At 66.9% G+C, this 51,310-nt stretch carries 46 protein-coding genes (1 of these 46 cut by a window edge); 21 read left to right on the forward strand and 25 right to left on the reverse strand.

Translation table 11 applies throughout. The annotated features are described in order from the left end of the window. A protein-coding gene (locus AC5P8R_RS10905; protein ID WP_046429580.1) for a DUF819 family protein crosses the window boundary here: on the forward strand, positions 1–749 show its 3' portion. 496 nt of this gene lie to the left of the window's left edge; the window shows 749 of its 1,245 coding nt (coding positions 497–1,245); its start codon lies off the left edge, out of view; the stop codon is at positions 747–749. Between the two features lie 210 nt (positions 750–959). On the opposite strand, the gene AC5P8R_RS10910 is transcribed toward AC5P8R_RS10905, so the two are convergent. Genes AC5P8R_RS10910 through AC5P8R_RS10930 form a run of 5 tightly spaced genes read right to left on the reverse strand, consistent with a single transcriptional unit; the run spans position 960 to position 3,983 of the window. Then, complete coding sequence (locus AC5P8R_RS10910; RefSeq protein WP_014646351.1) at positions 960–1,439, reverse strand: hypothetical protein; 480 nt, start codon at positions 1,437–1,439, stop codon at positions 960–962. 46 nt (positions 1,440–1,485) lie between these two features. After that, complete coding sequence (minE, locus tag AC5P8R_RS10915; RefSeq protein WP_005408532.1) at positions 1,486–1,746, reverse strand: cell division topological specificity factor MinE; 261 nt, start codon at positions 1,744–1,746, stop codon at positions 1,486–1,488. Between the two features lie 2 nt (positions 1,747–1,748). Continuing rightward, on the reverse strand, positions 1,749–2,558 hold the full coding sequence (gene minD / locus AC5P8R_RS10920) for a septum site-determining protein MinD (protein WP_005415682.1): 810 nt from the start codon (positions 2,556–2,558) through the stop codon (positions 1,749–1,751). 37 nt (positions 2,559–2,595) lie between these two features. Next, positions 2,596–3,441, reverse strand: coding sequence for a septum site-determining protein MinC (gene minC / locus AC5P8R_RS10925; RefSeq protein WP_046429497.1), 846 nt, complete (start codon positions 3,439–3,441; stop codon positions 2,596–2,598). Beyond that, complete coding sequence (locus AC5P8R_RS10930; RefSeq protein WP_014036357.1) at positions 3,387–3,983, reverse strand: GNAT family N-acetyltransferase; 597 nt, start codon at positions 3,981–3,983, stop codon at positions 3,387–3,389. Before AC5P8R_RS10930 ends, minC begins: the two co-directional genes overlap by 55 nt. 150 nt (positions 3,984–4,133) lie before the next feature. On the opposite strand from AC5P8R_RS10930, the gene AC5P8R_RS10935 reads away from it, so the two are divergent. From AC5P8R_RS10935 to AC5P8R_RS10950, 4 genes are all read left to right on the forward strand, one after another. Beyond that, entirely contained in the window at positions 4,134–5,330 is a 1,197-nt protein-coding gene (locus tag AC5P8R_RS10935) for a sensor histidine kinase (RefSeq protein WP_032961359.1), read from the forward strand. Continuing rightward, positions 5,330–5,971, forward strand: coding sequence for a response regulator (locus AC5P8R_RS10940; RefSeq protein ID WP_006424175.1), 642 nt, complete (start codon positions 5,330–5,332; stop codon positions 5,969–5,971). Before AC5P8R_RS10935 ends, AC5P8R_RS10940 begins: the two co-directional genes overlap by 1 nt. A gap of 234 nt (positions 5,972–6,205) precedes the next feature. Continuing rightward, positions 6,206–7,279, forward strand: a complete 1,074-nt coding sequence (locus AC5P8R_RS10945) for a polyketide cyclase (protein ID WP_014646355.1) — start codon at positions 6,206–6,208, stop codon at positions 7,277–7,279. Between the two features lie 103 nt (positions 7,280–7,382). Then, the gene (locus AC5P8R_RS10950; protein WP_014646356.1) at positions 7,383–7,754 is read left to right on the forward strand and encodes a DUF423 domain-containing protein; all 372 of its coding nucleotides are present in this window, start codon (positions 7,383–7,385) and stop codon (positions 7,752–7,754) included. A gap of 154 nt (positions 7,755–7,908) precedes the next feature. On the opposite strand, the gene AC5P8R_RS10955 is transcribed toward AC5P8R_RS10950, so the two are convergent. The 5 genes from AC5P8R_RS10955 to AC5P8R_RS10975 are packed head-to-tail and all read right to left on the reverse strand — an operon-like array spanning position 7,909 to position 10,607. Then, positions 7,909–8,718 (reverse strand): M15 family metallopeptidase, encoded by an 810-nt coding sequence (locus AC5P8R_RS10955; protein WP_495223392.1) that lies wholly within the window; start codon positions 8,716–8,718, stop codon positions 7,909–7,911. Between the two features lie 9 nt (positions 8,719–8,727). Next, complete coding sequence (locus AC5P8R_RS10960; RefSeq protein ID WP_478444329.1) at positions 8,728–9,321, reverse strand: PH domain-containing protein; 594 nt, start codon at positions 9,319–9,321, stop codon at positions 8,728–8,730. A gap of 3 nt (positions 9,322–9,324) precedes the next feature. Then, the gene (locus AC5P8R_RS10965; protein ID WP_014646359.1) at positions 9,325–9,504 is read right to left on the reverse strand and encodes a DUF4177 domain-containing protein; all 180 of its coding nucleotides are present in this window, start codon (positions 9,502–9,504) and stop codon (positions 9,325–9,327) included. Continuing rightward, entirely contained in the window at positions 9,501–9,680 is a 180-nt protein-coding gene (locus AC5P8R_RS10970; protein WP_014646360.1) for a type II toxin-antitoxin system antitoxin, read from the reverse strand. The genes AC5P8R_RS10965 and AC5P8R_RS10970 overlap by 4 nt, the downstream gene beginning before the upstream one ends. 45 nt (positions 9,681–9,725) lie before the next feature. Further along, entirely contained in the window at positions 9,726–10,607 is an 882-nt protein-coding gene (locus tag AC5P8R_RS10975; RefSeq protein ID WP_495223394.1) for an SPFH domain-containing protein, read from the reverse strand. A 137-nt stretch (positions 10,608–10,744) separates the two neighbouring features. On the opposite strand from AC5P8R_RS10975, the gene purT reads away from it, so the two are divergent. After that, positions 10,745–11,932: a formate-dependent phosphoribosylglycinamide formyltransferase gene (gene purT, locus AC5P8R_RS10980; protein ID WP_495223395.1), complete on the forward strand. Its 1,188-nt coding sequence runs from the start codon at positions 10,745–10,747 to the stop codon at positions 11,930–11,932. An 83-nt stretch (positions 11,933–12,015) separates the two neighbouring features. Here the strand turns inward: purT and AC5P8R_RS10985 are convergent, their stop codons facing one another. After that, positions 12,016–13,230 carry an endonuclease/exonuclease/phosphatase family protein gene (locus AC5P8R_RS10985; protein WP_014646363.1) on the reverse strand — a complete coding sequence of 405 codons (1,215 nt, stop codon included), beginning with the start codon at positions 13,228–13,230 and terminating at the stop codon, positions 12,016–12,018. Positions 13,231–13,268: 38 nt separating this feature from the next. Beyond that, positions 13,269–14,024, reverse strand: coding sequence for an arginyltransferase (locus AC5P8R_RS10990; RefSeq protein WP_495223396.1), 756 nt, complete (start codon positions 14,022–14,024; stop codon positions 13,269–13,271). Positions 14,025–14,180: 156 nt separating this feature from the next. On the opposite strand from AC5P8R_RS10990, the gene AC5P8R_RS10995 reads away from it, so the two are divergent. Continuing rightward, positions 14,181–14,741: an EF-hand domain-containing protein gene (locus tag AC5P8R_RS10995; protein WP_014646365.1), complete on the forward strand. Its 561-nt coding sequence runs from the start codon at positions 14,181–14,183 to the stop codon at positions 14,739–14,741. 51 nt (positions 14,742–14,792) lie between these two features. Here the strand turns inward: AC5P8R_RS10995 and AC5P8R_RS11000 are convergent, their stop codons facing one another. The 4 genes from AC5P8R_RS11000 to AC5P8R_RS11015 all read right to left on the reverse strand — a co-directional run bounded on the left by AC5P8R_RS11000 (position 14,793) and on the right by AC5P8R_RS11015 (position 18,487). Continuing rightward, a complete protein-coding gene (locus tag AC5P8R_RS11000; RefSeq protein WP_014646366.1) occupies positions 14,793–16,010 on the reverse strand; it encodes an RNA polymerase sigma factor in 1,218 nt (405 codons plus the stop codon). Between the two features lie 178 nt (positions 16,011–16,188). Further along, entirely contained in the window at positions 16,189–16,698 is a 510-nt protein-coding gene (locus AC5P8R_RS11005; protein WP_014646367.1) for a Pathogenicity-related protein, read from the reverse strand. 4 nt (positions 16,699–16,702) lie between these two features. Further along, the gene (gene tesB / locus AC5P8R_RS11010) at positions 16,703–17,623 is read right to left on the reverse strand and encodes an acyl-CoA thioesterase II (RefSeq protein ID WP_005408551.1); all 921 of its coding nucleotides are present in this window, start codon (positions 17,621–17,623) and stop codon (positions 16,703–16,705) included. An 87-nt stretch (positions 17,624–17,710) separates the two neighbouring features. After that, positions 17,711–18,487, reverse strand: a complete 777-nt coding sequence (locus AC5P8R_RS11015) for an enoyl-CoA hydratase/isomerase family protein (RefSeq protein ID WP_014646368.1) — start codon at positions 18,485–18,487, stop codon at positions 17,711–17,713. 34 nt (positions 18,488–18,521) lie between these two features. On the opposite strand from AC5P8R_RS11015, the gene AC5P8R_RS11020 reads away from it, so the two are divergent. Continuing rightward, positions 18,522–18,968, forward strand: coding sequence for a copper chaperone PCu(A)C (locus tag AC5P8R_RS11020; RefSeq protein WP_041863160.1), 447 nt, complete (start codon positions 18,522–18,524; stop codon positions 18,966–18,968). A 72-nt stretch (positions 18,969–19,040) separates the two neighbouring features. Here the strand turns inward: AC5P8R_RS11020 and AC5P8R_RS11025 are convergent, their stop codons facing one another. The 3 genes from AC5P8R_RS11025 to uvrA all read right to left on the reverse strand — a co-directional run bounded on the left by AC5P8R_RS11025 (position 19,041) and on the right by uvrA (position 23,264). After that, positions 19,041–19,766 (reverse strand): hypothetical protein, encoded by a 726-nt coding sequence (locus tag AC5P8R_RS11025; protein ID WP_014646370.1) that lies wholly within the window; start codon positions 19,764–19,766, stop codon positions 19,041–19,043. A 97-nt stretch (positions 19,767–19,863) separates the two neighbouring features. Beyond that, complete coding sequence (locus AC5P8R_RS11030) at positions 19,864–20,271, reverse strand: acyl-CoA thioesterase (RefSeq protein WP_032956469.1); 408 nt, start codon at positions 20,269–20,271, stop codon at positions 19,864–19,866. Next, complete coding sequence (uvrA, locus tag AC5P8R_RS11035; protein ID WP_049441204.1) at positions 20,271–23,264, reverse strand: excinuclease ABC subunit UvrA; 2,994 nt, start codon at positions 23,262–23,264, stop codon at positions 20,271–20,273. The genes AC5P8R_RS11030 and uvrA overlap by 1 nt, the downstream gene beginning before the upstream one ends. Before the next feature lie 319 nt (positions 23,265–23,583). Between uvrA and rplU the strand changes: the two genes are divergently transcribed. The 3 genes from rplU (at position 23,584) to cgtA (ending at position 25,420) form a co-directional block, all read left to right on the forward strand. Beyond that, positions 23,584–23,892: a 50S ribosomal protein L21 gene (gene rplU, locus AC5P8R_RS11040; RefSeq protein ID WP_005408557.1), complete on the forward strand. Its 309-nt coding sequence runs from the start codon at positions 23,584–23,586 to the stop codon at positions 23,890–23,892. A gap of 18 nt (positions 23,893–23,910) precedes the next feature. After that, entirely contained in the window at positions 23,911–24,174 is a 264-nt protein-coding gene (gene rpmA, locus AC5P8R_RS11045) for a 50S ribosomal protein L27 (protein ID WP_005408558.1), read from the forward strand. Between the two features lie 193 nt (positions 24,175–24,367). Continuing rightward, positions 24,368–25,420: an Obg family GTPase CgtA gene (gene cgtA, locus AC5P8R_RS11050; protein WP_014646373.1), complete on the forward strand. Its 1,053-nt coding sequence runs from the start codon at positions 24,368–24,370 to the stop codon at positions 25,418–25,420. A gap of 166 nt (positions 25,421–25,586) precedes the next feature. On the opposite strand, the gene rpsT is transcribed toward cgtA, so the two are convergent. Then, positions 25,587–25,856 (reverse strand): 30S ribosomal protein S20, encoded by a 270-nt coding sequence (gene rpsT, locus AC5P8R_RS11055; RefSeq protein ID WP_005408560.1) that lies wholly within the window; start codon positions 25,854–25,856, stop codon positions 25,587–25,589. Positions 25,857–25,973: 117 nt separating this feature from the next. Between rpsT and murJ the strand changes: the two genes are divergently transcribed. The 7 genes from murJ (at position 25,974) to AC5P8R_RS11090 (ending at position 35,699) form a co-directional block, all read left to right on the forward strand. Continuing rightward, positions 25,974–27,578 (forward strand): murein biosynthesis integral membrane protein MurJ, encoded by a 1,605-nt coding sequence (gene murJ / locus AC5P8R_RS11060; RefSeq protein ID WP_495223402.1) that lies wholly within the window; start codon positions 25,974–25,976, stop codon positions 27,576–27,578. Between the two features lie 75 nt (positions 27,579–27,653). Further along, a complete protein-coding gene (locus AC5P8R_RS11065; RefSeq protein WP_014646375.1) occupies positions 27,654–28,601 on the forward strand; it encodes a bifunctional riboflavin kinase/FAD synthetase in 948 nt (315 codons plus the stop codon). Continuing rightward, on the forward strand, positions 28,598–31,429 hold the full coding sequence (gene ileS / locus AC5P8R_RS11070) for an isoleucine--tRNA ligase (protein ID WP_495223397.1): 2,832 nt from the start codon (positions 28,598–28,600) through the stop codon (positions 31,427–31,429). The genes AC5P8R_RS11065 and ileS overlap by 4 nt, the downstream gene beginning before the upstream one ends. Next, positions 31,429–31,953: a signal peptidase II gene (lspA, locus tag AC5P8R_RS11075; protein WP_032956391.1), complete on the forward strand. Its 525-nt coding sequence runs from the start codon at positions 31,429–31,431 to the stop codon at positions 31,951–31,953. Before ileS ends, lspA begins: the two co-directional genes overlap by 1 nt. Before the next feature lie 27 nt (positions 31,954–31,980). Next, positions 31,981–32,931 (forward strand): 4-hydroxy-3-methylbut-2-enyl diphosphate reductase, encoded by a 951-nt coding sequence (gene ispH, locus AC5P8R_RS11080; protein ID WP_005408565.1) that lies wholly within the window; start codon positions 31,981–31,983, stop codon positions 32,929–32,931. Positions 32,932–33,129: 198 nt separating this feature from the next. Beyond that, the gene (locus AC5P8R_RS11085) at positions 33,130–35,013 is read left to right on the forward strand and encodes a M61 family metallopeptidase (RefSeq protein WP_014646379.1); all 1,884 of its coding nucleotides are present in this window, start codon (positions 33,130–33,132) and stop codon (positions 35,011–35,013) included. Beyond that, on the forward strand, positions 35,010–35,699 hold the full coding sequence (locus AC5P8R_RS11090) for a lysoplasmalogenase (RefSeq protein WP_014646380.1): 690 nt from the start codon (positions 35,010–35,012) through the stop codon (positions 35,697–35,699). The genes AC5P8R_RS11085 and AC5P8R_RS11090 overlap by 4 nt, the downstream gene beginning before the upstream one ends. A 59-nt stretch (positions 35,700–35,758) precedes the next feature. Here AC5P8R_RS11090 and AC5P8R_RS11095 read toward each other — a convergent pair whose 3' ends face one another. The 5 genes from AC5P8R_RS11095 to AC5P8R_RS11115 are packed head-to-tail and all read right to left on the reverse strand — an operon-like array spanning position 35,759 to position 41,776. After that, positions 35,759–36,466, reverse strand: a complete 708-nt coding sequence (locus AC5P8R_RS11095) for a hypothetical protein (protein ID WP_049441217.1) — start codon at positions 36,464–36,466, stop codon at positions 35,759–35,761. Next, complete coding sequence (locus AC5P8R_RS11100) at positions 36,463–37,419, reverse strand: hypothetical protein (protein ID WP_111206922.1); 957 nt, start codon at positions 37,417–37,419, stop codon at positions 36,463–36,465. Before AC5P8R_RS11100 ends, AC5P8R_RS11095 begins: the two co-directional genes overlap by 4 nt. A gap of 45 nt (positions 37,420–37,464) precedes the next feature. After that, a complete protein-coding gene (locus AC5P8R_RS11105) occupies positions 37,465–40,263 on the reverse strand; it encodes a TonB-dependent receptor domain-containing protein (protein ID WP_164077127.1) in 2,799 nt (932 codons plus the stop codon). Positions 40,264–40,277: 14 nt separating this feature from the next. Continuing rightward, positions 40,278–41,246 carry a FecR family protein gene (locus AC5P8R_RS11110; RefSeq protein WP_075076111.1) on the reverse strand — a complete coding sequence of 323 codons (969 nt, stop codon included), beginning with the start codon at positions 41,244–41,246 and terminating at the stop codon, positions 40,278–40,280. Further along, a complete protein-coding gene (locus AC5P8R_RS11115) occupies positions 41,243–41,776 on the reverse strand; it encodes an RNA polymerase sigma factor (protein ID WP_075076110.1) in 534 nt (177 codons plus the stop codon). Before AC5P8R_RS11115 ends, AC5P8R_RS11110 begins: the two co-directional genes overlap by 4 nt. Before the next feature lie 232 nt (positions 41,777–42,008). Here AC5P8R_RS11115 and AC5P8R_RS11120 point away from each other — a divergent pair, with 232 nt between their 5' ends. The 3 genes from AC5P8R_RS11120 to AC5P8R_RS11130 all read left to right on the forward strand — a co-directional run. Beyond that, positions 42,009–44,882, forward strand: coding sequence for an autotransporter domain-containing protein (locus tag AC5P8R_RS11120; RefSeq protein WP_142234420.1), 2,874 nt, complete (start codon positions 42,009–42,011; stop codon positions 44,880–44,882). A 97-nt stretch (positions 44,883–44,979) separates the two neighbouring features. After that, the gene (locus AC5P8R_RS11125; protein WP_495223399.1) at positions 44,980–45,981 is read left to right on the forward strand and encodes a 2-hydroxyacid dehydrogenase; all 1,002 of its coding nucleotides are present in this window, start codon (positions 44,980–44,982) and stop codon (positions 45,979–45,981) included. Between the two features lie 220 nt (positions 45,982–46,201). Further along, the coding region (locus tag AC5P8R_RS11130) for an RHS repeat domain-containing protein (RefSeq protein ID WP_495223400.1) at positions 46,202–51,310 on the forward strand (5,109 nt) is incomplete at its 3' end.

Genomic DNA, 51,310 nt, shown 5'->3' on the forward strand with positions numbered 1-51,310 from the left:
CCTTTGGCCAGTTCGCGGTGGTCGATGTCGGCGTCGGTTACGTGTGGATGGCCGCGCTGATCTTCCTGGCAGGACGTGCAGCGAAGATCGATGCACGCAGTGGCGCTGATACCTCGGCCATCGATGAACTGAAGGAGCGCATCGCGCGCTTCCAGGCCGAGCACGAACGCATTCCCAGCCTGACCGACCTGATGCTGATCGTGGCGGTGGCCTTCGGCGGCGTCGGCCTGTCGCATGCGATCGGTGCGCCGCTGGCGGCCTGGTTCAAGGCCAACGTCAGCTGGGCGTCGCAGTTCAGCCTGGACGCGCCGTTCGTGTGGGTGGTGGTGCTGTCGACCACGCTGGGCCTGAGCCTGAGTTTCACCCGCGCACGCAACCTGGAAGGGGCGGGTGCATCGCGGCTGGGTTCGTTGCTGCTGTACTTCCTGATCGCCTGCATCGGCATGCAGATGGATCTGCTGGCGCTGCTGGATCGCCCGTGGCTGTTCCTGCTTGGCCTGATCTGGATTGCCGTGCACATCGTGCTGCTGTGGTGCCTGGGCAAGCTGCTGAAGGTGCCGTTCTTCTATTTCGCCGTCGGTTCGCAGTCGAACATCGGTGGCCCGGCCTCGGCGCCGGTGGTGGCGGCCGCGTTCCATCCGGCCCTGGCGCCGGTGGGCGTGCTGCTGGGCACGATGGGCTATGCCACCGGCACCTACCTGGCCTACATCGTCGGCATCACCCTGCGCGCACTGGCCGGGCAGGGCTGATACGGCGACGGGGTGATGGGGTCAGATCCCTTTTGCGACGCAAAAAGGGATCTGACCCCGGTTCCCGGTGAATCACGCCACCGGCAACCCGCGTTCGATCAACCATGCCTTCGCGTCTTCGGCGTCCTGCTCGAACCGCGCCGAGTGGAAAGAGGGGCGCCGCAAGGTCCGGCGCGTCGCCACGCGCCCGTGGCCAACCGCGCCCGCGCCTTACGCCACTGGCAACCCGCGTTCGATCAACCATGCCTTCGCGTCTTCGGCGTCCTGCTCGAACCACGCTTTCGTAGATCCCAGCCGATACGTATACCCCCAGGCATCCATGTCGGCCATCAGCCGCTGGCTGCCGACGCCGGGCAGCTGCCCGGCCAGCACGATCTGCAGGTAGCAGGTCGCGTCTTCCTCGGCCACCGAGTCGGTGGCATCGGTATGCACCTGCGCCCGCCGCTCCGGCGGCAGTACGATCAGGTGGCAGGCCTCATGCAGCATCGAGTGCACGGGCGTGTCATCGCGCACGTAGACGTTGCTGGCGATGATGCCCGCCTCGGGCTCGCCCCAGTAGCTGCCGGGAATCGGCTCGCCGGCGGCCACGTGGTGCAGCCGCAGGCCATGCGCGGCGAGCAGGCACTGCGCATCGGCGAAGGCGATGTCGCCCACGCAGGTGATGTCCACGGCGGTTGTCGTATCGGTCATGCGGGTCAGGCAGCCCCGCCCATGCAGGCACGGGCGGGGCAGGGGATCAGGGTTTGTCCGGGCCTTCCGGCAGCGCCACGGAGATGTCCAGCACATCGTGCTGGCCATCCTTCACCAGGTCGACCTTCACCGCATCGACGTCGATGTTCACGTACTTCTTGATCACTTCCAGCAGCTCGCGCTGCAGCAGCGGCAGGTAGTCCGGGCCACCACGGTGGCTGCGTTCCTGCGCGATGATGATCTGCAGGCGGTTCTTGGCGGTTTCGGCGGTGGTCTTCTTCGCTTTGAGGAAATCAAACAGGCCCATGCTTACCCTCCGAACAGCTTGCTGAAGAAGCCCTTCTTCTCGACGTTGGTGAAGCGCATCGGGCGTTCTTCGCCGAGGATGCGCGCGACGGCGTCTTCATAGGCCTGGCCGGCAGCGGATTCGACATCCAGGATGACCGGCTCGCCTTTGTTGGAGGCGTTGAGCACGTCGCCCGATTCCGGAATCACGCCGATCGCCTTCAGGCCGAGGACTTCCTCGACGTCGGCGATGCTCAGCATCTCGCCGCTTTCCACGCGCAGCGGGGTGTAGCGGGTCAGCAGCAGGAAGGCCGGCACGTCCTGGCCGGATTCGGCCTTGTGGGTCTTCGAATCGAGCAGGCCGATGATGCGGTCGGAGTCGCGCACCGACGACACTTCCGGGTTCACCACCACCACCGCGCGGTCGGCGAAGTACATCGCCAGGAAGGCGCCCTTCTCGATGCCGGCCGGGGAGTCGCAGATGATGTAGTCGAAGCCGTCGGCGGCCAGGTCCTTCAGGACCTTGCCCACGCCTTCCTGGGTCAGTGCGTCCTTGTCGCGGGTCTGCGAGGCCGCCAGCACGTACAGGTTGTCGAAGCGCTTGTCCTTGATCAGGGCCTGCTTGAGGGTGGCTTCGCCGTGCACGACGTTGACGAAGTCGTACACCACGCGGCGTTCGCAGCCCATGATCAGGTCGAGGTTGCGCAGGCCGACGTCGAAGTCGATCACCGCCACCTTCTTGCCGCGCCGCGCCAGGCCGCAGGCCAGGCTCGCGCTGGAAGTGGTCTTGCCGACGCCGCCCTTGCCGGAGGTGACTACGATGATTTCAGCCAAAGGACTTCTCCTGGTTCTGCATGAGTTTGGTGCTGCGTCAGTCCAGCGCAGCGATCTTGATCTGGTCCTGTTCCAGCCACACCTGGACGGCCTTGCCGCGCAGGTTGTCCGGAACATCGTCCAGTACCTTGTAGTGGCCGGCAATGGCCACCAGTTCCGCATGGAAATCACGGCAGAAGATGCGTGCCGCGGTGTTGCCCTGGGCCCCTGCCAGCGCGCGGCCACGCAGGGTGCCGTAGATATGGATGCTGCCATCGGCGATGACCTCGGCGCCGGCGCCGACGGTGGCCATCACGGTCAGGTCGCAGTTTTCCGCGTACAGCTGCTGGCCCGAACGCACGTTGCCCAGCTGCATGCGGCCCGGCTGCGGTGCAGCGGCGTCGGCCACCTTGGCCACCGGCGTCGCCGGGGCAGGCTTCGGTTCGGCACGGGCTGCCCGGCGCGGTTCAGGTGCGGGCGGCGGCGGGGCCGGTTCGCCCTCGGCACGCTCGTACTGCGCGCGGAACTTGGCCAGCAGCGGCAGGCCGAGCTGCTGGGAGAGCAGGTCGACCGCGCTGGTGCCGTAGGCCAGCGCCACCGGCAGCACCCCGGCGCTGCGCAGGCCGTCGACCAGCGCCTGCGCGGTGGCCACGTCCGGCACCTGGCTCAGGCCGCCGAAGTCGAGGATCACCGCGGCGCGGCCGAACAGCTTCGGGGCGCGGGTCACGCGCTCGCGCATTTCCTGCACGAGACGTTCGACATCAAGGGTACGGATGCGCAGGTTGGCGATGCCCACCTGGCCGATCTTCAGTTCACCGGCCTGTTCGTAATCGAAATTCACCGCCACGCTCAGGTCCCCGTCGGCCGCTGTGCCTGCGCCGGCAGCTGCCGGGCGCGTGTCCATGCCACATCCGGCAGCTTGTCGCCGTAGGTCTCCTGGACCCATGGGTAGCTGCACAGTTCCTTGGCCAGCATGCTGGCGCGCACATCGACCTGCGGCATGGTGTTCTGGCCCAGCTCGCGGAAGCCGAAGCTGCCGTGGAAGAGCAGGGCGGCATCGGCGCCATGGTCGAGGAAGACCTCGCAGGTCATCTGCGGGTAGCGCAGCTCGGCGAAGCTCTGCGCGTCGGCGTAGAACGCACGCCCGACGCCACCGCCACGACGGCGGCTGGCGACCACGATGCGGTCGATATAGAAGAACGGGGTGTCCAGCTGCTGCTTGAACCAGGCGAAATTGCTGCTGTCGTGCTGGCTATCGCTGCCGAAGCCGATCAGGAAGCCGGCCAGGTTGCCGTCGCGCTCGGCGACGCGGAAATACTCAGCGGTTTCATAGAACAGGCGCAGGCGGGCCGCATCCAGGGGAAGGATGGCCAGGCCAGCGTTGTTGTTCAAAGCCAGGACGGAATCGAGCTCGTGCTCGCGCACGTCGCGGATGACAATCGACATTGTGACTCCGTGGGGTAACGCGGTTGGTCCATCAAGGGACCCTGCGCACGATTATTGCATGCCCGGGGTGGGCTGCGGCATGAACAGGCGACCGGGCAGGCATGACTTCCGTGGGGTGCGGTGCGCAGGCGCGGCCCGTAGAGTGCTGGCATGTTGGGAGTCCTCAGCCATACCCGCGTCCTCCGCCTGGCCGGCCTGTTCACCTGGGTCATGGTCGGCCTGCCCCTGGCGTACTCGCAGTTCGAGAACCTGCACAGCCGCGGTGACATGGGCGGCTGGGCGATCCTGTTGTTCGTCGCCTACCTGTCCTTCGGCACGGCCTACTACTGGTTGACCCGCATCCTGCGCAGCGACAGCCACACCAGCTGGCTGGACCGCGGCCTGCTGCTGTTGCTGACGGTCTCGGCGCTGGGGGTCAGTTTCCTCAGCGGTTCGGGCCTGGGCAGCATCCTGATGATGGTCGCCGCCGGGGTCATTCCGTGGATGCTGTCGGTACGGCTGGGGGTGCTGTGGCTGCTGGTCAGCCAGCTGGCGGTGGCGCCGGTCTATTACCTGCTGCTGCGCTTCCCGCTGTTCGAAGCGGTGATGCAGTCGCTGCTGTACGGCGGCTTCTCCATGTTCATCTTCGTGACCAGCCTGGTTGCACGGCAGCAGACCGAGGCCCGCGACGAGCAGCGCCGGCTCAATTCGGAGCTGCGTGCCACCCGCGCCCTGCTGGCCGAGAGCGCGCGGGTCAACGAGCGCACCCGCATTTCGCGCGAGCTGCACGACCTGCTGGGCCACCAGCTGACTGCGCTGACCCTGAACCTGGAGGTCGCCGGCCACCTGGCCGAGGGCCAGGCGCTGGACCACGTGAAGCGCTCGCACGCGCTGGCCAAGCTGCTGCTGGGCAATGTGCGCGAGGTGGTCAGCCAGCTGCGCGAGACCGGCGCGATCGATCTGGCCGCGGCGCTGCGCCCGCTGACCGAGAACGTGCCCTCGCTGGACATCCAGCTGGAGATCGAGGATCCGTTGAACGTGGAAGACCCGCAGCGGGCCCACGTGCTGCTGCGCTGTACCCAGGAGATCATTACCAACGCGGTGCGCCACGCCGGCGCCCGCCACCTGTGGATCAAGGTGTACCGTGAAGCCCCCGACCGGGTGGTGGTGGAGGCCCGCGACGACGGCGTCGGCGCGGATATGGTCAATGTAGGCAATGGCTTGCGCGGCATGCGCGAGCGCCTGCAACAATGTGGTGGCCAGCTGCAGATCGAAACCCGTCCCGGAGAAGGCTTCCGGCTGCGGGCGACGGTGCCGGCAACGGTGCTGGTGGCGGCCCTTACCAAGGTTCCTGAAGGAGTGCGTTGATGATTCGCGTCTGCCTGGTCGACGACCAAACCCTGGTGCGGCAGGGAATCCGCTCCCTGTTGGCGCTCGACGACGGCATCGAGGTGGTGGCCGAGGCCGGCGACGGCCGGCAGGCGGTCGAGCTGATACCGCAGGTGCGCCCCGACGTGGTGCTGATGGACATGCGCATGCCGGTGATGTCCGGTCTGGAGGCACTGCAGGTGCTGTCGCGGCAGGAACAGCTGCCGCCGACCATCATCCTCACCACGTTCGACGATGACCAGCTGGTGCTGGCCGGGCTCAAGGCCGGTGCCAAGGGCTACCTGCTCAAGGATGTCACCCTGGCGCAGCTGGTCGGTGCCATCCGTACCGTGGCCGACGGCGGTTCGCTGGTGCAGCCGGCGGTGACCCAGCGCCTGCTGTCCGGCCTGGAGCACATGCGCAACGAGTTCGTCAGCCTGGACCGCCCGGACCCGCTGACCGACCGCGAGACCGAGATCCTGCGGCTGATGGCCAGCGGCTTCTCCAACAAGGAGATCGCCAATTCGCTCGGCGTGGCCGAAGGCACCATCAAGAACCACGTGTCCAACATCCTGTCCAAGCTGGGCGTGCGCGACCGTACGCGTGCGGTACTGAAGGCGTTCGAACTCCAGCTGGTCTGAAGAAAATCGTTCAAGTACAAAGACTTGGGTCGTAGTTACGGGTTCCTGCCAAGGTTGCCCCCTACTTGCCGGGTAGCGGTATGCGTTACCCTTCGAATTCTTTGTCCATACAAATACGCAGCCGGCAGGGAAACCGGTGCGCCAATCCCGATAAACAATGCCCGCGAAGCCTGCTAGGATTGGCGCTTCGCTTCAATCAACCCGGCCGTGGGATCGGCCCCGGAGACTCTCTGAATGACCCGTATTATCGAGTTCCTGATCGCCTTGGGGATCGTGGCTGGCCTGTTCGTCATCATTGGCGTATGTCTGCCGGGCGAGCGTCACATCACCGAAAGCATCGAGACCAACCGCAAGATGACGATCGTGTACGACACGGTCAGCAGCCTGCGCCGCTTCAAGGACTGGAACCCGCTGGTACTGCGCGATCCCGCCGTTGAACTGAAGCTGTCCGGCCCGGCCTCCGGTACCGGTGCCACCCTCGACTTCACCTCCAAGGACCTGGGCACCGGTTCCTGGAAGATCACCGAAGCCGAAGAGAACAAGCGTGTTGTGATCGCCATCGAAGACGCCACCAAGGGTCACGACAAGGTCACCACCTTCAACCTGGAGCCGACCGGCAAGGGCGGTCGCAACGTCAAGATCACCCAGGACTACTCGGTGAAGTACGGCTTCGACCTGTTCGGCCGCTACGCCGGCCTGTATGTCAGCCGCCAGATCGGCGACGACATCAAGCTGGGCCTGTCGCGCATCGCCAACATGCTCGCAACCGTGCCGAACGTGGACTACCGCACGCCGGAAGCCCCGCTGACCGACCTGGCCATCGTTGAAGTGCCGGCCGAGAACCTGCTGGTGGTCAACGCCGGCAACGTGGACCGCGGTCAGGACACCATCACCAAGTCCATCAAGGACAACCAGGAGTGGATCAAGCGCGTGATGGAGGCCAATGGCCTTGAAGCCGCCGGCCCGTTCCGCATCATCACCACCGACTTCGGCCAGGAGAAGTACGCCTTCGACATCGCCCAGCCGGTGAAGAAGAAGGGTGCTGAAGGTGCTGCTGCCGACGAGCTGACCGTCAAGATCGACGGCGGCGCTCCGGTCAAGTACGTGCACGTTGCTCCGCACCGTTCGGCGCATGCGGCCTACACCGGCCACATGGCGGGTCTGGACGTGGCCCGCAACGGCCTGCGTGCCTGGGCCGTGACTTCGGGCAACGAAGTCATCGACCGCCCGTACGAAACCTGGAAGGACGGCATCGACAAGTCGTTCACCCCGGAAGCGACCTACGACATCTACTGGGCCGTCAAGTAAGCCTCGGCTGACCCATGTAGTGTTGGACACGAAAACGCGCCGCTCATTGCGGCGCGTTTTTTTGATCCGGCGCCCGGCAAGGGGCGCTGCGCAAGGAGCCCCCATGTTCAATCTCGAACGTCGTGCACGTAAGCCGTCCCTGCTCGCCTGCCTGGGGGCGCTGCTGGCCGCTGCCTCGATCGGCCTGTCCGCCTACGCCTCGCATGGCGTGGCCGATCCGCTGGCGCAGCAGCACCTGAACATGGCGGCGCTGTACGCGTTCGCGCATGGTGCGGTACTGGTGGCACTCGGGCCGCGCGCGCACGGGGCGATCGCACACCTGGCGCTGTACGTGCTGCTGCTGGGTGTGCTGTTGTTTTCAGGCAGCCTGGTGGGCGGGGCGCTGTGGCAGTGGCCGACGCGGATGGCGCCGATCGGTGGCACCAGCATGATGGCCGGCTGGGTGGTGCTGGCGATCAATGCGTTGAGGCGGTGACGGCAATCCGGGTACAGCCGAGCATGGCTCGGCACGACATGGGGGCGTTGCGCGGCAGCTGCTGTAGAGCCGAGCCATGCTCGGCTTCGAGCGAAGCGGCCCGCTTTTGTCTTCGCTCTCTCGTTCCATTCCGCGTGCGGGCGCCACGAGGGGCTCAGCTGTTGGCCGGCCTCCAGCACCAGTGCCAGGGTTCGTAGACGATGCCGTGCGGGTTGTCGCGTGGGTAGCTCAGATGGAAGCCATGCCCGCCGGCATGCACCTGCAGCCAGGCGAACGCGTCGGTGGCTTCAAATGATTCCTCGGCCGGGGCGTCGCCCGGTGTGCCGATGTCCAGCGCGTGGCCGCTGTGGTGTTCGCTGAACCCCGGCGCTGCATTGACCTTCAGGATCTCCGTCACGCTCAACCCACGTGCCAGCTTCCGCTCGAAGATGCCCAGCTGGTAGGCATGGCTGCGGAAGCCGGAAATTGCGTCGAGCGCGATGCCCTCCCGTGCCGCCTGCAGGCGCATCCGCCGCCATCCCTGCGCGGCGCCACGGCGCAGCCACAGTGGGCGGCCGAAGCGGTCACGGCCGGCGAAGTGCAGCAGGCACGGTTCGGGCTCCAGTGGCAGGCCGCTGTCGTCGGCATAGCGCTGTGCATCCAGGCCGAGCTGCTGCAGGCGTTGCTGCAGCCCGGCCAGCGGCAGCCACTGTTCCTGCAGCGGGGCGCCGAACGGACGTGCCGCCGCTGCATCGAGCAGCGCCAGTGCGTCCTCGGCCCCGGCCTCGCGCAGCAGGCGTGGCACCAGCGAATGCACGCCATGCGTCGTTACCGCCGCCAGGTAGCGGCCATCGCGCTTGCGCCGCAGCACCCACTGTGCCTGCGACAGCAGGCGGGCATCCGGGTTGCTTCGTGCGCGCAGCAGGAGGGCAGGCCACAGTTCGATGGCCTCGGTATTGATCAGCAGGGGGGCGCGTCGTTGCATCGCCGCAGCTTACTGCCGTGGCGCCGAAGCGGCCACCTTGCGCAGTGCGTCCAGCAGCACCTGCGGCCGCTCCAGGCTGAGCAGCAGCGTGCTGCCATCGCTGACCGGCAGGGCGAGAACGCGCGTGCGGTCGGTGACCAGCGCGAACCCCTTGCCGCCGCCCTGCAGGCGGAAGTGGCCGGAATAGAAGCCCGGCATCGCATAGCCATTGGTCTTGAAACGAATGCCATAGCGGCGGTCACGCTGCAGGTCGACCACCTCGGCCTGGTCCAGCCGCAGCTGTGCCACCGGAACGCGGCGGCGGTACATCGTCGAGCGCACGTCCAGCACGTCGTCGGCCAGTTCCACCCGGCGACGGAAGAACGCCGCGCCCAACCCGATGCCGAGCGCGGCGATCACCAGCAGGCTCCAGGCGGCACTGCCGCCCATCCGGAACCAGGGCGGCGACAGCGTTACTTCGATCCAGGGCGCCGTGGCCGGTGCCTTGTACAACTGCGCATACAGGCAGGCCACGAAGGCGGCGAGCAGGGGCAGCACGATCCACAGCACGCGCAACGGCGAACTCTCGGCCACCTCGTACTGCTTTGGATCGCTGGCACCCATGGCTCAGGCCTCCTTCTTGAATACCAGCATCGCCGGGCGCATCGGTGCGGGGATGATGATGTTGACCAGCTCCCAGCCCAGTTGGCCCTGGCGGCTCAGTTCGCTCTGGATGTCCTCGGCCTTGAGCTGGCCCATCATGGACGTCTTGACCTCGATCGTCTGGTAGCTCCAGCGCTTGCTCATTCCTTGTCCCCCGAAGATGGCGTGGGTTTCGGCAGGCGTCCTGCCTTGCGCAGGGCGTCGCGCAGCACGTATTCGATCTGTGCGTTGAGGCTGCGCAGCTCGTCGTCAGCCCAGCGTTGCGCGGCGGCCAGGACGTCGGCATTGATGCGCAGCGGGTAGGCTTTCTTCTCACTCATGCAAGCTCCTGGCGGGGTGGTGGGGCACCCCGTTGCGAGGGTGGTTCAGTACAGCGAACCGGCGTTGACGATCGGCTGGGTACCGCGGTCCGAGCACAGCACGGTCAGCAGGTTGCTGACCATGTGCGCCTTGCGTTCTTCATCCAGCTGCACCACGCCGTTCTTCTGCAGTTCGGCCAGGGCCATTTCAACCATGCCCACCGCACCGGCCACGATGCGCGTGCGTGCGGAGATCACCGCGTTGGCCTGCTGACGCTGCAGCATCGCCTGGGCGATTTCGGCGGCGTAGGCCAAGTGGCTGATGCGTGCGTCGATCACCTGCACGCCGGCGTCGGCCAGGCGTTCGGCCAGCTCGTTCTTCAGGTGCTGGGAGATCTCGCTGGCATGGCTGCGCAGGGCCAGCTGGCCGTCTTCGTGCTGGTCGTAGGGATAGCTGGTGGCCATCGCACGCAGCGCAGATTCGGACTGGATGTGTACGAAGCTCTCGTAGTCGTCCACGTTGTAGACGGCCTCGGAGGCGTCGACCACCTGCCAGACGATCACCGCGGCGATCTCGATCGGGCTGCCGTCCAGCTCGTTGACCTTCAGCTTGCCGCTCTCGAAGTTGCGCACGCGCTGGCTGACCCGGCGCTTGGCAAAGAAGGGGTTGTTCCAGCGCAGGCCGTTGTCCTTCACCGTGCCCACGTACTTGCCGAACAGGCTAAGGACCGCCGCCTGGTTGGGCTGGATGGTGTACAGACCGGCCAGGATGAACACGCCCAGCGCCACCAGCAGGGCGCCCAGCAGCATCAGCAGCAGGCTGGGCGAGCCGGTGCTGGCCTTGGCTGCCACGCCCACCACGAACAGGGCGGCGCCGGCGAGGCCGACGAGCAGGGCGCCGACCAGCGTGCCGAGGCCGTTGAGGGAAGACAGCGACTTCTCTTTCATGGCGGTACGTCCTTGAGGGTTCAAATTTAAGATATCAAAGTGATATCACCTGTCCACTACCGTTCGTCGGATGCCATGGTCAGGGTGCCCGGCCAGCTAGAATGCCCTCCCGCCTTCACATCGCTGCTGGAACCGCCATGGCCAAGCTTGGAACGCCGTTGTCCCCCTTCGCCACCCGCGTGCTGCTGCTGGGCTCGGGCGAACTCGGCAAGGAGGTGGCCATCGAGCTGCAGCGGCTGGGCGTGGAGGTGATCGCCGCCGATCGCTATGCCGACGCCCCGGCCATGCAGGTCGCGCACCGCTCGCACGTGATCGACATGCTCGATGCGATGGCGCTGCGGGCGCTGATCGCCCAGGAGCAGCCGCACCTGGTGGTGCCGGAAATCGAGGCCATCCACACCGAGACCCTGGTCCAGCTGGAACAGGAGCAGGGCCTGCGGGTGATCCCGACCGCGCGCGCCGCACGCCTGACCATGGATCGCGAAGGCATCCGTCGCCTGGCCGCCGAAACCCTGGGACTGCCGACCTCGCCGTACCGCTTCGTCGATACCGAGGCCGAATACCGTGCTGCCGTCGCCGCCATCGGCCTGCCGTGCGTGGTCAAGCCGGTGATGTCGTCCTCGGGCAAGGGCCAGAGCACCCTGCGCAGCGAGGCGGACATCGCCCCGGCCTGGGACTACGCGCAGACCGGTGGCCGCGCCGGTGCCGGCCGCTGCATCGTCGAAGGCTTCATCGATTTCGATTACGAGATCACCCTGCTGACCGTGCGCCATGCCGGTGGCACCTCGTTCTGTGCGCCGATCGGCCATCTGCAGAAGGACGGCGACTACCGCGAAAGCTGGCAGCCGCAGCCGATGTCGAGCGCGGCACTGGCGCGTGCCGAAGAGATTTCGCGCGCGATCACCGATGACCTCGGCGGCTGGGGCCTGTTCGGCGTGGAGCTGTTCGTGAAGGGCGACGAAGTGTGGTTCAGCGAAGTGTCGCCGCGCCCGCACGACACCGGCCTGGTGACGCTGGTATCGCAGGAGTTGAGCGAGTTCGCGCTGCATGCGCGCGCCATCCTCGGCCTGCCGATCCCGGTGATCCGCCAGAGCGGCCCGTCGGCGTCGTGCGCGCTGTTGGCACACGGCGAGGGCGTGCCGTACTTCAACAACGTCGCCGCTGCATTGCAGGTGCCGGATACTGCCGTACGCCTGTTCGGCAAGCCGAGCGTGCATGGCCATCGCCGCGTCGGTGTCACCCTGGCGCGCGCGGAAACCATCGACGAGGCGCGCGCCATCGCGCGAGATGCCGCCGACGCCATCGGCGTCGAACTGCGCCCGTAAAGCAAAAAGGGGACGGAGGGGATTAAGTCGTTTGTGCCACAAACGACTTAATCCCCTCCGTCCCCTTTTCAGGGCCGTCGACTCTACCGCACGTCCACCCACACCAGGTGGTGGTCGCTGCCGTCGGCGATCTTCGCTTCCGGGCTTTCATTGGCCGGCCAGAAGATGCCGCTGCCGACGTACTCGAAACCGGTTGAGGGCAGTACGTAGTCCAGGCGCATCGTGCCGGACTTCGGGCCGAAATCGCCAGTGGCATGGAACGGTGCGCCCTTGCGCTCGATGCCCTTGGCCGCATAGGCCAGGCTGGTCTGCTCGCCACCGACGCTGCGCGGGGTGGGGTAGCGCAGCACGCGGGCGTTCTCGATCAGTTCGACGATCGCCTCATGGCGGCCATCACCATCGACCGGGTCGTTGTTGAGGTCGCCGAGGATCACGAAGCGCGCATCCTGCGCCAGGCCGCCGCAGTGGCCCTTGTCGTCGCACAGCCATGGCTTGTCACCCTTGGACAGGTATTCCTGCCACAGGCGCAGCTCGTCATGGTTGCGCGCCGCGTTGCGCTTTTCCGGGCCGTCGAACACCGGCGGGGTCGGGTGCGAGACCAGCGCGTGCACCACGCCGGCCGGGGTCTTTACCGGCACGTCCCAATGCGACTTCGACGACAGGCGCAGCTGCGACCACACATGGTCGTTGTAGAAGCTCTGGCCGGTACGTGGGTCGACCGGGCGGATCGCGCCGGGCATCGCGCTCCACTTCAGCAGCTGGAAGCTGCGCACCCTGGCTTCGTCGATCGGGTAGCGCGACAGCACCAGCATGCCGTACTGGCCCGGGTGCAGGCCGTAGCCCCAGGCATCGTTGCCGCGGCTGCGGCCTTCGCCACCGACCACGCCGTTGTTGTCCAGGTCCAGGCCGCTGGGCACGCCGGTGTTGACCGGGGCCAGATAGCGGTAGGCGAAATGCAGCGGCTTGCCGCCACCGGGCTGGGCGACCTCCAGGTAGCGCTTCTGGAACAGGTCGGCGGCGCGATGGGCGTCGTCGAAGTCGAATTCGTTCAGCAGCACCAGGTCCGGGCGCACCTGCTGCAGCACTGCGGCGATCTTGCGCGCGTGTTCGCTGTCGCCTTCCAGCTCCTTGATCAGGCCACCGGCGTCATCGGAGTACAGCGAGGTGTTGTAGGTGGCCAGGCGCAGCGCAGCGGACGGCTTTTCGGTCATCGCAGGGGACGTGGCGAAGGCAGGGGCGGTGGCGCCGCAGAGCAGGGCCAGGGCGAGGATCAGGGGATGGCGGCGGGTCATGTTCATGGGCCGTATTGTGCACCCGGCCCGGTGTCAGCGGTTTGTCAGCGCCCGTCCAGATCCTTGTCGAAATCGTGCCAGCGGCGGCCATCGTAGGCTTCCAGCGGATGGAAGCGGCGCTTGTAGTCCATCTTCTGGTGGCCGCGGATCCAGTAGCCCAGATACACGTGCGGCAGGCCCTCGCGGCGCGCCCACTCGATCTGCTGCAGGATCGCGAAGGTGCCCAGCCCGCGCGCGGCGTGGTCCGGGTCGAAGAAGGTGTAGACCGCCGACAGGCCGTGCTCGGTGACGTCGGTCACCGCTACCCCCAGCAGCTGGCTGGGCTGGCCGTCGTGGCCGGGCAGGCGCATCTCCATGAAGCGGGTGTGCGACCAGCTGCCGATCAGGAACTGCTCGAACTCGTGCGGGCCGTGGTCGTCCATGCCGCCGTTGGCATGGCGGTGGGTGAGGTAGCGGTGGTACAGCGCGAACAGGTCATCGCGGGCGGTGGTGGCGGTGATCCGCACCTCCAGGTCGTCATTGCGGGTGGCACAGCGGCGCTGGCTGCGGTCCGGGGCGAAGCGGGCCACCGGGATGCGCACCGCCACGCAGGCCTGGCAGTGCGCGCAATGCGGCCGGTAGACCAGGTCGCCGCTGCGGCGGAAGCCCCAGCTCAGTGCCAGTGGATAGAGCGCGCCGAGGCGGCGGTCGTTCGGGTCCAGCACCAGGTCGCGTGCCACCCGGTCCGACCAGTACCCGCAGGGGTGCTCGCCGGTCTGGAAAAGTCGCAGTTCGTCGTCTCTGTCGCCATGTATCGCCATGGGCACAGCATAGCCCCAGGTTGTCGCAGTGGCGGCGACTGTCCGCCGGATGAATGGAATCGGCAGTAGCGTCAACCGACGTCGCGCCCGGGCGTTGTTGTCCCCCGAGGGTGAAGTGATCACCCCGACGCTGTTCCCATCCCCAGGAGTGACCTCATGATCCGTACCCCCCTGCTGCTGGCCCTGCTGCTCGGCACCTCCGCATCCGGTATCGCGCTGGCGGCCGACACCCCGGCCACGCCGGCACCGCGCCCGGCCAAGCTGGACACCAACGGTGACGGCGTGATCGACCGCAGCGAGGCGGCCGCCAACCCGCGCCTGGCCGCGAAGTTCGACGAGCTGGACAAGAACAAGGACGGCAAGCTCTCGCGCGACGAGCTGCCGCGCTGGCAGCATGGCCGTCGTGGCCACGGCGGTGAGCGCTGGGCCGCGCTGGACGTCAACAAGGATGGCCGCATCAGCCGCGAGGAAGCCAAGGCCGATCCGCGCCTGGCCGCGCGCTTCGACCAGCTTGATCTGAACAAGGACGGCTACCTGGACAAGGCCGACCGCGAGCTGCGCATGAAGCAGCATCGTGATGCCTGGTTCGCCGCCGCCGACACCAACAAGGACGGCCAGCTGAGCAAGGCCGAGTTTGATGCGGCCAAGGGCCCGATGCATGGTGGCCCGCGCCATGGCGGTCCGCGCGACGGCGGCGCACCGAAGCCGCAGCGCTGAGGGTCAATGCAGTGATGACGACAACGCCGGCGGCACTGCCGGCGTTGTCCGTTACAAGCGGCCGCTGCGCATCAGCGAGTACGCCACAAGCGCAATGACCATCAGGTTCATGGCGATGATGGCGGTGCGGCCGTACATCGATTCGAACTTCCAGTTGATGCCGGTTCGCCCGCGCCGCGCCGAATCGCGCGCGATCATCGGCGCCATCACCCGCTGCAGCGTCACCAGGCACTGGTAGTTGACCACGCCCAACCCGACCGCCAGCACCGTCAGCTGCGTCCAGACCGGTGCCTGCAGCACCACAGCCAGCAGGATCGCCAGGCACCAGAACATGCCGGTGGTGATGTTGAGGTAGAGGAAGCGGCGCACATCGGCCCGCTCTGCCGCAGTTTCGGTGTACGACATCAGGAAGCGCCCGCCGAGGTAGCTGCCGATCGCGCCACCCACCACGCCGCCGATCACCGCCCCCCAGCTTTCGGCCGGCAGCACATGCAACTGGCCCAGGGTGGCGGTCAACGAGCCCATCGCGGTTCCGCCGGCAACGCTGGCGCCGCCGAGGCCGAGCTTGCTGCCGCCGATGCCGACGCCGGTGCCGAGCAGCACCGCTGCACTGGCGGTGCCGGGCGCGGCCACCAGCACCATCGACACCACGGCGGTGGCGAATGCAGCGCTCGGCGCGCTGCTGCGGGCGAATTCACCGAAGCGCTGCAGCAGGCCTTCGCGCACCAGGGCACGTGCACGCGACAGGCGCTTGCGCACGGCCGCATCGCTGAGCCCGAGCAGGTCGGCGACCTGTTGCGAGCGCTGTCCCTCGCGGTAGTACAGCAACAGCACTTCGCGGCTGTCGGCGGGCAGGGTGGAGATGATGTCCTCGGCGGCGATCTCTTCCTCCACCCGCTGCAGGCGGTCAGCCGCGCCCGGCGACGGGTCGGCGGCCATGCCCATCGCTACCTCGGCCGCCTCGCCGGTCAGCGGCCGCCCACGCTGGGCGCGCAGCCAGTCGCGGGCCAGGTTGCGGGTGATCTGCCGCAGCCAGGGCAGGAAGCTGGTCGCGCTGCGCAGCTGGTGCAGCTGCTGCCAGCCCTTCACGAAGGCCTCCTGGGCGATGTCCTCGCTGGCCTGGCGGTCGCGGGTGATGGCCAGGGCGATGGCGGTGACCGTGTTCTGGCAGGCCAGCACGATACGGCCGTAGGCGTGCTGGCAACCGCTGGCGGCGGCGGGCAGTTCGCGTTCCAGGGTCTGGTCGATCGATGCGGCGAACGTCGTCATGGCGGCGGCTCTCCTGCTGGGATTGTGTCCCATGACGGAGCCGCGCGCCCAATGTGACCGACTTCCTGTGCTGACAAAAAAGGGGACGGAGGGGATTAAGTCGTTTGTGCCACAAACGACTTAATCCCCTCCGTCCCCTTTTTGCAGTTGCCGGCCAGCGGCGGGTACGACCCGTGGGTTATTTCGATGGCTGGATGCGGACCCGGACTTCTTCCTCTTCCGGTGCGGCCTGCGGGGCCGGTTGCGCCTGCTGCGGCTGGGCCTGCGGGGCAGGGGCCGGTGCTGCCGGGGCCGGGACACCGCGATGGCGCAGGCCGATCACCAGCGCCACGCCGGCGATCACCACCAGCAGGGCGATGCGGATGCGCCAGGCCCAGCTGCGGCCGCCGCTGCCCTGTTCCGGCGTGTCGCGGAAGGCGAACTCGGCGGTCGGATGGTCGCGGCGGGTGGTGTCGAGCAGGCGCGCCTCACGCAGGATCTCGCGTGCACGCGGCTGGTCGTCGGCGCGCACGATCCATACCGCCGGGTAGGCGTTGGCGTTGCCGAGGTCGGTATAGCTGAACTGGCCGCGGCGACGGGTCTTGTACGAGCGCCCGTTGGTCACCTTGACGTCGATGCCATGCCCGCGCAGGAGCTCGGCCACGCCTTCGACGGTTTCCACGCGCTGGCTGCTGAAGATCTGGCGCATGGGTTTACTCCTTGGCCGGCACGGCGGCCGCGGCAGCCTGGTCGGGAACCACGCGGATCAGGCCCTCCTGCGCGGTGCTGGCCACCAGCACACCATTGCGGGTGAAGAACTGGCCGCGGGCCAGGCCGCGCGAATCCTGCGCGCTGGGGCTGTCCAGCGAGTACAGCAGCCAGTCGTCGGCACGGAACGGGCGGTGGAACCAGATCGCGTGGTCGAGCGAGGCCATCTGCACGTGCGGGTGGTAGTAGCTGATGCCATGCGGGAACGTCGCCGTGCCCAGCAGGTGGAAGTCCGAGGCATAGGCCAGCAGGGCCTGGTGCAGTTCCGGAGCATCGCCGACCGGCTCGCTCAGGCGCAGCCACACCTGGTGGTAGGGCGGGCGCTTGGGCGGGTTCAGTTCGTCGCGCGGGTAGACGTGGCGGAATTCGAACGGGCCGCCGCGCGACAGCCAGCGCTGCACCTTGATCGGCAGACGCTCCAGCACTTCGGCCGGCAGCGGCCGGTTCGGTTCGATGTCTTCCGGCTGCGGCACTTCGGGCATCTTGTGCTGGTGCTCGGCGCCGGTCTCGGCCTGCTGGAACGATGCCGCGCAGAAGAAGATCACCTTGCCGTGCTGGATCGCTGTGACCCGGCGCACCGAGAAGCTGCCGCCGTCGCGGGTACGGTCCACGTCGTAGACGATCGGGTGGTCGATGTTGCCGGCGCGCAGGAAATAGGCGTGCAGCGAGTGCACGTGGCGGCCGTTGTCGACCGTGGCCTGTGCCGCGGCCAGCGCCTGGCCCAGCACCTGCCCGCCGAACACGTACTTGGTGCCGATGTCGCGGCTCTGCCCGCGGAACAGGTTGTCCTCCAGCCGCTCCAGCGTGAGCAGGTCGATCAGCTCGGAGACGACGGGTTCGGGCGTGTCGTTCAAGGGGGCGGCCACAGCAGTGAAAGAGGGCCTGATTATACCGGTCAGGGGTCAGATCCCTTTCGCCCGGCGAAAGGGATCTGACCCCGGGCGGGGCAACCGCTATTTGCCCAGCCGGGCTACCAGGGCCTGCAGGGCGTTCTGTGCGTCCGGGGCGAACCAGGCCTCGACGAAACGGTCGAGCTGGATCAGGTCCGGCTGCAGCGCCACGTGCAGGTCGGCGCGGGCGATGGCGCGGGTCAGCAGCATCGGCTGGCGCGGCTGCCTGAGCAGGTCCTGCAGCCAGGCAATCGCGCGTGCCACCACCAGGTCCCCCTCTGCCAGCTCATCCACCAGGCCGATCTGCACCGCCTGTTCGGCCGGTACCAGCGAACCGGTGGTCAGCAGCACGCCGGCGCGGTGCACGCCCACCGCACGGCGCAGCAGGCGCTGGATGCCCTCCGGCGCGATCAGGCCCACCTGCACCTCGTTCAGGCCGATGGCATATGGCCGCGACGGATCGGCGCTGCGGGCCATCACCCGGTAGTCGCAGCACAGGGCCAGCACGCAGCCGCCCGCCGGGGCGTGGCCGGTGATCGCCGCGACCACCGGGATGCGGCTCTCGGCCAGCGTGCGTACGGCGCCAAAGAAGGCGTTCCAGGTGTCCAGCAGCTTGTGCTTGTCATCGCCATGCGAGAGCAGGTGCGGCACGTCCATGCCGCCGGTGAAGATGCGCTCGCTGCCCGACAGCACGATGCCGTGCGCGTCTTCGGCCATGGCCAGCTCGATGGCATGGATCAACTGCCGGCACAGGTCGGTGTCCAGTGCGTTGACCGGCGGCCGCGCCAGGCGCAGTTCGCGGATGGGGCCATGGTTGATCACCTCGATGAGCGTCGTCATGCTGCGGTCTCGTTGCGAAGAAGGAACCTGGGCGATGATAACCAAACCATTCGTTGGCGTACTGTGGCTTCTGTGTGCGGCCGCAGCATCGGCCTCGGCGGCGGAATCGGGCTGCGTCACGGTGGATCAGGGCTGGGCGCGGTTGCCACCGAATCCGGCAATGCCGATGACCGCTGGCTACGGCGTCATCCACAACGGCTGCGGCAAGGCGGTGGTGATCACCGGCGCGACCAGCAGCAGTTTCAATGATGTGTCGCTGCACGAAACCACGATCACGGATGGGGTCAGCCGGATGCGCGCGATCGAGCGCCTGCCGCTGGCGCCGGGTGCACGTGCCGAGCTCAAGCCCGGTGGCCTGCACCTGATGCTGATGCAGGGCAAGGGCGCGCTGAAGGAGGGGCAGGCGGTGCCGCTACGGCTGCAGCTGGAAGGCGGCGGCGAAGCGAGTGCGACGCTGGCCGTACGCAAGGCTGCGCCGTAGCGGGATGGTCGTGCCGGCCGCTGGCCGGCAGCACAGGAAATGCCGGCCAGCGGCCGGCACTACCGCAGGGCCTTACGACCAGTCGTACGAGAACAGCACGGTGCGGCTTTCCGGCTCGTACAGCATCACGATCGCATCGGCGCCGGTGGCGCACCAGTTGTAGCCGGCTACGCCGGCCACGGCGAAGAACTTGTTGCCGTTGCGGGTGATGATCACCGTTTCGGCATCGTCCGCAGCGTTTGGGTCATCGGCAGCGTCGGTGAAGCCCAGTTCGAAGGCCGCGGGAATCTCCGCGGTCTCGGTCCAGTTGCCGAAGCCTATCGGTCCGCCCAGCGTATCCAGGTAGTCGCGTTCGCTGGCCTCACCCTTGCCGTAGCGCGAGTAGCAGGCGAGACGGCCGTGCGCGGCATGGTAATCGCGGGCCTTGGCGTAGCTGTCGCGCATCTGCGCGATGTGCTCCTGCGCATCCTTGTCCTGCACCGCCTCGCCGATGAAATAGCCCTCATTGCCGAGGAAGCGCATCTCGTTGCCGGCGGTCAGTTCGAAGGCGATCCAGTTGGTGCCGGTGAAATCGTTGTGGTGTTCTTCGGTGGTCTCGCCGATGCAGCCGTCGTACGGCTCGATCGGGCACAGCATCGTCGCCACCTGGCCGGCCAGTTCCGGCCGCAGCACGCCCAGGTCGATCTTCAGCAGCGGCAGCAGGTGCTGGCCGAGCCAGGCCTGGTCGGCGGGAAAGACGTCGGTGGGGAAGGGGACCATGCCGGGCAGCAGGTCGCGCAGTTCAGTCTGGTGGATCATGTCAGTCCATTGAATGGGATCGGTAGTGCCGGCCGCTGGCCGGCAACCTCATTGCAGCCAAAGCGTGCCGACCAAGGTCGGCACCTACCAGGGCGCGTCAAGTGGAGGCGCTGCGGATCGCCTCCGGCAGCGGCGCGCTCTTGCCGGTCTGCGTATCCATCCACACCACCACCACGTTGCCGTCGGAATACAGCTTCGACGCGTCCTGCTGGTCGACGATGCGGTGGCCGATGGTCACGCTGCTGTTGCCCAGGCGCTCGACGAACAGCTCGACCAGTATGTCGTTGGGCCACACGATCGGCAGCCGGTAATTGACGTTGGTCGCGGCCACCACCGGTGCGATGCGGTCGGTCATCGACACGCCGTCCACGCCGAGCATCCAGCGCACGCGCGCTTCTTCCAGGTAGGAAATGTACTTGGCGTTGTTGACGTGGCCCATGCTGTCCATGTCACGCCAGCGCACGCTGATCGGGATGCGGGCCAGGATCTTGTGTTCGCTGCTCATCAGGCGTCCTTCTTCTTCGATGTGCTCTTGCTGGCCTTGCCGGTGCTCTTGGCGGCCGCGGCCTTCTTGGCAACCTTGGCCGGCTTCTCAGGCTTCACCTTGCGTGGCGGGCGGGCGTCGGGCTTGTTGGCCACGGCAGCCGGCTGTTCCGGGCGCGCGCTGGTGGACGGCAGCATGCGCGCCAGGAACTGGCCGGTATACGACTGCGGACAGGCCGCCACGTCTTCCGGCGTGCCGGTGACCAGGATGGTGCCACCGCGGTGGCCGCCTTCCGGGCCCAGGTCGACGATCCAGTCGGCGGTCTTGATCACGTCCAGGTTGTGCTCGATCACCACCACCGTGTTGCCTTCGTCGCGCAGCTTGTGCAGCACGCCCAGCAGCGCTTCGATGTCGTGGAAGTGCAGGCCGGTGGTCGGTTCGTCGAGGATGTACAGGGTGCGGCCGGTATCGCGGCGCGACAGTTCCTTGGACAGCTTCACGCGCTGTGCTTCACCACCGGACAGCGTGGTCGCGCTCTGGCCCAGTTTGATGTAGCTCAAGCCGACGTCGACCAGGGTTTCCAGCTTGCGTGCGATCGACGGCACCGGTTCGAACAGCTTCAGTGCATCCTCGACGGTCATTTCCAGCACGTCGTTGATGTTGAAGCCCTTGTACAGGATCTCGAGCGTCTCGCGGTTGTAGCGCTTGCCATGGCAGACGTCGCAGGGCACGTACACGTCCGGCAGGAAGTGCATCTCCACCTTGATCAGGCCGTCGCCCTGGCAGGCTTCGCAGCGGCCACCGCGCACGTTGAAGCTGAAACGGCCCGGCGAATAGCCACGCGCACGCGCTTCGGGCACCTGTGCGAACAGTTCGCGCAGGGGGGTGAACAGGCCGGTGTAGGTGGCCGGGTTCGAACGCGGGGTGCGGCCGATCGGTGACTGGTCGATGTCCACCACCTTGTCGAACAGGTCCAGGCCATCGATCTCCTTGTACGGGGCGATCGGGTGCGAGGAACCGTTGATCTCGTTGGCGGCCAGCGAGAACAGGGTGTCGTTGATCAGGGTGGACTTGCCGGAGCCGGACACACCGGTCACGCAGGTCAGCAGGCCCGACGGAATCGCCAGGTCCACACCCTTGAGGTTGTTGCCGCTGGCCCCGCGCAGGTGCAGGGTCATCTTCGGGTTCGGCTTGTGCCGGCGCGCGGGGATCTCGATCGCGCGCTTGCCCGACAGGTACTGGCCGGTCAGCGAGCGCGGTGCCTCCAGGATGTCCTGCAGGGTGCCCTGGCCGACGATCTCGCCGCCATGCACGCCCGCGCCCGGGCCGATGTCCAGCACGTAGTCGGCCAGGCGGATCGCATCCTCGTCATGCTCGACCACGATCACCGTGTTGCCGAGGTCGCGCAGGCGGGTGAGGGTGCCGAGCAGGCGCTCGTTGTCGCGCTGGTGCAGGCCGATCGACGGCTCGTCGAGCACGTACATCACGCCGACCAGGCCGGCGCCGATCTGGCTGGCCAGGCGGATGCGCTGTGCCTCGCCACCGGACAGGGTGTCGGCCTTGCGTTCCAGGGTCAGGTAATCCAGGCCCACATCGACCAGGAAGCCGAGGCGCTCACCGATTTCCTTGACGATCTTCGCGGCGATCTCGCCACGCCAGCCCGGCAGGCTCAGTTCGCTGAAGAATTTCAGCGCCTCGTCGATCGGCAGCACCACCAACTCCGGCAGCGGGCGGTCGGCCACGAACACGTTGCGTGCCGCTTTGTTCAGGCGCGCGCCATGGCATTCCGGGCACGGCTGTTCGCTGATGTACTTGGACAGCTCTTCGCGCACCGCCGGCGATTCGGTTTCCTTGTAGCGGCGCTCGAGGTTGGGAATGATGCCCTCGAAGCGGTGCTTGCGCTGGGTGCGGCCACCGGCTTCGGTGAAGTACGTGAAGGTGATCGCCTCATCGCCGCTGCCGTACAGCACGGCCTGCTGCACGTTCTGCGGCAGCGAGTTCCATGCCGCGTCGACGTCGAACCGGTAGTGCTTGGCCAGCGAGGCGATCAGCTGGAAGTAATAGGCGTTGCGACGGTCCCAGCCGCGCACCGCGCCGGCGGCCAGCGACAGCTCGGGATGCACCACCACGCGCGAAGGATCGAAGAATTCGGCCATGCCCAGGCCGTCGCAGCCGGGGCACGCGCCCATCGGTGCGTTGAACGAGAACAGGCGCGGTTCCAGCTCCGGCAGCGAGTAATCGCAGACCGGACAGGAGTACTTGGAGGAGAACAGCGTCGGCGAAGCGTCGGCACTGTCCAGGCTCTGCACCGAGGCCATGCCGTCGCCCAGCTTCAGCGCGGTTTCGAAGCTCTCGGCCAGGCGCTGCTTGATGTCCTCGCGCGGGCGGAAGCGGTCGATCACCGCCTCGATGGTGTGCTTCTGGCGCAGCGCCAGCGGCGGCACCGCATCGATTTCATGCAGCTCGCCGTCCACGCGCACGCGCACGAAACCCTGCGCGCGCAGCTGGTCGAACACCTGGGCATGCTCGCCCTTGCGGTCGCGGATGACCGGGGCCAGCAGCATGTAGCGCTGTTCCGGGTCCAGGGTCAGCACCTGGTCGACCATCTGGCTGACCGTCTGCGCCTCCAGCGGATAGCCGTGGTCCGGGCAGCGCGGGGTGCCGACGCGGGCGTACAGCAGGCGCAGGTAGTCGTAGATCTCGGTGATCGTGCCGACCGTCGAACGCGGGTTGTGCGAGGTCGACTTCTGCTCGATCGAGATCGCCGGGGACAGGCCCTCGATGTGGTCCAGGTCCGGCTTTTCCATCACGCTCAGGAACTGGCGCGCATAGGCCGACAGCGACTCGACATAGCGGCGCTGGCCTTCTGCATAGATGGTGTCGAACGCCAGCGAGGACTTGCCCGAGCCGGACAGGCCGGTGATCACGATCAGCTTGTCGCGGGGCAGGTCGAGGTCGAGGTTCTTCAGGTTGTGCGTCCGCGCGCCGCGGATGCGGATGAAATCCATCGCCATGGGGGATCCGGTTGTGGGGGCGTTGGCTGGGTGCCGGGCCAGCAGGGAACGGCAATCGGTCAGCCTACCGAGGTGACCAGATGGGGGCAATGGGCGACAATGCCAGCCCGATGTCTCATCTGGTGAGACAGGCCGTCAGGCAGGGGTCAGATCCCTTTTCACGGGGTTAAAAGGGATCTGACCCCGTTCCGGAGCCGTCCCCCCCGCGGCGTTCGGGGGTTGACTTGACCCGCGCCCGCTGATCTGCGTACAATTCCGCTCCTGTCCGCCCTCGATGGCGGCAGCTCAGACCACAATAACTACAGAGGAAGGCCTGGTCATGTACGCAGTACTGGTCACCGGCGGTAAGCAATACCGCGTGGCGCAGGGCGAAAAGCTCCGCATTGAAAAGCTCGAAGTCGAAGTCGGCAGCGAGATCAAGTTTGACAACATCCTGATGCTGGGTGACAGCGACGGCGTGAAGCTGGGCGATGCGCTGAAGGGCGCTGCCGTCACCGCCAAGGTCCTGTCCCAGGGTCGTGCTGACAAGGTCCGGATCATCAAGTTCCGTCGCCGCAAGCACCACATGAAGCGTCAGGGTCACCGTCAGTACTACACCGAAATCGAGATCACCGGCATCGCCGGCTAAGCATCAGGAGAAGCAGTCATGGCACATAAAAAGGGCGTAGGCTCCTCGCGCAACGGTCGCGACTCCAACCCGAAGTACCTGGGCGTCAAGATCTTCGGCGGCCAGGCCATCGAAGCCGGCAACATCATCGTGCGTCAGCGCGGCACCCAGTTCCACCCGGGCACCGGCGTTGGCCTGGGCCGTGACCACACCCTGTTCGCCCTCGTGGACGGCAAGGTGGAGTTCTCGGTCAAGGGCGCCAAGAAGCGTCGCACCGTCAGCATCGTCTCGGCCGACGCCTGATCCAGGCATCGCCGGCACCCGTGCCGCGGCATGGCCGTGCTGGATGAAGAGCACGCTGCATGGAGAGCCCCGCTTCGGCGGGGCTTTTCGTTAGAGTTGAAGCAAGACCGGCTGGGCCGGGTTGCCGGCCCGCGGCCGGCATGACATTCAAGGTGGCGGCCAGCAGGTCGCGCCCATCGCAGGCATCGAAACAATGAAACTGGTAGACGAAGCAGAAATCGAAGTGTTCGCCGGCAACGGCGGCAACGGCTGCATTGGCTTCCGTCGCGAGAAGTTCATTCCGCTCGGCGGCCCGGACGGCGGCGACGGCGGTGCGGGCGGCAGCGTGTACATCCGCGCCGACGAAAACCTGAACACCCTGGTCGACTTCCGCCATGAGCGCATCTTCAAGGCGCAGCGCGGCGAGAACGGCATGGGCCGCCAGGCCTATGGCAAGGGCGGCGAAGACCTGACCATCACCGTGCCGGTCGGCACCGTGGTCATCAACGTTGCCACCGATGAAGTCATCGGCGACCTGACCCAGCACGGCGACCGCCTGCTGGTGGCCAAGGGCGGTCGCGGTGGCCTGGGCAACATGCACTTCAAGAGCTCGACCAACCGCTCGCCGCGCCAGGCGCTGCCAGGCGAGCCGGGCGAAGAGCGCACGCTGAAGCTGGAGCTGAAGCTGCTGGCCGATGTCGGCCTGCTGGGCTTCCCCAACGCCGGCAAGAGCACCCTGATCCGTGCCGTTTCGGCGGCAACGCCGAAGGTGGCCGATTACCCGTTCACCACGCTGTACCCGAACCTGGGCGTGGTGAAGGTGGAGAACCACCGCAGCTTCGTGATCGCCGACATTCCGGGCCTGATCGAAGGCGCTGCGGACGGCGCCGGCCTGGGTGCGCAGTTCCTGCGCCACCTGCAGCGCACCCGCCTGCTGCTGCACCTGGTGGACATCTCGCCGATGGAAGGCGGCGTGGAGGGCATTTCGCCGGTGGAGCAGGTGCGTGCGATCGAACGCGAGCTGGAGAAGCACGATCCGGAGCTGCTGAACAAGCCGCGCTGGCTGGTGCTGAACAAGGCTGACCTGATGTTCGAAGACGAGGCGCAGGCCGCGGCGGAGCAGATCGTCGCCGAGCTGGGCTGGAAGGAGCCGTGGTTCCTGGTTTCCGCGCTGGGTCGCGAAGGTACCTTCCCGATCATGAGCCGGATCATGGCCTTCTTCGATCGCCAGAAGGAAGACGAGCTGGAAGCCCGCAACGCGCAGTGAATGCCGTTGTGGTTCCATGCGGAAAACCCGGCTTCGGCCGGGTTTTTCATTTGGTAGTGCCGGCCGCTGGCCGGCAATCCCGGTGAACCGCAGGCAACAAAAAACCCGGCCGGGGCCGGGCTTTTGTCTGCTGCCCAACCCCGAAGGGCAGGGCGGCAACGCCGGATCAGGCGGCCTTGAGGGCCTTGATGCGGTCGTTCAGGCGGCTCTTGTGGCGAGCAGCCTTGTTCTTGTGGATCAGGCCACGCGCGCTGAAGCGATCCAGGATCGGCTGGGCAACGGCGAAGGCGGCTTCGGCGCCGGCGGCATCGTTGGCGTCCAGCGCCTTGATCACTTTCTTGACAGCGGTGCGCAGCATCGAGCGCTGAGCCACGTTGCGCGCGTTGCGCACGACGGTCTGCTTGGCGCGCTTCTTGGCGGACTTGATATTGGCCACGGTGGTGGTTTCCTGAAAAAATCGGTGTTATGGGAACAGCAAGCTAGCTAGTATGATGGCCCGAGAAATGCACGTCAAGTCGATTGTCAAGAGGGACGCTGAGTGAGTTCACCGAAGATGTTGCGGGGCCTGCTGTCGTTCAGCAGCATGACCATGGTCTCGCGGGTTCTCGGACTTGTCCGGGATCAGGTGATCACTACCACGTTCGGCACCAATGCGGTTACCGATGCGTTCTGGGTTGCCTTCAGGATACCCAATTTCCTGCGCCGGTTGTTCGCGGAGGGGTCCTTCTCCACCGCCTTCGTGCCGGTGTTCACCGAGGTGAAGGAGACCCGCAGCCACGCCGAACTGCGTGAGCTGATGTCCCGGACCGCCGGCACCCTGGGCGGGGTGCTGATGCTGGTCACCGCCCTGGCGCTGATCTTCGCGCCGCAGCTGGCGGTGGCATTCTCAAGTGGTGCTGATACCGACCCGGTCAAGCAGACCCTGCTGGTCGACCTGTTCCGCCTGACCTTCCCGTTCCTGCTGTTCGTGTCGCTGACCGCGCTGGCCGGCGGTGCGCTGAACAGCTTCCAGCGCTTCGCGATGCCGGCGCTGACCCCGGTCATCCTCAACCTGTGCATGATCGCCGGTGCGCTGTGGCTGGCGCCGCGGCTGGGCGGCACCCCGGAGAAGCAGATCCTGGCGCTGGGCTGGGCGGTGCTGGCGGCCGGTCTCCTGCAGTTGCTGTTCCAGCTGCCCTCGCTGAAGGGCATCAACCTGCTGACCCTGCCGCGCTGGGGCTGGAACCATCCGGGGGTGCGCAAGGTGCTGACGCTGATGGTGCCGACGCTGTTCGGTTCGTCGGTGGCGCAGATCAACCTGCTGCTGGATACCCTCATCGCGGCCAAGCTGACCGACGGCTCGCAGTCCTGGCTGTCGCTGGCCGATCGCTTCCTGGAGCTGCCGCTGGGCGTGTTCGGCGTGGCGCTGGGCACGGTGATCCTGCCGGCGCTGGCCCGCCACCATGTCAGCACCGACCGCGAGGGCTTCTCGCGCTCGCTGGACTGGGGCCTGCGCATGACCCTGCTGATCTCGGTGCCGGCGATGCTGGGCCTGGTGCTGCTGGCCGAGCCGCTGATCGCCACGCTGTTCCAGTACCGCCAGTTCACCGCGTTCGATACCCGCATGACCGCGCTGTCGGTGTATGGCCTGAGCTTCGGCCTGCCGGCGTTCGCCCTGCTCAAGGTGGTGTTGCCGGCCTTCTACGCCCGCCAGGACACCAAGACCCCGGTGCGCGCCGGTGTTGCCGCGCTGGTGGCCAACATGGTGTTCAACTTCGCCCTGCTGGCCGTGCTGTACCAGGTGATGGTGCCCGACGCGCTGAAGGCGCAGGGCGTGATGACGGCGATCGGCAAGCAGCCGGGCCTGCACCTGGCGCTGGGCATTGCTAGTGCGCTGTCCAGTTACCTGAACCTGGGCCTGCTCTGGTACTGGCTGGGCAAGACCGACGTCTACCAGCGGCGGCCGGGCTGGGGCGGCTATCTGGTGCGGCTGGGGGTGGCCTGCGTGGCCATGGTCGGCGTGCTGCTGGCCCTGCTGCACTGGGTCCCCGACTTCACCGGCATGGACAAATGGCACCGTATCGGTGGCCTGATGCTGCTGGTCGGCGGCGGCGGCGCGACCTACGTGGTGGCCATGCTGGCGATGGGCTTCCGCCCGCGCGACCTGCGCGGGCATTGATCGCGGTCCGTGGCGGCTATACTTCAGGGTTACACCATTGAAGCGGCGGCCCCGGTCGGGCCGGAACGAGAGTTGATGAGCAGGCTGTTCAGAAGCGTCGAGGGCGGGGAGCTGTTCCCCAACGGAAGCGTGGTCTGTATCGGTGCATTCGACGGCCTCCACCTGGGCCATCGTGCGCTGGTCCGCCACGCGGTTGCCCGCGCGCGCGCCTTGGGCGTGGCCGCAGTGGCCGTGGCATTCGAGCCGCTGCCGCGTGAATTCTTCGCCCAGGGCACGCCGCCGCCGCGGCTGACCCTGGCGCGCAGCAAGGTCGAGATCCTGCGCGAGCTCGGCGTCGATGCGATCGGCCTGCTGCGTTTCGACGCGGCGATGGCGGCGATGCCGGCCGAGACCTTCGTGCGCCGGTTGCTGGTGCACCGGCTGGGCGCCCGCGAAGTGTGGATCGGGCCCGAGTTCTGCTTCGGCAACCGCCGCCGCGGTGATCTGGCACTGCTGCAGGAGATGGGCGCCGAACTCGGCTTCACCGCGGGCGAGATCGAAGCGGTGGACCTGCATGGCGAGCGCATCTCCAGCACCCGCATCCGCCAGCTGCTGCAGGAGGGCGATTTCGCCCGCGCCAACGACCTGCTCGGCCGCCCCTACGCGATCAGCGGGCGGGTGGTGCGCGGGCGCCAGCTCGGCCGTACGCTGGGCTTCCCCACCGCCAACCTGCGCTTCCCGAAGACCCCGGCACTGTCGGGCATCTACGCGACCTGGGTGCACGGCGTGTTCGACCAGCCCTGGCCTTCGGTGTCCAGCTTCGGTACGCGGCCGACGGTGGAGGGCGTGGAGCCGCTGCTGGAAGCCCACCTGTTCGATTTCCAGGGCGACCTGTACGGCCGCCACATCGACGTGGAGTTCGTCGCCAAGCTGCGCGACGAAGAGAAATTCAATGATCTGGCGGCGCTGACCGACCAGATGCACCGCGACGCCGAACAGGCGCGCGCCATCCTTTCCGAACATAGATTGCGAGCCACTGCGTGAGCCAGGACTACAAGACCACCCTGAACCTGCCAGCCACCGAATTCCCGATGCGCGGCGACCTGCCCAAGCGCGAGCCGGGCATTCTGGCGCGGTGGGAAGAGCAGGGGCTCTACCAGCAGCTGCGCGACAACGCCGCCGGCCGCCCGCTGTTCGTGCTGCATGACGGCCCGCCATACGCCAACGGCCGCATCCACCTGGGCCACGCGGTCAACAAGATCCTGAAGGACATCATCGTCAAGTCGCGCTACCTGGCCGGCTTCGATGCGCCCTACGTGCCGGGCTGGGACTGCCATGGCCTGCCGATCGAGATCGCGGTCGAGAAGAAGTGGGGCAAGGTCGGCACCAAGCTTGACGCCGTCGAATTCCGCCAGAAGTGCCGCGAGTTCGCCGAAGAGCAGATCAACATCCAGCGCGTGGACTTCAAGCGCCTGGGCGTGACCGGTGACTGGGACAACCCGTACAAGACCCTGAGCTTCGATTTCGAAGCCAACGAGATCCGCGCGCTGGCCAAGGTCGTGGCCAACGGCCACCTGGTCCGCGGCGCCAAGCCGGTGTACTGGTGCTTCGACTGTGGCTCGGCGCTGGCCGAGGCCGAGATCGAGTACCAGGAAAAGGAATCGCCGGCGATCGACGTCGCCTACGCTGCACGCGATGCGCAGGCCATCGGCCAGGCGTTCGGCGTGAGCGTGCCGGTCGACGTCGAAGTGGCCGTACCGATCTGGACCACCACGCCGTGGACGCTGCCGGCCTCGCTGGCGGTGTCGCTGGGCGCGGAGATCAACTATGTGCTGGCCGAAGGCCCGGCCCACAACGGCAAGCGCCGCTGGCTGGTGCTGGCCGCGGCCCTGGCCGAGCGCGCGCTGCAGCGCTATGGCGTGGACGAAGTGGTGCTGCACGGTGAAACCACCGGCGCTGCGCTGGAAAACCAGCTGCTGGCGCATCCGTTCTACCCGGAGCGCGAGATCCTGGTGCTCAATGGCGACCACGTCTCCGACGAGGACGGTACCGGTGCGGTGCACACCGCCCCCGGCCACGGCCAGGAAGACTTCGTGGTCAGCCAGAAGTACGGCCTGCTGGACAAGTACAACGCTGGCCAGGTCACTCCGATCGACGGCCGCGGCGTGTACCTGGAATCGACCCCGCCGGCCGGTGACGTGGTGCTGGCGGGCCAGCACCTGTGGAAGGCGCAGGAGGCCATCGTCGGCGTGCTGCGCGACAACGGTTCGCTGCTGGCGTTCCATCCGATCCGCCACAGCTACCCGCACTGCTGGCGCCACAAGACGCCGGTGGTGTTCCGCGCCACCCCGCAGTGGTTCATCTCGATGGACAAGGCCAACCTGCGCAACGATGCGCTGGCCGCCATCGACACCGTCGGCTGGTTCCCGACCTGGGGCAAGGCGCGCATCCAGAGCATGGTCGACGGTCGCCCGGACTGGACCATCTCGCGCCAGCGCACCTGGGGCGTGCCGATCGCACTGTTCACCCACCGCCAGACCGGCGAGATCCATCCGCGTTCGGTGGAGCTGATGCAGAAGGTCGCCGACCGCGTCGAAGCCGAGGGCATCGACGTGTGGTACTCGCTGGACGCCGCCGAACTGCTCGGTGCCGACGCGGCCGACTACGAGAAAGTCACCGACATCCTCGACGTCTGGTTCGATTCGGGCGTGACCCATGAAGGCGTTCTCGCCGCGCGTGGCTTCGGCAAGCCGGCCGACCTGTACCTGGAAGGGTCCGACCAGCACCGCGGCTGGTTCCAGTCCTCGCTGCTGACCGGCGTGGCGATCGACAAGCGCGCCCCGTACAAGCAGTGCCTGACCCACGGCTTCACCGTGGACGAGCACGGCCGCAAGATGTCCAAGTCGCTGGGCAACGGTATCGAGCCGCAGGACATCATGAACAAGCTGGGCGCGGACATCCTGCGCCTGTGGATCGCCTCGGCCGACTACAGCAACGAGATGTCGCTGTCGCAGGAGATCCTCAAGCGCAACGCCGACGCCTACCGCCGCCTGCGCAACACCGCGCGCTTCCTGCTCGGCAACCTGGACGGTTTCGACCCGGCGCTGCACCTGCAGCCGCTCGAGCAGATGGTCGCGCTGGACCGCTGGATCGTGCATCGCGCGTGGGAGCTGCAGGAGAAGATCAAGGCGGCCTACGACGGCTACAACATGGCCGAGATCGTGCAGCTGCTGCTGAACTTCTGCAGCGTGGACCTGGGCTCGCTGTACCTGGACGTGACCAAGGACCGGCTGTACACCATGCCGACCGATTCGCACGGTCGCCGTTCGGCCCAGAGCGCGATGTACCACATCGCCGAAGCATTCACCCGCTGGGTGGCGCCGATCCTGACCTTCACCGCCGACGAGCTGTGGGGCTACCTGCCGGGCGAACGCGCCGGCCACGTGCTGTTCACCACCTGGTATGACGGCCTGGCGCCGTTGCCGGCCGATGCCCAGCTCAATGCCGCCGACTTCGACCAGCTGCTGGCCGTGCGCGAGCAGGTGGCCAAGGTGCTCGAGCCGATGCGCGCCAACGGTGCGATCGGTGCGGCGCTGGAAGCGGAGATCACCATCGCCGCCAGCGAAGAACAGGCCGCGCGCTGGCAGCCGCTGGCCGATGAACTGCGTTTCCTGTTCATCAGTGGCGACGTGCAGGTGCGCCCGGCGACCACCGACGAGGTGTTCGTCAGCGCCCAGCCGACCACCAAGGCCAAGTGCGTGCGCTGCTGGCACCACCGCGCCGACGTCGGCAGCAACGCCGACCATCCCGAGCTGTGCGGCCGTTGCGTGAGCAACGTGACCGGCGCCGGCGAAGTGCGGAGCTGGTTCTGATGGCCGCGCCCCGTCCGCATCCGAACGCCCTGGTCTGGCTGCTGCTGTCGGTGGCCATCATCGGCCTGGACCAGTGGTCCAAGGCCTGGGTGCTGTCCAGCCTGCCGGAGTTCCAGCCGGTGGTGGTCATCGACGGCTTCTGGAACTGGTACCGCACCTACAACACCGGCGCGGCATTCAGTTTCCTGAGCGACGCCGGTGGCTGGCAGAAGTACTTCTTCACCGCGCTGGCGATCGCCATCAGCGGGCTGATGGCGTGGTGGCTGCGCGGCACCGCCCGCGGCAACTGGAAGGCCGCGGTGCCGTATGCGCTGATCATCGGTGGCGCCATCGGCAACGTGATCGACCGCCAGGTGCACGGCCACGTGGTCGACTTCATCCAGTGGTACGTGGGCAGCTACACCTGGCCCTCGTTCAACATCGCCGACTCGGCCATCGTGGTGGGTGCCGTCGGCATCGCGCTGTTTGGCCTGTTCGACGGCAAGTCCGCCAAAAAGGCGGATAATGCCAACCCGAAACCGTAAGCCGGCTGCCGCCGGGAGACTGAACTGATGGATGTGCTGCTCGCCAACCCGCGTGGTTTCTGTGCCGGTGTCGATCGTGCGATCGAGATCGTCAAGCGCGCGATCGAAACGCTGGGCGCGCCCATCTATGTCCGCCATGAAGTGGTGCACAACCGCTTCGTGGTCGACGACCTGAAGCAGCGCGGCGCGATCTTCGTCGAAGAGCTCGACGAGGTTCCGGACAACAACACCGTGATCTTCAGCGCGCATGGCGTGTCCCAGGCCGTGCGCCAGGAAGCCGAGCGCCGTGGCCTGAAGGTGTTCGACGCCACCTGCCCGCTGGTGACCAAGGTCCACTTCGAGGTCGCGCGCCACTGCCGTGCCGGCCGTGACGTGGTGCTGATCGGCCACGCCGGTCACCCGGAAGTGGAGGGCACCATGGGCCAGTGGAACCGCGAAGCCGGGACCGGGCAGATCTACCTGGTCGAGGATGTCGAGCAGGTCGCGACGCTGCAGATCAACCAGCCGGAAAACTTCGCCTACACCACCCAGACCACGCTGTCGGTGGATGACACGCGCGGCATCATCGATGCGCTGCGCGAGCGGTTCCCTGCGATGCAGGGCCCGAAGAACGACGACATCTGCTACGCCACGCAGAACCGCCAGGATGCTGTGCGCGACCTGGCCAAGCGCTGCGACCTGGTGCTGGTGGTCGGTTCGCCGAACAGCTCCAACTCCAACCGTCTGAGCGAGCTGGCCCGCCGCGAAGGCGTGGAGTCGTACCTGATCGATGGTGCGCACGAGATCGACCCGGCATGGGTGGCAGGCAAGCAGCACATCGGCGTGACCGCCGGCGCCTCGGCGCCGCAGGTGCTGGTCGATGGCGTGCTGGCGCGCCTGGCCGAGCTGGGCGCCACCGGCGTGGGCGAGCTGGACGGCGAACCGGAATCGATGGTGTTCGCGCTGCCGAAGGAACTGCGCCTGCGCCTGGTCGACTGAGCGCGGAAGGACGTCTGCAGGGTACGGCCCGCCACTCCCCGGTGTGGGTGCGAACCGAAACTGATCTGGTGGGTGCGAACCTTGGTTCGCACGCCTTTGGCATGGCCGGGTGGGCGCACCGCCCATGACCTTTGGCCATGGGGCCGGCCATCGCACAGGCCTAGCATCGGAGGATTCCCCGTTGTTGGAAACTGCCTGATGAAGACCCGAGCCCTGGCGATGTCGTTGCTGTTCGCGCTGGCGGCCACGCCTGCACTTGCGCAGACCTCGCCACCGGCCAACGCGGCGGCCCCAGGACTGCTGCGCATCGATGTGGACGCGCGCGATCTGGCCCGGCGCATCTTCAAGGTGACCGCCACCGTGCCGGCCAAGCCCGGCCCGATGACCCTGCTGTACCCGCAGTGGATTCCCGGCAACCATTCGCCCACCGGCCCGATCGACAAGCTGGCCGGCCTGCGCGTGACCGCCAACGGCAAGCCGCTGGCCTGGCAGCGCGATCAGTACAACGTCTATGCGTTCAAGGTGAACGTGCCCGAGGGCGCCAGCGAGATCGTCGCCCACTTCGATTTCCTGTCCTCGCAGGGCGGCAGCCAGGGCCGGGTGGTGATGACCCCGGAAATGCTCAACCTGCAGTGGAACGCCAACTCGCTGTATCCGGCCGGCATCGACGCGCGCCAGCTGCAGGCGCAGGCCAGCGTTACCCTGCCCAAGGGCTGGTCGTTCGCCACTGCATTGGAGACCGCGCGCCGCGACGGTGACACCGTGGTGTTCAAGCCGATCTCCTATGACCATCTGGTCGATTCGCCCTTGTTTGCCGGCGAGCACTACCAGCGCATCGATCTCGATCCGGGCGCGAAGGTGCCGGTGCACCTCAACGTGTTTGCCGACGACGCCAAATCGCTGAAGCCGAGCGAGGCGCAGATCACGATGCACCGCGCGCTGGTGCAGCAGGCCGACAAGCTTTACGGCGCGCGGCACTACAACCACTATGAGTTCCTGCTGGCATTGACCGACCGCCTCGGTGGCATCGGCCTGGAGCATCACCGTTCCAGCGAGAACAGTGCCGACCCGGGCTACTTCACCGAGTGGGACAACAACGCGTGGATGCGCGATCTGCTGCCGCACGAGTACACCCATTCCTGGAATGGCAAGTACCGTCGCGGCGCCGATCTGGCCACCGCCAACTTCAACACGCCGATGGGCGACAGCCTGCTGTGGGTCTACGAAGGCCAGACCCAGTTCTGGGGCCAGGTGCTGGCGGCGCGTTCAGGGCTGTGGTCGACCGCGCAGGCGCGCGACATGCTGGCCAACGTGGCCGCGACCTATGACCGTGGTCGCCCGGGCCTGGCCTGGCGGCCGCTGCAGGACACCACCAATGACCCGACCATCGCGCAGCGCCGCACGCTGCCTTACCGCAACTACCAGATGAGCGAGGACTACTACTCCGGCGGCCAGATGCTGTGGCTGGAAGTGGAGGGCAAGCTGCGCGAACTGAGCGGCAACCGGCGCAGCCTGGATGACTTCGCACGTGCGTTCTTCGGCGTCGGCAACGGCGACTGGGACGTCAACCCGTACACCTTCAACGACGTGGTCGCGACCTTGAACGGCATAGCGCCGTATGACTGGGCGACGTTCCTGCGCGGGCGCCTGGACGGCCACGGTTCGTTGACCGGCGGCCTGGAACTGGCGGGCTGGAAGCTGGTCTACCGCGATACGCCGAACGACGCCTACAAGGCACAGGAAAAACGCGCCAAGGCGGCGCTGCTGGCGTACTCGCTGGGTGCGACCGTGCTCGACAGCGGTGTGGTCGGCGACGTGATCTGGGACAGCCCGGCGTTCAATGCCGGCCTGGCGCCGGGCATGAAGGTGATTGCCGTTGGCGGGCGCGAGTACAGCAGCCAGCGCTTGAAGGATGCGGTAGCTGCGGCGGCGAAGGACAAGGCGCCGATCGTGCTGCTGGTGAAGCAGTTCGACCGCATCGAAACGATGAACATCGCCTACCACGGTGGCCTGCAGTACCCGGTGCTGGAGCGTATCGCCGGCAAGCCTGACCGCCTTGCGGACCTGTGGAAGGCGCGATGAAACCGCGCGCCCGCGATGGCATGATCCTGTTGATGGCGATCCTCGCCATCCTCGGTGCATTCCTGCACGGCGACGGGCGCTGGCTGCATTGGCTGGCCAAGCCGACCACCACGCTGCTGATCGCTGCCATCGCCTGGCGCGTGCATGATCCAGCGCAGCCGTTCTACCGACGCGCGGTGCTGGCTGGCATGCTGCTGTCGTGCGTGGGGGATATCGCGCTGATGTTGCCGGTGGATGCGTTCGTGCCGGGGCTGGTCGCGTTCCTGCTGGCGCACCTCTGCTACATCGTCGCCTTCCGCGATGGCCTGCGTGCCGGACGTGGCCTGCTTGCCGCCAGCGTCCTGCTCGGCGCGTTCGCTGTACTGAATGTACTTGGTCTGTGGCCGCACCTGCCCGCACCGATGCGCATTCCGGTGCTGGCATACGTGGTGGTGCTGGCCTCGATGGCGGTCCTGGCGCTCGCACGCCAGTGGCGGCGACCGCACACCGATGCAATGGATGCCAGCAGCTCCCGCTGGGCGGCCGCCGGTGCGCTGCTGTTCGTCGCCAGCGACTCGCTGCTGGCCTGGGACCGCTTCGCCGGCGGCCTGCCACTGGCCAGCCTGCTGGTGCTGTCCACCTACTACGGCGCGCAGTACGCCATCGCCCGCTCCGTGAAACAGCAAAAAGGGGACGGAGGGGATTAAGTCGCAGACGGCACCAAGGCACAAACGACTTAATCCCCTCCGTCCCCTTTTCGCGTTGACTATCGGAGGGTCGCGTTGCCGGAACGGCCTTGTGCGTCGAAAGAGAGTCGTGCGGACTGGCGATCACCGGCGACCTCGTCCGGCAGCCAGACCAGAGTGCCACCCTTGCGCACGATCACATAGACGTGGCCGACTTCACCGGGAGTGCCCATCAATGCGTTGCGCTGTGCCTGCAGTGCCTGGGCCACGCGCGGCACCGCCTCGAAATCGATGTTGGCCAGCGCCGTGCTGCTGCGGCGCAGGGTGATGGTGGGCGCGAAGCGCTGCGGATTGACCGGGTCGCCCTTGCGCCACTGGCCGCGTTCGAAGTGGTAGCTGTCCACGCGTGACGGCTGCTGCGGATCCACCAGGTCCAGATTGATCCGGCCATCGTCGTAGAAGTGGATGCTGTGGAATACCGTCAGCCGGTGCCCGGCCAGCGCAGGCATCTGTTCCAGTGCCTGGCGGGCGGCCAGCAGGTAGTCCGCATCGAACAACCGGTTGTTGCGTTCGGGCACCGGCGGCAACCGCGGCTCGGTCATCGGCGCGAGCGAAGCGGGCCTCTCGCGCGCTGGCGGCATGGCGATCGGCGCGCTTGCGCTGTTGGCCTGCACCGAATGGCCCAGTGTTTCGCCCAGCGTCTGCAGGGCTCCGCCTGCCACGGCGACGCCGGCCAGCACCAGCAACACCACGGAGAACACCAGCCGGGTCGAGGGCGGTTGCTTCATACACCCTCCAGGCGAACGTTGCGGCGATCTTCCGGGTCGTACAACAGCGTGACCCGCTCGCGCGGAAGATTGGCCAGCTCGATCAACGGGATGAAGCGGCGCACGCTCACCTGCTGCACGCCACCTTCGCGGTCGATGTATTCCAGCTGGAACTCCACCTGCGGCTGCTCGTTGAGATAGGTGCCGGTCTGGCGCAGCTTCAGCACCTTCGCATCCACGCCGATGCCGCGATACTTCAGCGCGTCACCGCGGGCGTCGGCCTGCAGCAGCCGGCCGAGCAGGCGCAGGCCCAGCGCGTAGCCGCACAACACCAGCGGGCACACCAGCAGCGGATGACCGAGCGACAGGAAGGTCCAGCCCAGTCCCTCACTCTGCAGCCGATAGGCGGCCACATAGGCACTGGCCACCGCCACGATGCCGATCGCTGCGCCGACACCACGACGCCAGAGGCTGGCGACATCCAATTCAGGCTGGGCACCCTCCAGCACCACGTTGGGGAACGCGCCCGGCATCCGGCTCAGGCGTACCTCGATACGCTTGCCGGCCACGAAACGCTGCAGCTGCGGCTTGCTGTCCACCACCAGCATCTGTTCGTTGATGGGCGTGCCGGACAGGTTCTGGAAGCCCAGTTGCAGCTTCCACTGCGCGAAGCCGCGCACGTGCACGCCGGTCGGCTCGGCCTGTTCGATCAACGCGTCGCGCGGCTCACCGCCGGCCAGGATGGTGCGCACCCGATGCAGTGCGCGCGGCGGGCCCAGCAGCAGGTAGTGCAGGAAGGCGAGCAGCAGGGCCAGCCACAGGATCACCGACAGCGCGAGCAGCAGCAGGGCCAGCCATGGCGCGCTGCGGTCGGCCAGTTGCACCGGCCACGACGTGCCGACATAGAGGATGCAGGGGAAGGGCAACGCGAAGAACAGCAGGAACGCGCCCCAGAACCAGAGATAGGCCTTCATGGGGTGGTGGGGAACCGATGGAACAGGGCGCGTAGGGTACTACGCTCAGCGGATCTGCAGGGTCAGCAGGAAGTAGCGGCCGAGCGGATCGTCCAGCCCCGGCATCTGGCCACCGTTGCCGACCAGATAGTTCACCGGTTGCGTGTCGAGCACGTTGTGCACGTCCAGCGCGGCGACCACGCGCGGCCCCAGGCGTCGTGCGAGATGCAGGTTCCAGCGCAGCTGCCGGGGGTTCATGCAGTGGTTCTGCTCGCGCTGTTCCTCCGGGCATTCCGCACCGGGCAGCCAGGCGCGCGTGCGCCCCACCTGGTTGCCGCGCAGGGCGATGTCCCAGTTGCTGTTCTGCCACTGCACGTTCAGCACGGCGGCCATCGTCGGCGTGACATGGCCGCGCAGGTCCACCGTTGCATCATGGCCACGTTCGCGGCGCAGTTCCTGCTGCTTCAGCGCATCGAGCGAGAACAGCCACTGGCCGGTGTTGCCGGTATCGATGTGGTACTCCCCGCGCAGTACAAAGTTGCGCGAGGTGGTGCGGCCGATGTTGTCGAAGGACAGGCGCAGGTTGCTCAGGTGGCCGTCCTCGTCCAGCTCCCAGGTGCCGGGGTTCCACACCGCGTCGGCCGGTTGCAGGGCCAGGATCTCGTTGCGCAGTTCGACGATGTTGTGGGTGAGTGACAGCGAGAACGTATCGGTCGGCGTCCAGGTCGCGGCCAGGGAATGGCTGCGCGACCGCTCGGCCTTCAACGCATCGTTCTCCACCACGTCCACGGTGACGCTGCAGCGCCCGTTGCCGCTGCTCTGCGCGCAGTCGGGCAGGGCGCTGGAGGCCGGCAGCTCGATCGCACCGAAGTAGCCCGGGGGACGCCGCTGTTCGAACAGGCTGGGCGCACGATAGCCGCGCCCGCTGGCAAGCAGGAAGGACCACTGGGGCGTGGGGCTCCAGCGCACGCCCACGCGGGGCGAAAAGGCCTGGTAGTCGCCGTCGCGGTCCCAGCGTGCGGCCAGGTCCATGCGCAGCGTGTACGCCAGGGGCAGGCCGAGTTCGGCGTAGGCGCCGCCACTGCGGCGCGCCAGGTGGCGCTGCTCCTGCGGCAGGCCCAGCGCCAGGTCACCCTGGCTCAGCAGGGCGTCGGGATGCGAGGTCCAGCGCTCCTGGCGCAGGTCGATGCCGGTGGCCAGCTGTGCAGCACCGCCGGCCAATGGCATCAGCTCCCGCTGCATGCCCCACCAGCCCTGCCACTGCTCGGTGCGCCCGCGATTGCGGATCGACGGGAACAACTGCTCGGCCGCGCCCGCCGGCAACGAGGTGAAGCCGGGCAGGAAATCCAGTGTCTCGGCGACCCGCAGCAGGGGCTCGGCGCGCACGGTGCCCGACGTGGACAGGCTGACATCGCTGCGCTGTGCGCTGATGCCGGCATCCCAGCTGCGCCGGCCCTGGTCGCGGCCAATGCCGAAGGTGACGTCGGCGTCGGTGGCACGTACATGCGGACGCACGTTGCCAGCTTCGCGCAGCACGCTGTTGAAGGTGAACCCGTACAGGCCGATGGCAACGGCGGTTGGACCAAGGTCGAAGCGTTGCCGGTTGTGGCTGGCCCGCGCCTCGGCGTAGGCATAGCGACCTTCGCCACGTTCATGCCGGTAGCGCAGGTAGGCCGAGGCGGTATCCGAGGCCGGTTGCAGCGAGCGCGGTCGGGCGCTGTCGAACCAGCAGGCACCATCGCGCCGCGTCAATGGGCCTTCGCAGCGTTCTGCCGGCCAGTAGCGTCCATCGCGGAACGCGCCGATCAGGTACTGCGAGGTTTCCGCATGCCATTGGCGGCGATCACCGGCCACGTGGTCGATGCGGTGCAGGTCGATGCCGGCGAACCAGCGGTCCCCTCCGTCGCGCACGCCGCCGGTGGCCGCCTGCACGCGATACTGGCCAGCGTCGCCGCGCCCGCTCAGGCCGGTCTGCAGCATGGCTTCCGGGCCGTCAGCCTGGTCGCGCAGGATGATGTTGACCACGCCGGACATCGCGTCGGCGCCATAGATGGCCGAGGCGCCGCCACGTACCAGCTCGATGCGTTCGACGAAGCTGAGCGGAATTCCCCCAAGATCGGTGAGCCCACCCTGTTCCAGCGACACCATGGGATAGCGTGGCAGGCGCCGGCCATTGACCAGGAACAGGGTCGCACGCGGGCCCATGCCGTCCAGGCTGGTGGTGGTGGCCGCACCCACCGGCAGGTACTGCGAATCGCCACTGCGCGAGGTGCTCATCGCCGGGTGGCCGTTCATGCCCGGCAAGTGCCGCAGCAGGTCGAACAGGCTGCCGTAGCCGCTGCGCAGGATGTCATCGCGGTCGATGATGGTGACCGGCAGCGTGGTCTGCACGGAGGTGCGCGGCAGCCGGCTGCCGGTGACATGGATCGGCGCCAGTTCCACCTGCGGCGGCGCGTCGGCGGATTTGTGTGGCGAACGTGCTGCGGGCGTGGCGCGTGCCGCGACCGACGGTGGCGATGGTGGCGCGGGGCGGGTGCGGCGGACGACGAATCCGCCAGCAGGCGTACGCAGGATGTTCACCGGCATGCCCGCGACCAGTTCCTTCAGGGCCGCAGCCGCATCGCGGTGGCCATGGGTGCCGGCCGTGCGCAGGCCATCCAGCTCACGCGCATCGAACAGCAGGGCAATGCCGCTCTGTCGCGCCCATTGCTGCAGGGCCGGCGCCAGCGGGCCTGAGCCAACATCGACCTCCAGGGTGCCCGCTTGCTCGGCCGCAGCGGCAGACGGCAGCGCGGGGATGCCCAACGCGAGGCAGAACAGGGTGCGGAGCAGCAGCCCCCCCTGCAGCGCGCCCGGTACTGCCATCACCGCAGGCCTCCTCAGTACGTGCGGCGCAGTTCCAGCGCGCCATCCGGTCGCGTCTGGCCAGCCACCGACCAGCCCAGTTCCAGTGCCGACAGCAGTTCCTGCGCGTCGCCGGCACGGAAGGTGCCGCTTACCGCCAGGCTGGCGATCTCCGGATCGGCGATCACCAGCGGCGTGTGGCCGTAGCGGTTCATGCGTTCGACCACGATCGATAGCGGTGTGGCATCGAACACCAGCTGTCCCTGCAGCCAGCCTTCAGCGGCGGCATTGGACGACAGTGCCGGACCGGGCTGGATGCGGCCCGACGGCAGTACCTGCAGTTGCTGGCCGGGCGCCAGGGTGTGCTGGGTGCCCCCGCTGCTGACTTCCACCGCACCTTCCAGCAGTGCGACTTCGACCAGGCCATCATGCAGGCGTTCCACCTGGAAGGTGGTGCCGATGTCGCGGATGGTGCTGTCGCCGGCGCGCAGCTGCAGGGCCTTGCCCGACGGTGCGACCTGCAGCTGCAGGCGGCCACGTTCCAGCACCAGGTTGCGATGGCGCCAACCGAAACGGGCGTGCAGGGTGGTGCCCGCATCCAGCGTGGCCACGCTGCCATCGGCCAGCGTCTGCAGCCGGGGCTGGTGGGAATCGTTGGCATAGCGCAGCGGCGTGGGGTTGCCGTCGACGGCAATCATCCAGCCGATCCCGATGGCCAGGCAGACGCCTGCGGCAGCGGCCACTGCCGGCAGCCAGCGACGCGGCGCCGGCCGTGCCGCACGTGCCGCGGCGGTGCGCAGCCACGGGTCGGCGGCCAGTTCCTCGCCCTGCTGGAACAGGGTCTCGGCCTGGACCCAGGCAGTAACATGGGCCGGGTCCTCGGCCAACCAGTCCTCGAACGTCTCGCGCTCGCCCGGCGTACAGTCCGGAGCCTCCAGCCGCGCCACCCAGGCGCTGGCGCGTTCGAACAGCTGCGTATCTTCCCTGGGCCTGGCGTGACTCATCCGTTGTCCCTGTCGTTGTGCAGCGGATCCGTTCCGAGTTCCTGGCGCAGGCCCTGCAGGGCGCGGGCGATGTGTTTTTCCACGGTCTTGGCAGTAATTCCACAGTGCCGCGCGATCTGCGTGTAGCTCATGCCGGTGATCCGGTTGAGCAGGTACACCTCGCGCGCGCGCTCGGGCAGCTTGAACAGGGCCTGCCGCAGCAGGGACAGCATCTGCCCGGACTCGGCCTGGCGCAATGGATCGGGCGACGTGCTGGAAGGCTCGTTGCCGCCATCATGTTCGGCGAGGGACAGATGCGGCCGCGACTGCGACGAACGGCCGCGGTCTGCCAGGCGGTTGCGGGCGATACGATACAGCAGCAGCCGCAGCTCGTCGGCACTGTGCGCGCGATAGCGGATCAGCCGCTCCATGCAGTCCTGCGCGATGTCCTCGGCATCCTCCGGCCCGACACCGCGCGTGCGCAGGAACGCACACAACGGCGCGCGTTCCTCCCGCACGAACGCAATGAACGCGTCCGCCGGCGCGGACAGGTCCGGCGCGCGATGGATCAGAGGAGAGGGGGCGGACAGGGCTGGCCTCGGACGTCGGTGGCGGGTACGTCTTCGAGTTTTACGCGACGATGACCGGATGGGGAAGAGTGTGCGTGGCCCACGAATCCATTGTGAATGCGTTCATGTTTCGAGGGGCGCTGCACTGGGGGAGGGCGCACCGTCCGGACGTTGAACTTTCGACCCGTGCGTTGCGGGTGGAGAGAGAGAACACATGAAGCATTCGAAGTTGAGCCTGGCCCTGGCAGCGTTGCTGGGCATCACCGCCATGGCGGCGGTTGATGACGTCATGGCAATGAATTATCACGTGCAGGACGATCGCGTCTTCCTCAGCGGCGGCGTAACCGTTGCCGATGTGGTGGCGCTGCCCGCGCTGCTGGCCAAGGCGCAGGCCGAAGGACGCCCGATCCGCGAAGTCGTGCTGCGCACGTCCAACGGTGGCGCGCTGATCGCCGGCGAGTGGCTGCAGGCGGTGATCCGCACCCAGGGCCTGGACACGATTGTGTCCGGCCACTGCATTTCGTCCTGCTCGATCATGCAGTCCGGCGGCGTCAACCGTTATCTCGGCGGCGACCTGCCGCTGGTCGATTCGGTGCAGATCCATGCCGCCAGCAGTGGTGGCAGGATCACCTACGCACCGTCGCCGCGCATGACCCAGATCTACACCGGCAACTATGGCGGCGGCATGGATGCCGGCCTGCTGCACAAGGCCATGTATGAGGTGGTGCGGCCCAATGGCCTGCTGGTGTTCCGCGACCCGGCGCGCACCACGGGTACATCGGTCACCTTCGATCCGGATGGCAGCGGCAGCAAGCTGGAGTCGTTCCCGGGCCAGGACATCCGCGGCAACAACATCATCAACACGGCAGGCTATCGCGATCCGGGCGACACCCTGCATGTGACCAGCAACGTCAGCGGCGACATCAATCCGGGCTACCTGCGCACCGCGCGCCAGTTGCAGGCCTTCGTCGACGACGATTTCGCGCGCTGGAACACCGACTGGGCCAGCACCTACATCAACTACGCGGTGAGCCTGTACAACGTCTCCACGCGGGGGCCGAACGGCATCGGCACGCAGTCGCTGCAGCAGCTGCTTGCCGACCCCGACCTCCAGGATGAGCTGCGCGGCCAGTTGCGGCTGGCCGATCTGGATGCGTCCACCCTGGCAGGTTCGGCGGGCGTGATCCGTGTCAGCAATGGCGCCACCTGGCGCACCGCCGAAACCACCGGCGCCGATTTCATGCTGGTCGACAACGGCACCATCGCGCTGGAGGGCGGCGCGCTGCGTACCCCCGAGCTGCGGGTGATGCCGGGCAGCGTGGTGGTTGGCCATGGCGATATCGCATCGGTCGGCACCGACAGTGATGCGTTGCTGGATGGCACCGGCCCGTCCTGGCGCGAAGACGGCTTCAACCGACTGCGCGTGTTCGGCACGCTGATGCCGCGTGGCGGTGATCTGGTGACCCACGGCTACGTCAACATCATGCCCGGCGGGCAGGTGCTGTTCGATGTTACCGAGGCCGGGGGCACCGGCAGTGGCCGCCTGCGCGTCGGCAGCTTCTACGATGGCGGGGCCGAAGAGGGGGCGCTGGTGATCGCGCAGGGCGCACACCTGGCGTTGAACGTCGCCCAGGGCTTCTATGCCGGCGGCTACCGCCGCGATCTGGTGGAAGGGCCGATCTACCAGGGCGGTTTCCAGGATGCCGTGCGACTGGGCGACACCGGCTACAGCGCCAGCATCACCGCGGGCGAAGTATTCCGCCCGCGCCACAATTCGCTGCTCAGCTTCAACGTCAACCAGACGGCCGACGGGCTGTGGCTGACCGCCAACCCGGGCTTCGATCAGCTGGGCCTGTTTGCCAACGGCACCTCCGGCGATGGACTGGGGCGCGCGCTGGCAGCCGCATCGGATCGCCAGGACAGCGGCCTGAAGTCGCTGCTCGGCGCACTGCAGTTCGCCGACCGCGATGTGATCGCACAGCAGGCCGGCGCCCTGCGCGGTGATGCACACGCCAGCCTGCGCCTGGCCGACAATGCACTGCTGGGCAGCATCGGCAACGTGGTGCAGCAGCACCAGGCGGCGATGCGCAGTGGCGGCGATGCCGATGGCCTGGCCTCGCAGGCGGCGCAGTCGGTGTCGGCGCAGCCGGGCATGCGCCATGGCAGCCTGTTCAACCAGCTGGCCATGCATCTGGTCGAGCCGGCCGGCGAGGCTGCTGGCGACAGCCGCGCGGCGGGTGGCAGCCGTGGCCTGTGGGCGCGCGGTTTCGCCAGCCATGGCCGCATCGACGCCGACGGTGGCGTGGCCGGCCTGAGCCATAACATCGGCGGCATCGTGGTCGGTGCCGACACGCACGTGGCCGATGACCGCGTCACCCTCGGCGTCAGCGTGGCCGCCGCGGACATGTCGACCAAGGCCAGCGATGGCTCCGGTTTCAGTGGCGACGTGCGCGCGCTGGATGTGGGAGGCTACCTGGATGCGACCTATTCGCGTGGCTACCTGTCGGCGGCCGTGCGCTACACCGACCTGCGCCACGATACCCGCCGCAGCCTTTCGGCCATCGATGGCCTGCAACAGCCGCTGCGCGCCCGATACAGCAACGACGCGATCTCGGCGCGGGTCGAACACGCGTTCTCCTTCACCACCGGCAAGGGACTGGTGATCCAGCCGCTGCTGCCGGTGGTGGATTACGCGCGGACCTCGGCCACCCGCTTCAACGAAGAGCAGGGCGCTGGCGCGCTGGTGGGGCGCAGCGGCAGCCTGGAGAGCATCCGCGTGGGTGCCGGCCTGCAGCTGTTCAAGACCTTCGAGGGCAACAACGGCGAGCGCATCACCCCGCGTGCCCGCGTGGCCTGGCAGAAGGAGCTGGGCGATTCACAGGCGCGCTACAGCACCGGTTTTGCTGCGGCCCCGGACCTGGTGTTTGGTGCCAGCAGCCAGGCCGTGGGCGAGCAGGTGCTGGCCTGGAACGTGGGCGTGACCAGTCGCGCCAGCGAGCGCCTGTCGATCATGGCCGACTACGTGGGTGAGCGCCGCGACGGGCAGATCCGGAACGGCGTGATGCTGGGCCTGGGCTACCGGTTCTAAGCGGTACCCGGCCCCGGCGATATGCGTATCGCCGGGGCCATCCCATCAGGGCAGGTGCTGCGGTATGGTCGGCAGGGAACTCCCGCCAGGCCCCGTCATGCAGATCGCCGTCTTCAGTGCCCGCCCCTACGATCGTCGTTTCCTCGACGAGGCCAACCAGCGCGATGCGGCCGGGCAGGGCTTTGCATTCGTGTATTTCGATGCCGCGCTGGACGTGCATACCGCTGCGTTGGCACAGGACTGCGCCGCCGTCTGCGTGTTCGTCAATGACCGCCTCGACGCGCCGGTACTGCACGCGCTGCATGCGCTGGGCGTACGCGCCGTACTGCTGCGCTGTGCCGGCTTCAACAATGTGGACCTGGCCGCCGCGAAAGCGCTGGACCTGTTCGTCGCACGGGTGCCGGCCTATTCCCCCGAAGCCGTGGCCGAGCACGCGCTGGCGCTGGTGATGACGCTCAACCGGCAGACCCATCGCGCCTACAACCGCGTGCGCGAGGGCAACTTCATGCTCGATGGCCTGCTCGGGCGCACCCTGCATGGGCGCACGGTCGGCATCGTCGGCACCGGCAAGATCGGCCTGGCCACCGCGCGCATCTTCAAGGGCATGGGCTGCACCGTGCTGGGGCATGATCCGTATCCGTCGCCGGCCTTCGCCGGCGTGGGCGACAGGGTTGGTCTGGATGAACTGCTGGCGCGGGCCGACATCGTATCGCTGCATTGCCCGCTGACGCCCGATACCCAGCACCTGATCAACGACGCCTCGCTGGCGCGGATGAAGACCGGCGCGATGCTGGTCAACACCTCGCGCGGCGCGCTGGTGGATACCCATGCGGTGATCCGCGCGCTGAAATCGCGGCGGCTGGGTCATCTGGCCATCGACGTCTACGAGCAGGAAAGCGCGCTGTTCTTCCAGGACCTTTCCGGCGAGATCATCGACGACGAGGCCTTCCAACGCCTGATGACCTTCCCCAACGTGCTGGTGACCGGCCACCAGGGCTTCTTCACCGTGGAGGCGCTGCGGGAGATCTCGGCGATCACGTTGGGGAACCTGCGCGATTTTGCGGAGGGGCGGGTGTGTGCGAACCGGGTGGGAGCGTAGACACGCTGCGGAAGTGGGCCTCACCCAGTCCCCACCTGGGGTATTTACTTTGGGTGAATATCATATGAAGCTGTCGTGAAGGGGGGCTTGTCCTCCCTTGAAGTACAGGGGGCGCAAGGGACGGCGCAGCTGCTTTCTGGCCGGAACATGACGCCAGCACACGTCGGTGGATTACCGATCGTCTGGTGATTGCCGACGCAATTGGACAAAGGGATGTTCCATGCGTATCTGGCAGTGGCAGGCGTTGTTGGGCGCGGCATTGGTCGTGTCATCCGGGTGGACCTGGGCGAGTAGCCCGGTCACCCCGCATACCGAGTACTACAAAAAGATCAAGAACAGCGAGGGGCTGGCACCGCTGACCTCGAGCCTGTTCGGGGATAGCATCAGCCCCAGCTCGGGGTCGACCGAATTTGTCGTTACCGACATCGACTTGCCAGGCAACAACGCGCTGCCGGTGCGATTGCAGCGTCGTCTCGCTGTGCAGTCCTTCAAGGACCGGCAGCCGTTGGGGGGATTCGGCAGCTGGGACATCGAAGTCCCCTACATGCACGCCACCTTCGACTCCATCTGGAAGTGGAACGAGTCGGGTAATGGCGCCACCCAGCGTTGCTCGCAGACCTTCTACCCCAAGACGCGTACCGGCGTGGGCACCTTCGAGATATGGACCGGCGTGCAGGTGCGTGTCCCCGACCAGGGCGAGCAGGAGATGCTGCTGATCGCCAACGCCTCCAACCCTAAACCCACCAACGGTGAAACCTATCGCTGGGGTACTCGGGGCAACATGCGCCTCAGTTGCCTGGGCTCGACGGCCAATGGCTATCCCGGTGAGGGATTCCTGGGCGTGGATGCATCGGGGAATCGCTACTTCTTCAATGTGGGTATTGAACGAACAGCCGGTTTCATGGATCTCGGCCAGGGCGTAGGTTCAAAACTGGTGCGTGTTCTGCTGATGGCCAGTCGGGTCGAAGATCGCCACGGCAACTGGGTAGCCTATGACTATTCGGGCGACAAGCTGGTTGGCATTCGCGGCAGTGATGGTCGCGCCATTTCCATTGCCTATGCCGGGGACCGTATTGCAAGTGCAACAGCCAATGGCCGTACCTGGAGCTATGAGTACAACGAGGGCTCCGGTGCAATGGGATTCGCACGCTGGCCTGCGCTGCGTGCCGTGCAGCAGCCGGATGGTGCTCGCTTCGGCTATGAGTACAGCTGGCAGGACGGCGGATTCGGGGGCCTGAACCCGGAGTATCAGAGCTGGGATGGTGAACCGAAGCTCTGCATCAAGCCCACGTTCGAGCAGTCTGGATTCACCCTGATCGCGACCCATCCATCAGGAACGCGTGGACAGTTTGAGTTCAAGTACCTGCGCCGCACCCGGCTGGGTGTAAAAAGTACCGCTTGCGCAGACATGGGCGGTGGGCGCTACGCGCAACGCGCCTCCAATGCGTTCGACCTCTTCGCGATCACCAGCAAGACGCTGACGGGGCCCGGGTTGGGCAGTTTGACCTGGACGTACGAGTCGGGCGGATATGACTCGGGCCTGGCCAACTCCGCAGTGTCGACGATTGTGGAGCCAGATGGTACGCGCCGTCACAGTGTGTTCGGACGAAAACTCGACGAGAACGAGGGGCAGTTGCTGCAGGAGGCGGTGCGTGCGCCGGACGGTCAGATCGTCCAGGTCATCACCAATACCTATATGAGTTCGGACGAGGTCCAGGCCGGACCGTTCCCGGACAGCTACGGTTCGATGACCGCGGCCGATGATCCCTTCGCCGTCAAGATTCGTCCCCTGAAGCAATCTGTGCTCAGCCAGGATGGCGTCAACTTCGTCAATACGACCGATCAGTTCGATGCGCATGTGCGGCCGGTGGTGCAGACCGAGAGTAACTCGTTGGGGCGCGCGCGAACGCTGAGAACCACCTACTTCGACGACACGGGTCGTTGGATACTCAGCCAAGTCGCGCGCAGCACACAGAGCGTTGGCGGCGTTGAGATTGAGACCGAACGCACCGAGTTCGACTCGATGGCGCGCCCGCAACGTACCTACGCCTTCGGCGCGTTGCAGCAGACGCTGGGCTATCACGCCGATGGCACGCTCGCCTCCGTGGCCGATGGCAAGGGCAATGCCATTGCGCTTGGCAGCTGGAAGCGTGGCCTGCCGCAGAGTGTCGCGTACCCGGACGGCAGCAGTGCCTCGCTGCAGGTCGATGACAATGGCTGGGTGCGCGCAGCGGTGGAGCCCAATGGTGCCAGCCGAAGCTTCGACTACGACGGGATGGGCCGAATCGTACTGGCGACCCAGGCCGCCAATGACAGCGTGGCCTGGAATCCTTCTACAACGCGATTCTTCCAGGTGGCGGGAGCGGAGATCGGGCTGGAAGCGGGACATTGGAAGCGCGAGTCCAGTACCGGCAACGCACGCGCGGTGACGTACTACGATGGGTTGTGGCGCCCAGTATTGGAAGAGTCGTTCGACGCTGCGGACCGTGGCGGTACATTGCGCCAGACGGTGACCCGTTATGACAGCAATGGGCGCCTGGTTTTTACCTCCTATCCGACGCGCGCGGCGTCCGACTTCCGCTCGGCGCTGCCCGGCACCCATACCGGCTATGACGCGCTCGGGCGCCCCAATCGCAGCGAGCAGGACAGCGAACTGGGCCGGCTTGTCACGACCACCGAGCAGATCGGCGGAGGCAGCGTAAGGGTGACCAATCCGCGCGGCATTGCCACCACCACCGACTACTTGATGTACGGCAAGCCCAGCCAGGACACGCCCATCCGGATTCTCCACGCGGAAGGGGTAGTGACGGAGATTCAGCGCGACACGCTGGGCAAACCGCTGTCGATCCTGAGGCGCAACTACGATGGCAGCGTCAGTGTACGGCGCCAGTACGTCTATGACGGCGCCCAGCGGCTGTGCAAGAGCATGGAGCCTGAGACCGGTGCGACCGGCATGGGCTATGACGCTGCAGGCAATCTGCTCTGGTCTGCCTCGGGCCTGACGTTGCTGGGCCCTCAGTGCGACAGCGACGCTGCCTATGCGTCGCCTTCGCGGGCTGACCGCAGCTACGACAGCATGAATCGCTTGCTGACCCTGCGTTTCTCTGATGGCCAGGGTGATCAGGACTGGAGTTATTGGCCGGGCGGGAAAGTCAAGCGTGTGCAGACGCGCAACAACGGCGCCGTCACCACTAACGACTACACCTACAATCTGCGTGGACTGCCCACGTCCGAGAGCGTGGCCTACGACGGTGGCGAGGCCTGGGCGCTGGGCTATGGCTACGATGCAAACGGCGCCTTGGCAACCCATGTGCAGCCGTCCGGCCTGACGATCGACTACGGCCCGAATGCGCTGGGGCAGCCGACGCGAGCCGGAGCCTTCGCCACCAACGTGCGCTATTACGCGAACGGCGGCATGAGCGGCTTCACCTATGGCAACGGCGTCGTGCATCAGATGACGCAGAACGCGCGCGGCCTGCCCGATCGCAGCACCGACAGTGGTGCAGGTGGCAAGGTCATCGATGACGGCTACGACTACGATGCCAATGGCAATGTGGCGGCCATCAGTGACGGCCTGCCGGCAGCCCCTGGAAACCGCGACATGCGTTACGACGGCCTGGATCGTCTGACCACGGTGACGGCGGCCAGCTTCGGAAACGCAAGCTATGCGTACAACGTTCTGGACAATATCGTCACCGCCAGCGTTGGTGCACGGCGGCAGTCCTTTGAGTACGACTTCAACAATCGGTTGACGAACGTGCGGGATGTCGGCAGTGGTGCGACCGTGACCGGGCTTGGCTATGACAGCCAGGGTAACCTGAAGATCCGCAATGGCGTGGCGTTCCGGTTCGACTACGGCAATCGCCTGCGCGAGGTCGATGGCAAGGAGGCCTATCAGTACGACGCGCATGGACGCCGCACCCTGGCCAGTGCGCCCAATGGCAACATTCGTTCCCTCTATGGGCAGGATGGCGTGCTGCGCTATCAGCACGATCAGCGCCAGGCGAAGGGCTTTGACTATATCCAGCTCAACGGCAGCCTTGTTGCCAAGCGTGCCGTGGATATCGCGCCTGCAGCACTGGTCGTAACGGTTCCGGGTTACAGCGCGGACGGTGCGTTTGCGGTGCAGTGGACAGCCGTTGCCGGTGCGCAGCGTTACGAGGTGCAGGAGTCGGGTGGCGGTGACTGGCAGGCTGTCTATCAAGGGCCTGCGCTGAACGTTTCGCTGGCCGGGCGAAGCTCCGGCGTCTATCGCTATCGTGGCCGTGCCTGCAATGGCACTGTCTGCGGTGCTTGGGGTGTGGAAGCCTCCATCCAGGTGGAGCTTGCTCCCACCGCTGCGCCGGTGATCACTGCACCGGCGCAAGGTATCAACGGAACCTATTTCCTGAGCTGGTCAGCGGTACAGGGTGCCGCCCGCTTTGTGCTTGAAGAGGCCGTGGGTGGCGGATGGAGCGTGGTCTTTGATGGTGCTGGCCGCACCTATCAAGTGACCAGCAAACCGGCAGGCACCTATCGCTATCGGGTCAAAGCATGCAATCCACAGGGCTGCGGCGTCTACTCGGCCGAAGCGGCGATTACCGCGCTGTATGCCCCATCCGTACCCGCACTGTCGGTACCTGCTGCGAGCTACAACGGCAGCTACGCCGTCTCTGTTTCGAGCGTGGCACAGGCCAGCAGCTATCGCATTGAAGAACAATTCAACGGAGCAGCATGGACTGAGATCAACCGGATCAGTGGGAATCAACTGGCCATCAGCGGACGAATCGCCGGCAGTTACGCCTATCGTGCCTTTGCATGCAATGACGCCGGGTGCAGTGCGTCAAGCGCCGTAGGCAGTATCGTCGTGACATTGCCACCGGTCCAAGCCACGGCGATCAATCTCGGTGGCGTGAGCTACAGTTCAACCGTGAGCATGTGGTGGGGCGCAATCCCCGCAGCGACGAGCTATCAGCTGATGGAGCAGCTCAATGGGGGTGGCTTCGGACTCGCCCAGGAAGACGGTGCGACCGCCGTGGCCCGAGGCGGCCGCTGGCCGGGACAGTGGGACTACCAGGTGCGTGGCTGCAATGTCGCCGGTTGCGGACCGTGGTCCGCGGTAGCGGGCGTGCGCGTGATTGGTCCTCCGGCGACCCCGGTCCTGCGCGTGCCGGATGGGGTGGGAATCGGCGCGGCTTACTCGATCTCCCTGCTGGAAGTGGCGGACGCGACGCGCTATGAAATCGACGAAAGTACTGACGGCGCCAACTGGTCGCTGATTGCGGGGGATCGAACCGTTTCCCTGAATAAGGGCGGCGGAGGCAACTTCTACTACCGTGGTCGTGCCTGC

This window comes from Stenotrophomonas sp. YJH_SMC_73, from assembly GCF_059370155.1.

Coding starts and splice junctions, on each gene's coding strand:
- AC5P8R_RS10910 (WP_014646351.1), bottom strand. CDS start 1,439: ATGACCGATACGACAACCGCCGTGGACATCACCTGCGTGGGCGACATC.
- minE (WP_005408532.1), bottom strand. CDS start 1,746: ATGGGCCTGTTTGATTTCCTCAAAGCGAAGAAGACCACCGCCGAAACC.
- minC (WP_046429497.1), bottom strand. CDS start 3,441: ATGGACACGCGCCCGGCAGCTGCCGGCGCAGGCACAGCGGCCGACGGG.
- AC5P8R_RS10930 (WP_014036357.1), bottom strand. CDS start 3,983: ATGTCGATTGTCATCCGCGACGTGCGCGAGCACGAGCTCGATTCCGTC.
- AC5P8R_RS10935 (WP_032961359.1), top strand. CDS start 4,134: ATGTTGGGAGTCCTCAGCCATACCCGCGTCCTCCGCCTGGCCGGCCTG.
- AC5P8R_RS10940 (WP_006424175.1), top strand. CDS start 5,330: ATGATTCGCGTCTGCCTGGTCGACGACCAAACCCTGGTGCGGCAGGGA.
- AC5P8R_RS10945 (WP_014646355.1), top strand. CDS start 6,206: ATGACCCGTATTATCGAGTTCCTGATCGCCTTGGGGATCGTGGCTGGC.
- AC5P8R_RS10950 (WP_014646356.1), top strand. CDS start 7,383: ATGTTCAATCTCGAACGTCGTGCACGTAAGCCGTCCCTGCTCGCCTGC.
- AC5P8R_RS10955 (WP_495223392.1), bottom strand. CDS start 8,718: ATGCAACGACGCGCCCCCCTGCTGATCAATACCGAGGCCATCGAACTG.
- AC5P8R_RS10960 (WP_478444329.1), bottom strand. CDS start 9,321: ATGGGTGCCAGCGATCCAAAGCAGTACGAGGTGGCCGAGAGTTCGCCG.
- AC5P8R_RS10965 (WP_014646359.1), bottom strand. CDS start 9,504: ATGAGCAAGCGCTGGAGCTACCAGACGATCGAGGTCAAGACGTCCATG.
- AC5P8R_RS10970 (WP_014646360.1), bottom strand. CDS start 9,680: ATGAGTGAGAAGAAAGCCTACCCGCTGCGCATCAATGCCGACGTCCTG.
- AC5P8R_RS10975 (WP_495223394.1), bottom strand. CDS start 10,607: ATGAAAGAGAAGTCGCTGTCTTCCCTCAACGGCCTCGGCACGCTGGTC.
- purT (WP_495223395.1), top strand. CDS start 10,745: ATGGCCAAGCTTGGAACGCCGTTGTCCCCCTTCGCCACCCGCGTGCTG.
- AC5P8R_RS10985 (WP_014646363.1), bottom strand. CDS start 13,230: ATGAACATGACCCGCCGCCATCCCCTGATCCTCGCCCTGGCCCTGCTC.
- AC5P8R_RS10990 (WP_495223396.1), bottom strand. CDS start 14,024: ATGGCGATACATGGCGACAGAGACGACGAACTGCGACTTTTCCAGACC.
- AC5P8R_RS10995 (WP_014646365.1), top strand. CDS start 14,181: ATGATCCGTACCCCCCTGCTGCTGGCCCTGCTGCTCGGCACCTCCGCA.
- AC5P8R_RS11000 (WP_014646366.1), bottom strand. CDS start 16,010: ATGACGACGTTCGCCGCATCGATCGACCAGACCCTGGAACGCGAACTG.
- AC5P8R_RS11005 (WP_014646367.1), bottom strand. CDS start 16,698: ATGCGCCAGATCTTCAGCAGCCAGCGCGTGGAAACCGTCGAAGGCGTG.
- AC5P8R_RS11015 (WP_014646368.1), bottom strand. CDS start 18,487: ATGACGACGCTCATCGAGGTGATCAACCATGGCCCCATCCGCGAACTG.
- AC5P8R_RS11020 (WP_041863160.1), top strand. CDS start 18,522: ATGATAACCAAACCATTCGTTGGCGTACTGTGGCTTCTGTGTGCGGCC.
- AC5P8R_RS11025 (WP_014646370.1), bottom strand. CDS start 19,766: ATGATCCACCAGACTGAACTGCGCGACCTGCTGCCCGGCATGGTCCCC.
- AC5P8R_RS11030 (WP_032956469.1), bottom strand. CDS start 20,271: ATGAGCAGCGAACACAAGATCCTGGCCCGCATCCCGATCAGCGTGCGC.
- uvrA (WP_049441204.1), bottom strand. CDS start 23,264: ATGGCGATGGATTTCATCCGCATCCGCGGCGCGCGGACGCACAACCTG.
- rplU (WP_005408557.1), top strand. CDS start 23,584: ATGTACGCAGTACTGGTCACCGGCGGTAAGCAATACCGCGTGGCGCAG.
- rpmA (WP_005408558.1), top strand. CDS start 23,911: ATGGCACATAAAAAGGGCGTAGGCTCCTCGCGCAACGGTCGCGACTCC.
- cgtA (WP_014646373.1), top strand. CDS start 24,368: ATGAAACTGGTAGACGAAGCAGAAATCGAAGTGTTCGCCGGCAACGGC.
- murJ (WP_495223402.1), top strand. CDS start 25,974: ATGTTGCGGGGCCTGCTGTCGTTCAGCAGCATGACCATGGTCTCGCGG.
- AC5P8R_RS11065 (WP_014646375.1), top strand. CDS start 27,654: ATGAGCAGGCTGTTCAGAAGCGTCGAGGGCGGGGAGCTGTTCCCCAAC.
- lspA (WP_032956391.1), top strand. CDS start 31,429: ATGGCCGCGCCCCGTCCGCATCCGAACGCCCTGGTCTGGCTGCTGCTG.
- ispH (WP_005408565.1), top strand. CDS start 31,981: ATGGATGTGCTGCTCGCCAACCCGCGTGGTTTCTGTGCCGGTGTCGAT.
- AC5P8R_RS11085 (WP_014646379.1), top strand. CDS start 33,130: ATGAAGACCCGAGCCCTGGCGATGTCGTTGCTGTTCGCGCTGGCGGCC.
- AC5P8R_RS11090 (WP_014646380.1), top strand. CDS start 35,010: ATGAAACCGCGCGCCCGCGATGGCATGATCCTGTTGATGGCGATCCTC.
- AC5P8R_RS11095 (WP_049441217.1), bottom strand. CDS start 36,466: ATGAAGCAACCGCCCTCGACCCGGCTGGTGTTCTCCGTGGTGTTGCTG.
- AC5P8R_RS11100 (WP_111206922.1), bottom strand. CDS start 37,419: ATGAAGGCCTATCTCTGGTTCTGGGGCGCGTTCCTGCTGTTCTTCGCG.
- AC5P8R_RS11105 (WP_164077127.1), bottom strand. CDS start 40,263: ATGGCAGTACCGGGCGCGCTGCAGGGGGGGCTGCTGCTCCGCACCCTG.
- AC5P8R_RS11110 (WP_075076111.1), bottom strand. CDS start 41,246: ATGAGTCACGCCAGGCCCAGGGAAGATACGCAGCTGTTCGAACGCGCC.
- AC5P8R_RS11120 (WP_142234420.1), top strand. CDS start 42,009: ATGAAGCATTCGAAGTTGAGCCTGGCCCTGGCAGCGTTGCTGGGCATC.
- AC5P8R_RS11125 (WP_495223399.1), top strand. CDS start 44,980: ATGCAGATCGCCGTCTTCAGTGCCCGCCCCTACGATCGTCGTTTCCTC.